The sequence below is a fragment of the Sediminicola sp. 1XM1-17 genome (assembly GCF_037203765.1).
Classification (GTDB): Bacteria; Bacteroidota; Bacteroidia; order Flavobacteriales; family Flavobacteriaceae; genus Sediminicola.
The window spans coordinates 1-57,671 of the sequence record NZ_JBBCAS010000008.1 but is presented as its reverse complement, the minus strand read 5'-3'; the positions used below and the strand labels follow the sequence as shown (position 1 = coordinate 57,671).

General features: G+C 40.4%; 57 protein-coding genes and 1 riboswitch (1 of these 58 running past the window's edge). Of the genes, 33 read left to right on the top strand and 24 right to left on the bottom strand.

The features are described 5' to 3' along the window. Positions 1-578, top strand: the 3' end of a protein-coding gene (mtaB, locus tag WAA86_RS12735) for a tRNA (N(6)-L-threonylcarbamoyladenosine(37)-C(2))-methylthiotransferase MtaB (protein ID WP_337301397.1). 751 nt of this gene lie to the left of the window's left edge; 578 of the gene's 1,329 nt are visible here — the last part of the coding sequence; the start codon falls outside the window, past its left edge; its stop codon occupies positions 576-578. Between the two features lie 36 nt (positions 579-614). Here the strand turns inward: mtaB and WAA86_RS12730 are convergent, their stop codons facing one another. After that, a complete protein-coding gene (locus WAA86_RS12730; protein ID WP_337301396.1) occupies positions 615-908 on the bottom strand; it encodes a GNAT family N-acetyltransferase in 294 nt (97 codons plus the stop codon). 175 nt (positions 909-1,083) lie between these two features. On the opposite strand from WAA86_RS12730, the gene WAA86_RS12725 reads away from it, so the two are divergent. From WAA86_RS12725 to cls, 3 genes are read left to right on the top strand one after another with little or no spacing between them, the layout of a single operon-like run. Continuing rightward, positions 1,084-1,749: an alpha/beta fold hydrolase gene (locus tag WAA86_RS12725; RefSeq protein WP_337301395.1), complete on the top strand. Its 666-nt coding sequence runs from the start codon at positions 1,084-1,086 to the stop codon at positions 1,747-1,749. Positions 1,750-1,787: 38 nt separating this feature from the next. Further along, on the top strand, positions 1,788-2,747 hold the full coding sequence (locus tag WAA86_RS12720; protein ID WP_337301394.1) for a lytic transglycosylase domain-containing protein: 960 nt from the start codon (positions 1,788-1,790) through the stop codon (positions 2,745-2,747). Beyond that, positions 2,747-4,207 carry a cardiolipin synthase gene (gene cls, locus WAA86_RS12715; protein ID WP_337301393.1) on the top strand — a complete coding sequence of 487 codons (1,461 nt, stop codon included), beginning with the start codon at positions 2,747-2,749 and terminating at the stop codon, positions 4,205-4,207. Before WAA86_RS12720 ends, cls begins: the two co-directional genes overlap by 1 nt. Here cls and WAA86_RS12710 read toward each other — a convergent pair. Both WAA86_RS12710 and WAA86_RS12705 read right to left on the bottom strand, forming a co-directional pair. Beyond that, positions 4,204-4,719 carry a DUF2892 domain-containing protein gene (locus tag WAA86_RS12710; RefSeq protein WP_337301392.1) on the bottom strand — a complete coding sequence of 172 codons (516 nt, stop codon included), beginning with the start codon at positions 4,717-4,719 and terminating at the stop codon, positions 4,204-4,206. The genes cls and WAA86_RS12710 overlap by 4 nt on opposite strands. A gap of 3 nt (positions 4,720-4,722) precedes the next feature. Further along, positions 4,723-5,607: a DUF6263 family protein gene (locus WAA86_RS12705; RefSeq protein ID WP_337301391.1), complete on the bottom strand. Its 885-nt coding sequence runs from the start codon at positions 5,605-5,607 to the stop codon at positions 4,723-4,725. Positions 5,608-5,780: 173 nt separating this feature from the next. Here WAA86_RS12705 and rpmH point away from each other — a divergent pair, with 173 nt between their 5' ends. Next, positions 5,781-5,942 (top strand): 50S ribosomal protein L34, encoded by a 162-nt coding sequence (gene rpmH, locus WAA86_RS12700; protein ID WP_337301390.1) that lies wholly within the window; start codon positions 5,781-5,783, stop codon positions 5,940-5,942. Positions 5,943-6,035: 93 nt separating this feature from the next. After that, positions 6,036-8,888, top strand: a complete 2,853-nt coding sequence (carB, locus tag WAA86_RS12695) for a carbamoyl-phosphate synthase large subunit (RefSeq protein ID WP_337301389.1) — start codon at positions 6,036-6,038, stop codon at positions 8,886-8,888. A 97-nt stretch (positions 8,889-8,985) separates the two neighbouring features. On the opposite strand, the gene gndA is transcribed toward carB, so the two are convergent. Further along, entirely contained in the window at positions 8,986-10,398 is a 1,413-nt protein-coding gene (gndA, locus tag WAA86_RS12690) for an NADP-dependent phosphogluconate dehydrogenase (protein ID WP_337301388.1), read from the bottom strand. Between the two features lie 231 nt (positions 10,399-10,629). Here gndA and zwf point away from each other — a divergent pair, with 231 nt between their 5' ends. Further along, the gene (gene zwf / locus WAA86_RS12685) at positions 10,630-12,162 is read left to right on the top strand and encodes a glucose-6-phosphate dehydrogenase (protein ID WP_337301387.1); all 1,533 of its coding nucleotides are present in this window, start codon (positions 10,630-10,632) and stop codon (positions 12,160-12,162) included. 9 nt (positions 12,163-12,171) lie between these two features. Beyond that, entirely contained in the window at positions 12,172-12,897 is a 726-nt protein-coding gene (gene pgl / locus WAA86_RS12680) for a 6-phosphogluconolactonase (RefSeq protein ID WP_337301386.1), read from the top strand. Here pgl and WAA86_RS12675 read toward each other — a convergent pair. The 6 genes from WAA86_RS12675 to WAA86_RS12650 form a co-directional block, all read right to left on the bottom strand. Beyond that, positions 12,878-13,423 carry an acyl-CoA thioesterase gene (locus WAA86_RS12675; protein WP_337301385.1) on the bottom strand — a complete coding sequence of 182 codons (546 nt, stop codon included), beginning with the start codon at positions 13,421-13,423 and terminating at the stop codon, positions 12,878-12,880. The two genes, pgl and WAA86_RS12675, sit on opposite strands and share 20 nt — an antisense overlap. A 5-nt stretch (positions 13,424-13,428) precedes the next feature. Then, on the bottom strand, positions 13,429-13,794 hold the full coding sequence (locus WAA86_RS12670; protein ID WP_337301384.1) for a 6-phosphogluconate dehydrogenase: 366 nt from the start codon (positions 13,792-13,794) through the stop codon (positions 13,429-13,431). Then, complete coding sequence (gene rmuC / locus WAA86_RS12665) at positions 13,791-15,149, bottom strand: DNA recombination protein RmuC (protein WP_337301383.1); 1,359 nt, start codon at positions 15,147-15,149, stop codon at positions 13,791-13,793. Before rmuC ends, WAA86_RS12670 begins: the two co-directional genes overlap by 4 nt. Positions 15,150-15,212: 63 nt before the next feature. Further along, complete coding sequence (locus tag WAA86_RS12660; RefSeq protein ID WP_337301506.1) at positions 15,213-16,007, bottom strand: ABC transporter ATP-binding protein; 795 nt, start codon at positions 16,005-16,007, stop codon at positions 15,213-15,215. A gap of 39 nt (positions 16,008-16,046) precedes the next feature. Then, on the bottom strand, positions 16,047-17,078 hold the full coding sequence (locus WAA86_RS12655; RefSeq protein ID WP_337301382.1) for a FecCD family ABC transporter permease: 1,032 nt from the start codon (positions 17,076-17,078) through the stop codon (positions 16,047-16,049). Further along, positions 17,079-18,224: an ABC transporter substrate-binding protein gene (locus tag WAA86_RS12650; RefSeq protein WP_337301381.1), complete on the bottom strand. Its 1,146-nt coding sequence runs from the start codon at positions 18,222-18,224 to the stop codon at positions 17,079-17,081. A gap of 234 nt (positions 18,225-18,458) precedes the next feature. Further along, a riboswitch (cobalamin riboswitch) is annotated at positions 18,459-18,695 on the top strand. A 27-nt stretch (positions 18,696-18,722) separates the two neighbouring features. On the opposite strand from WAA86_RS12650, the gene WAA86_RS12645 reads away from it, so the two are divergent. Both WAA86_RS12645 and WAA86_RS12640 read left to right on the top strand, forming a co-directional pair. Continuing rightward, a complete protein-coding gene (locus WAA86_RS12645; RefSeq protein WP_337301380.1) occupies positions 18,723-20,570 on the top strand; it encodes a TonB-dependent receptor plug domain-containing protein in 1,848 nt (615 codons plus the stop codon). A gap of 12 nt (positions 20,571-20,582) precedes the next feature. Then, positions 20,583-21,644: a DUF5074 domain-containing protein gene (locus WAA86_RS12640; protein ID WP_337301379.1), complete on the top strand. Its 1,062-nt coding sequence runs from the start codon at positions 20,583-20,585 to the stop codon at positions 21,642-21,644. Between the two features lie 69 nt (positions 21,645-21,713). On the opposite strand, the gene WAA86_RS12635 is transcribed toward WAA86_RS12640, so the two are convergent. Next, positions 21,714-23,186, bottom strand: a complete 1,473-nt coding sequence (locus WAA86_RS12635) for a S41 family peptidase (protein WP_337301378.1) — start codon at positions 23,184-23,186, stop codon at positions 21,714-21,716. A gap of 221 nt (positions 23,187-23,407) precedes the next feature. Here WAA86_RS12635 and WAA86_RS12630 point away from each other — a divergent pair, with 221 nt between their 5' ends. The 4 genes from WAA86_RS12630 to WAA86_RS12615 are packed head-to-tail and all read left to right on the top strand — an operon-like array spanning position 23,408 to position 25,436. After that, positions 23,408-23,917 (top strand): RNA polymerase sigma factor, encoded by a 510-nt coding sequence (locus WAA86_RS12630; RefSeq protein ID WP_337301377.1) that lies wholly within the window; start codon positions 23,408-23,410, stop codon positions 23,915-23,917. Continuing rightward, the gene (locus tag WAA86_RS12625; protein WP_337301376.1) at positions 23,904-24,323 is read left to right on the top strand and encodes a hypothetical protein; all 420 of its coding nucleotides are present in this window, start codon (positions 23,904-23,906) and stop codon (positions 24,321-24,323) included. The genes WAA86_RS12630 and WAA86_RS12625 overlap by 14 nt, the downstream gene beginning before the upstream one ends. Positions 24,324-24,334: 11 nt before the next feature. Further along, a complete protein-coding gene (locus tag WAA86_RS12620) occupies positions 24,335-24,886 on the top strand; it encodes a DUF4252 domain-containing protein (protein WP_337301375.1) in 552 nt (183 codons plus the stop codon). A 4-nt stretch (positions 24,887-24,890) separates the two neighbouring features. Continuing rightward, a complete protein-coding gene (locus WAA86_RS12615; protein WP_337301374.1) occupies positions 24,891-25,436 on the top strand; it encodes a DUF4252 domain-containing protein in 546 nt (181 codons plus the stop codon). A gap of 102 nt (positions 25,437-25,538) precedes the next feature. On the opposite strand, the gene WAA86_RS12610 is transcribed toward WAA86_RS12615, so the two are convergent. Then, a complete protein-coding gene (locus WAA86_RS12610) occupies positions 25,539-26,438 on the bottom strand; it encodes a mechanosensitive ion channel family protein (protein ID WP_337301373.1) in 900 nt (299 codons plus the stop codon). A 268-nt stretch (positions 26,439-26,706) separates the two neighbouring features. Further along, on the bottom strand, positions 26,707-28,050 hold the full coding sequence (gene purB / locus WAA86_RS12605) for an adenylosuccinate lyase (RefSeq protein ID WP_337301372.1): 1,344 nt from the start codon (positions 28,048-28,050) through the stop codon (positions 26,707-26,709). A gap of 290 nt (positions 28,051-28,340) precedes the next feature. Between purB and WAA86_RS12600 the strand changes: the two genes are divergently transcribed. Then, positions 28,341-28,814, top strand: coding sequence for a heme-binding domain-containing protein (locus WAA86_RS12600; protein WP_337301371.1), 474 nt, complete (start codon positions 28,341-28,343; stop codon positions 28,812-28,814). Here WAA86_RS12600 and WAA86_RS12595 read toward each other — a convergent pair. Continuing rightward, complete coding sequence (locus tag WAA86_RS12595) at positions 28,777-29,472, bottom strand: SIR2 family NAD-dependent protein deacylase (RefSeq protein WP_337301370.1); 696 nt, start codon at positions 29,470-29,472, stop codon at positions 28,777-28,779. The genes WAA86_RS12600 and WAA86_RS12595 overlap by 38 nt on opposite strands. 59 nt (positions 29,473-29,531) lie before the next feature. Here WAA86_RS12595 and WAA86_RS12590 point away from each other — a divergent pair, with 59 nt between their 5' ends. From WAA86_RS12590 to WAA86_RS12580, 3 genes are read left to right on the top strand one after another with little or no spacing between them, the layout of a single operon-like run. After that, on the top strand, positions 29,532-30,188 hold the full coding sequence (locus WAA86_RS12590) for a TrmH family RNA methyltransferase (RefSeq protein ID WP_337301369.1): 657 nt from the start codon (positions 29,532-29,534) through the stop codon (positions 30,186-30,188). 43 nt (positions 30,189-30,231) lie between these two features. Next, a complete protein-coding gene (locus WAA86_RS12585; protein WP_337301368.1) occupies positions 30,232-30,759 on the top strand; it encodes an SRPBCC family protein in 528 nt (175 codons plus the stop codon). Positions 30,760-30,761: 2 nt separating this feature from the next. Beyond that, positions 30,762-31,139, top strand: a complete 378-nt coding sequence (locus WAA86_RS12580; RefSeq protein ID WP_337301367.1) for a VOC family protein — start codon at positions 30,762-30,764, stop codon at positions 31,137-31,139. A 2-nt stretch (positions 31,140-31,141) separates the two neighbouring features. Here the strand turns inward: WAA86_RS12580 and WAA86_RS12575 are convergent, their stop codons facing one another. The 5 genes from WAA86_RS12575 to WAA86_RS12555 form a co-directional block, all read right to left on the bottom strand. Then, positions 31,142-31,966, bottom strand: a complete 825-nt coding sequence (locus WAA86_RS12575; RefSeq protein ID WP_337301366.1) for a metallophosphoesterase — start codon at positions 31,964-31,966, stop codon at positions 31,142-31,144. Between the two features lie 69 nt (positions 31,967-32,035). Continuing rightward, positions 32,036-33,730, bottom strand: coding sequence for an alpha-amylase family glycosyl hydrolase (locus WAA86_RS12570; protein ID WP_337301365.1), 1,695 nt, complete (start codon positions 33,728-33,730; stop codon positions 32,036-32,038). Positions 33,731-33,860: 130 nt separating this feature from the next. After that, positions 33,861-34,640: a carboxypeptidase-like regulatory domain-containing protein gene (locus tag WAA86_RS12565; RefSeq protein ID WP_337301364.1), complete on the bottom strand. Its 780-nt coding sequence runs from the start codon at positions 34,638-34,640 to the stop codon at positions 33,861-33,863. Positions 34,641-34,716: 76 nt separating this feature from the next. Continuing rightward, positions 34,717-36,552, bottom strand: a complete 1,836-nt coding sequence (locus tag WAA86_RS12560) for a DEAD/DEAH box helicase (RefSeq protein ID WP_337301363.1) — start codon at positions 36,550-36,552, stop codon at positions 34,717-34,719. Positions 36,553-36,807: 255 nt separating this feature from the next. Beyond that, the gene (locus WAA86_RS12555; RefSeq protein ID WP_337301362.1) at positions 36,808-37,386 is read right to left on the bottom strand and encodes a non-canonical purine NTP diphosphatase; all 579 of its coding nucleotides are present in this window, start codon (positions 37,384-37,386) and stop codon (positions 36,808-36,810) included. 122 nt (positions 37,387-37,508) lie between these two features. Between WAA86_RS12555 and WAA86_RS12550 the strand changes: the two genes are divergently transcribed. The 4 genes from WAA86_RS12550 (at position 37,509) to serA (ending at position 41,450) form a co-directional block, all read left to right on the top strand. Then, positions 37,509-37,937, top strand: a complete 429-nt coding sequence (locus WAA86_RS12550) for a methyltransferase family protein (RefSeq protein WP_337301361.1) — start codon at positions 37,509-37,511, stop codon at positions 37,935-37,937. Positions 37,938-38,019: 82 nt separating this feature from the next. Beyond that, entirely contained in the window at positions 38,020-38,631 is a 612-nt protein-coding gene (locus tag WAA86_RS12545) for a SatD family protein (RefSeq protein WP_337301360.1), read from the top strand. Beyond that, positions 38,628-39,338, top strand: coding sequence for a DUF3307 domain-containing protein (locus WAA86_RS12540; RefSeq protein WP_337301359.1), 711 nt, complete (start codon positions 38,628-38,630; stop codon positions 39,336-39,338). Before WAA86_RS12545 ends, WAA86_RS12540 begins: the two co-directional genes overlap by 4 nt. Positions 39,339-39,557: 219 nt before the next feature. Continuing rightward, a complete protein-coding gene (serA, locus tag WAA86_RS12535; RefSeq protein ID WP_337301358.1) occupies positions 39,558-41,450 on the top strand; it encodes a phosphoglycerate dehydrogenase in 1,893 nt (630 codons plus the stop codon). A 61-nt stretch (positions 41,451-41,511) separates the two neighbouring features. Here the strand turns inward: serA and rlmH are convergent, their stop codons facing one another. Next, positions 41,512-41,985, bottom strand: coding sequence for a 23S rRNA (pseudouridine(1915)-N(3))-methyltransferase RlmH (gene rlmH / locus WAA86_RS12530; RefSeq protein WP_337301357.1), 474 nt, complete (start codon positions 41,983-41,985; stop codon positions 41,512-41,514). A gap of 96 nt (positions 41,986-42,081) precedes the next feature. On the opposite strand from rlmH, the gene nadC reads away from it, so the two are divergent. Genes nadC through priA form a run of 4 tightly spaced genes read left to right on the top strand, consistent with a single transcriptional unit; the run spans position 42,082 to position 46,815 of the window. Beyond that, complete coding sequence (gene nadC / locus WAA86_RS12525) at positions 42,082-42,939, top strand: carboxylating nicotinate-nucleotide diphosphorylase (protein WP_337301356.1); 858 nt, start codon at positions 42,082-42,084, stop codon at positions 42,937-42,939. Continuing rightward, positions 42,940-43,920, top strand: a complete 981-nt coding sequence (locus WAA86_RS12520; RefSeq protein ID WP_337301355.1) for a YihY/virulence factor BrkB family protein — start codon at positions 42,940-42,942, stop codon at positions 43,918-43,920. It abuts the gene before it with no gap. Continuing rightward, a complete protein-coding gene (locus WAA86_RS12515) occupies positions 43,904-44,344 on the top strand; it encodes a DUF2147 domain-containing protein (RefSeq protein ID WP_337301354.1) in 441 nt (146 codons plus the stop codon). The genes WAA86_RS12520 and WAA86_RS12515 overlap by 17 nt, the downstream gene beginning before the upstream one ends. Before the next feature lie 14 nt (positions 44,345-44,358). Continuing rightward, positions 44,359-46,815, top strand: coding sequence for a replication restart helicase PriA (gene priA / locus WAA86_RS12510; RefSeq protein ID WP_337301353.1), 2,457 nt, complete (start codon positions 44,359-44,361; stop codon positions 46,813-46,815). On the opposite strand, the gene WAA86_RS12505 is transcribed toward priA, so the two are convergent. Together WAA86_RS12505 and WAA86_RS12500 are read right to left on the bottom strand one after the other, a co-directional pair. Continuing rightward, complete coding sequence (locus WAA86_RS12505) at positions 46,816-47,508, bottom strand: LytR/AlgR family response regulator transcription factor (RefSeq protein ID WP_337301352.1); 693 nt, start codon at positions 47,506-47,508, stop codon at positions 46,816-46,818. A gap of 138 nt (positions 47,509-47,646) precedes the next feature. Next, the gene (locus WAA86_RS12500) at positions 47,647-48,339 is read right to left on the bottom strand and encodes a LytR/AlgR family response regulator transcription factor (protein WP_062054639.1); all 693 of its coding nucleotides are present in this window, start codon (positions 48,337-48,339) and stop codon (positions 47,647-47,649) included. A 234-nt stretch (positions 48,340-48,573) separates the two neighbouring features. Between WAA86_RS12500 and rpsF the strand changes: the two genes are divergently transcribed. The 6 genes from rpsF to hisS all read left to right on the top strand — a co-directional run bounded on the left by rpsF (position 48,574) and on the right by hisS (position 54,939). Next, complete coding sequence (gene rpsF / locus WAA86_RS12495; RefSeq protein WP_337301351.1) at positions 48,574-48,912, top strand: 30S ribosomal protein S6; 339 nt, start codon at positions 48,574-48,576, stop codon at positions 48,910-48,912. Positions 48,913-48,916: 4 nt separating this feature from the next. Continuing rightward, a complete protein-coding gene (gene rpsR / locus WAA86_RS12490; protein WP_062054635.1) occupies positions 48,917-49,213 on the top strand; it encodes a 30S ribosomal protein S18 in 297 nt (98 codons plus the stop codon). A gap of 13 nt (positions 49,214-49,226) precedes the next feature. Then, a complete protein-coding gene (rplI, locus tag WAA86_RS12485) occupies positions 49,227-49,682 on the top strand; it encodes a 50S ribosomal protein L9 (protein WP_337301350.1) in 456 nt (151 codons plus the stop codon). Positions 49,683-49,781: 99 nt separating this feature from the next. Further along, the gene (locus tag WAA86_RS12480) at positions 49,782-52,892 is read left to right on the top strand and encodes a TonB-dependent receptor (protein WP_337301349.1); all 3,111 of its coding nucleotides are present in this window, start codon (positions 49,782-49,784) and stop codon (positions 52,890-52,892) included. A 131-nt stretch (positions 52,893-53,023) separates the two neighbouring features. Next, positions 53,024-53,494: a DUF6495 family protein gene (locus tag WAA86_RS12475; RefSeq protein ID WP_337301348.1), complete on the top strand. Its 471-nt coding sequence runs from the start codon at positions 53,024-53,026 to the stop codon at positions 53,492-53,494. 68 nt (positions 53,495-53,562) lie between these two features. Next, positions 53,563-54,939 carry a histidine--tRNA ligase gene (gene hisS, locus WAA86_RS12470; RefSeq protein ID WP_337301347.1) on the top strand — a complete coding sequence of 459 codons (1,377 nt, stop codon included), beginning with the start codon at positions 53,563-53,565 and terminating at the stop codon, positions 54,937-54,939. Here hisS and WAA86_RS12465 read toward each other — a convergent pair. Together WAA86_RS12465 and WAA86_RS12460 are read right to left on the bottom strand one after the other, a co-directional pair. Next, on the bottom strand, positions 54,934-55,482 hold the full coding sequence (locus tag WAA86_RS12465; RefSeq protein WP_337301346.1) for an NUDIX hydrolase: 549 nt from the start codon (positions 55,480-55,482) through the stop codon (positions 54,934-54,936). The two genes, hisS and WAA86_RS12465, sit on opposite strands and share 6 nt — an antisense overlap. Positions 55,483-55,529: 47 nt before the next feature. Then, on the bottom strand, positions 55,530-56,618 hold the full coding sequence (locus tag WAA86_RS12460; RefSeq protein ID WP_337301345.1) for a M42 family metallopeptidase: 1,089 nt from the start codon (positions 56,616-56,618) through the stop codon (positions 55,530-55,532). Between the two features lie 101 nt (positions 56,619-56,719). Here WAA86_RS12460 and WAA86_RS12455 point away from each other — a divergent pair, with 101 nt between their 5' ends. Next, positions 56,720-57,394 (top strand): DUF4294 domain-containing protein, encoded by a 675-nt coding sequence (locus WAA86_RS12455; protein WP_337301344.1) that lies wholly within the window; start codon positions 56,720-56,722, stop codon positions 57,392-57,394. Positions 57,395-57,671 lie beyond the last annotated feature (277 nt).

Sequence of the window (57,671 nt, the reverse complement as noted above, 5' to 3'; positions counted from 1 at the left end):
AGAGCAAGACATTTGTTCCTCATTTTCACATTCCATTGCAAAGTGGAAGTGATGCCATTCTAAAATTGATGCGTAGAAGATACCTGACCAATCTATATGTGGATCGGGTTGCGCAAATACGCAGAACAATGCCCGATGCCTGTATTGGGGTAGATGTTATTGTAGGTTTTCCGGGGGAAACCAAGGAACACTTTTTGGAAACGTACCACTTTTTGAATGAGTTGGACATATCCTATCTGCACGTCTTTACCTATTCGGAAAGGGATAATACCGTTGCGGCTGATATGGAAGGCGTGGTGCCCAAGAATGTTCGAAATAAGCGGAGTAAAATGTTGCGGGGACTTTCAGTTAAAAAGAGACGTGCTTTCTATGAGAGTCAATTGGGTACCCATAGAACAGTGCTGTTTGAGGGGGAGAACAAGGAAGGATATATTCAGGGGTTCACAGAGAATTACGTAAAGGTCAAAACACCGTGGGATCCGGCTTTGGTCAATACCTTGCACGATATCCGATTAACAGAAATTGACGAAGATGGTCTTGTGCGTTTCGAATTCGTGAGATCAGAAGTAAGGGTATAAAAAAAAAGCCTCTCGATGGAGAGGCTTATGATGTTTTTAAATCCGTATTCCGACTGGTAGCATTTCTTTGTATTGCCTATTTTTCCTCAAAAAACCAGCGATTTCTGGACTTGTAGGGACCACCCTCAAGTTATTCTCTTGGATGTTGTTCAACACGGCTTTTATAAAATCCTCTCTAAAACCTTCTTTCGTAATCTCCTCTGGGATTACCAATTTTGTCAAAAAAACTTTACGCTCTTGTGAAGAATACTCAATTTTAGCTAATTTGCCGTCAACTGTAGTTTCAAATTGACGCAAAAAGCTATTGTCCTTAATTAATACTTCATTCATATAGTGTGATATTTAATTGCGTAAGAATAACATTGCGAAGTTTTCAAAATCGCTAGAGTTCTATTATGTTAAATTCAAAATTGATAACAAGAAATTAATGTTGCGGCAACAAAATTAAGAAAAAATTAGCTAAATTCCTAGCCTATAATTCATCAGCCCGGGTAAGCCCAAAGATATGATCCATGTATATTTTATGCCAGGCATGGCAGCCAACTCTTCCATATTCAATCAGATAAATTTACCTTCAGACCAGTTCGAACAGCATTTGCTGGATTGGTTTGTGCCAGAGAAGGGCATGAGCCTGGCCGATTATGCCAAAACCATGTGTTCCCAAATTCCACATAGGGATATTGTTTTGGTAGGCGTGTCCTTCGGAGGGATGCTTGTTCAGGAGATGGCAAAACATATATCGGTAAGAAAGGTTATTGTGGTTTCCAGTGTGAAACTTTCCTCCGAATTGCCCAAACGTATGGTTTTTGCCAAATACACCAAGATTCATAAGTTGTTGCCAACGGGGTTGGTCAATAACGTGGAATTATTGGCCAAGTACGCCTTTGGAGAAACCGTTACCAAGAGGTTGGAGCTGTATGAACAATATCTCTCCATTAGGGACAAATACTATATTGATTGGTCCATTGATCAAATCGTCAATTGGGAACAATCGGAATGCCCGCCCAATGTGGTCCACATCCATGGCGATAAGGATAGTGTGTTTCCTTTGTATCACATAAAAAACTGTATTACGGTCAAAAATGGAACACATACCATGATCATCCATAGGTCTAGGTGGTTTAATGAACATTTGCCTAAAATTATTTTAGATAATGGACGTTCTATTTAATATCTTTAATATGTATAACAATTACAAAAAGTAGGATTATGAAAATTTTGAAAAACGGATTGATGTTGGTGGGAATGCTTTGTGTGATAAGCAGCTTGATATTTGCGGTACAGAACACTATGGGCAGTTCCTCGAATGATGCAAATGACCAAGCTTTGAATGATGGTGAAGGGGGAAATTCGTATAAATATAAGGTACGGGCTATAGATATTCCTACCGATTTAAATTTTGCGGATGAAAGTGTTCCGGTGGATGACCCAGAGGTCATGGAGCGCATCGATAGGGAGTTTTTGGTGAACACCTACTGGCAGTCCAATGCCCTTTTGCTCATGAAGAGGGCCAATAAATACTTTCCGATCATAGAGCCCATTTTGAAGAAAAATGGTATCCCTGATGATTTTAAATATCTGGCAGTGGCGGAGAGTGGTTTGCAAAACTTGGTTTCGCCAGCAGGAGCTACGGGATTTTGGCAAATTATGAAGGGAACCGGAAAAGATTACGGCCTAGAGATCAACGACAATGTGGATGAGCGTTACCATTTGGAAAAATCCACGGAAGTAGCCTGTAGGTATTTAAAAAGTTCCAAGGAGAAATTTGGAAGCTGGACCCTTGCTGCCGCCTCCTACAATGCAGGTCCCTATGGTATAAAAAGGTACCAAGGGGTGCAGCAGGTCGATGCTTACTACGATCTGTTATTGGGAGAAGAAACGGGAAGATATGTATTTAGGATTTTGGCCATCAAGGAAATTTTGTCCAATCCAGAGAAATATGGGTTCGAAATAGGAAAGGATGATCTTTATACCGCCGTCCCTACCTTTAAAATTGAAGTGGATACTCCCATAGCCAATTTTGCCGATTTTGCCCAGGACTATGAGATCAACTACAAGATTCTGAAAAGGCATAATCCATGGTTGAGAGAGGCCCATCTGAACAATGGCTCCAAAAAGAAGTACGTGATTGAAATTCCAAATAAGGGCTATTATAAGGTCTCCAAATAATGATATCATTTGTTAGGGAGAACCTTTGGCAAGTTCTATTGGGGATCAATTATATATTGGTCATCATCTTTTCAATTATCATCGTTTTAAAGAACAGTCATCCTGTAAGAACACTTTCTTATCTGTTTGCACTGGCAGCCCTTCCTTTTTTGGGGTTGCTCGTGTATTATTTTTTCGGTCAGGATTATAGAAAGGACAAAATTTTTGAAAAGAAGTCCGTCCTTGATAGTTCCAAGTTAAAAGAATGGAGGGAATCCTTTGAATTCACTACCAAAGAGAACGAAGAATTCGAAGAAGAGTTTGGGGAGGGAATATTTAAAATATACAGGCTTCTGCAAAATAACGATAAGGCTGTGGTGACCTTTCAGAATAAAGCTGAAATCTTGGTCAATGGCGAAAAGAAATTTAAATTATTGCTCAAGGATCTAAAAGCTGCCAAATCCCACATCCACTTGGAATACTTCATTGTTGTCGATGATGAGTTGGGAGGCCAAATTTTGGATATCCTTTGTGAAAAGGCAAAAGAAGGGGTGGAGGTACGACTGATTTATGATGATGTAGGCAGTAAGATCACCTCCAAAGTAAAACAAAAATTAGGGGATAGTGGGGTAGAGCACCACGCATTTATGCCCGTGATATTCACCAAGTTTACCAGTAAGTTCAACTATAGGGACCACAGGAAAATTGTGGTCATAGATGGTAGTATAGGATACGTTGGCGGTATCAACCTAGAAAAAAAATATGACAACACCTATGATAACAAGGTGTTTTGGCGAGACACCCACCTTAGATTGGAGGGGGATGCTGTAGGTTCCCTGCAATCTACCTTTCTATTGAATTGGGATTTTGTTTCCAAAGCCAAGATCGACATAAAGAAAGTGATTAAAAACCCGCTTCGGGAAACGAATAATACCACTGCTGTTCAGATTGTTGCCAGCGGACCAGATACCGATTGGGCCAGTATTATGGAGGCCATGTTCTCGGCTATTAACTCTGCCAATGAATACATATACATTACCTCTCCATATTTGATACCCAACGCTGAAATTTTGGCAGCATTGACTACGGCCTCCAGGAGCGGGGTGGAGGTGAAACTTATCATTCCCAAGGATTCGGATTCTTGGGCAGCCAAATACGCCACGGATTCCTATATAGAAGAATTCTTGGATTCAGGAATAGAAGTTTACCGCTACTGCAAAGGTTTTGTACATGCCAAAACAATCGTAATAGACGATTGCCTAAGCAGTATTGGTACCGCCAATCTTGATTATAGAAGTTTTTCCATCAACTTTGAAGTCAATGCCATGCTTTACGATACCAGGATTTCCAAACAGATGAAAAAAATATTCATGCAGGATCTAAAGGATTGTGAAATGGTGGACGTTGAGCGATGGAAAGACCGTTCTCTTTCCAGAAGATTAAAAGAGTCCTTTAGTAGGCTCTGGTCACCGTTGCTCTAAATTTTCTTCATTTGCTGTTGCATCATTTTTATCTGATCTGTCAGCATATTTTGTTTGTCCAGTTTCTTGGCTTCGTTAAGTAAGGTGGTAGCCTCCCTTTTGCGACGCTTCTGCATGGCTATTCCCGCAAGGCTCAATTTGGCCATCGCAACATCATAATCCATGGACAATCCCAGTTTAAGGGCCTTTTTAAAGTATTTTTCGGCTTGGGTAAGGTTGGTCTGTGAAAAAAGGATACCGTGCAAATAGTTATAGTACCCTTGTTGTTTTGTGGTAAGGGCCGCCTCTGGATCTTTGATCTTATCGAGCCATTTTTGTGTTCCGGCCATATCTTGCTTACGCATTCTTAGGAAGGCAAGCAGTATCATTTCATTCCTGAAATAAAGGAATATAAAAATGGTGGATAACAATATTAAAAAGATCCCATTACCGATGTTCCCCTCTATAAATTGGTAGATGGCATAGGCAATGATTAATCCGGCGATGATAAGTTTGAAAATTTTATTGAACATGATTTATTCGTTAATTAATTCGTAAGTAACTTTTGATTTTATAGTGGTAGGTATCTTTTGATCGCTCATTTGGGCCATTACGGAAACACCTTTGGTTAGTCCCTCCACATTCATTTTGGAAATAAACCCATTGCTTCTGTTGGTGGTGATCGTTGTGTTTTGTGTCCCGGTCAGTTTCATGGTGCTGGCAGGCTCCACAACATTCATGGTGACCACGGCTTTCCCAGTAATTGTGGCGGTTTTTTGGGTCAACTCTTTCAGCGTCCAAACGGTAGTTGCGGCCAACTTGCCACTATATTCATTTTGCCAGGTATTGCCAACTTTTATTTTTTTGACGGGATAGATATAGGTCATTTGCTTATAACTATTTGAAAGTGCTTCAGATCCAAATTCTTTTTCCAACGATTTTTTCATCATTTTCATGGAAAATTCATCTTCCAGTCCAGAGGCTTCCGTCATTTTGGTAACTAGGGCATCCCCTCCCTTGACCTCAAGAATGTCGCCATTTTTTGATAGGGTCATTTTAACGGGACTGTTCAGGATACTATGGAAAATATTGGATTGCATGTCTCCGGGCGTTACCTGTTTTGCCCTCACGTTCATTAATTCTCCCTGTATACTGGAGGTCATCTTCAGATTCAAATCTTTAAAAGTAAGACTGATGATGTAGTTTTCCTCCTTTATTCCGAGTACCTTAAACTCCAAGATCCCGTTCATCTGGTTTATTATTTCATGGGTGGAGCCATCCAATTCCTGTACAATGGATTGGTGGGCATTCTGTTTTACCCGAAAAACATCACCAATTTTAAGCGTATACTGGAGGGTGGTTTGCCCGTTTATAGTGGTGATGAATAAGGTAAATAGTAAAAAAGAGAGAAATTGTCTCATGAAAAAAATAGGTTCCTGAATAATCGACCGCAAAAGTAATAAAAACAATCGTAAATATTTTTTTAATTAGATTTGCCAAAGCAAAAACTCTTTGTATATTTGCGCCCAGTTTTGCCCTAGCTAGAGCAAGACAATTATTAAAGATTCATAAGCACTTTTAAAAATATTCTGGGATGAGCAAAAGAACATATCAACCATCGAAAAGGAAGAGAAAAAACAAACATGGCTTTAGAGAGCGCATGGCAACGGCAAATGGTAGAAAAGTTCTTGCCAGAAGAAGAGCTAAAGGAAGAAAAAAACTAAGTGTATCTTCAGAGCCTAAGCATAAAAAATAATGTTTATATTGTTGTTAAAAATATTAAGGTGTTACTTTTTATAAGTAGCACCTTTTTTTTGTTTATTAAATTTTAGATTAAATACCATATCCAATGCCAAAAAGAAAAGATTTAAAATCAGTGTTGATTATAGGATCCGGTCCAATTGTGATCGGACAAGCATGTGAATTTGACTATGCAGGGTCACAGTCCTTACGCTCCCTGCGAGAGGATGGTATAGAAACTATTTTGATCAATAGCAACCCGGCTACCATCATGACAGATCCATCGATGGCAGATCATATTTATTTGAAGCCTTTAAACACAAAATCTATCATTGAGATATTGAAGAAACATCCCAATATAGATGCGGTCCTGCCAACTATGGGAGGGCAAACGGCGTTGAACCTGTGTATCGAGGCAGATGAAAAAGGAATCTGGGAAGATTTTGGCGTGGAGCTCATAGGAGTAGACATCGATGCGATCAATATCACTGAAGACCGTGAGAAATTCCGTGAACTGATGTTGAAGATTGGCGTGGGAATGGCGCCACAGGCTACAGCTACTTCATTTTTGAAAGGTAAGGAAATTGCTCAGGATTTTGGTTTTCCATTAGTGATCCGTGCTTCCTACACCCTTGGGGGAGCTGGTGCTTCCATCGTGTACAAACAGGAAGATTTTGATGAAATGTTGAGTCGTGGTTTGGAGATCTCTCCTATCCACGAGGTAATGATAGATAAGGCCCTTTTGGGTTGGAAGGAATACGAATTGGAATTGCTAAGGGACAAAAATGACAACGTGGTTATTATTTGTGCCATAGAAAATATGGACCCCATGGGTATCCATACCGGAGATTCCATCACCGTGGCACCTGCCATGACGCTTTCTGATAAAACATACCAGAAAATGCGTGATATGGCCATCTTGATGATGCGTAGTATAGGTGATTTCGCAGGAGGTTGCAATGTGCAGTTTGCGGTGAGCCCGGATGAGAAAGAGGATATTATTGCCATTGAGATCAACCCAAGGGTTTCCCGTTCATCGGCCTTGGCCTCCAAAGCCACGGGATATCCGATAGCTAAAATTGCTACCAAATTGGCCATGGGATATCATTTGGATGAATTGGACAATCAAATCACAAAATCCACTTCCGCTTTGTTTGAGCCTACGCTAGATTATGTGATCGTGAAAATCCCACGATGGAACTTCGATAAGTTTGAAGGATCCGACAGAACATTGGGACTTCAGATGAAATCGGTAGGGGAAGTAATGGGTATTGGTAGGTCTTTCCAAGAAGCGTTGCACAAAGCCACCCAGTCCCTTGAAATAAAAAGAAATGGTTTGGGAGCCGATGGTAAAGGCTATAAAGATTACGATCAGATCATCAGCAAACTTACCATTCCGAGCTGGGACCGTGTCTTTGTGATCTATGATGCCATTCAATTGGGGATACCTTTGAGCAGAATCCATGAGATTACCAAGATAGATATGTGGTTCTTGCGTCAATATCAAGAATTGAATTTCTTGGAAAAGGAAATTGAAAAGTACAATATAGAATCACTGCCAAAGGATTTGTTGTTGGAAGCAAAGCAGAAAGGTTTTGCGGATAGACAAATTGCACATATGGTAGATTGCTATGAAAGTGAGGTCTATAACAAGAGATCTGCTTTGGGCATCAATAGGGTCTATAAGTTGGTAGATACCTGTGCGGCAGAATTTAAGGCCATGACCCCTTACTACTACTCTACTTTTGAGGAGGAAATTGAAACTGCCGACGGCAAAAGATATGTGGAGAACGACAGCGTCGTTTCCGATAAGAAAAAGATTGTCGTGCTTGGTTCGGGACCAAACAGAATTGGCCAGGGTATCGAATTTGATTACTGTTGTGTACACGGGGTATTGGCCGCAGCAGAATGTGGCTATGAGACCATTATGATCAACTGTAACCCAGAAACCGTGTCCACCGATTTCGACACGGCGGACAAACTTTATTTTGAGCCGGTGTTTTGGGAACATATCTACGACATTATCCGTCATGAAAAACCAGAAGGTGTAATTGTCCAATTAGGAGGGCAGACTGCATTAAAACTGGCCGAGAAATTGGATAAGTACGGAATCAAAATCATAGGAACCAGCTTTAAATCTTTGGATTTGGCCGAGGATAGGGGAAGTTTCTCCAGATTGTTGCAGGAGAACAACATTCCTTTCCCAGAATTTGGAGTAGCAGAAACGGCCCAAGAGGCACTGGAACTATCAGATCGCTTGAATTTCCCACTATTGGTAAGACCATCCTATGTATTGGGAGGTCAGGGAATGAAGATTGTGATCAATAAGGAAGAATTGGAATCACATGTGGTAGGGCTTTTAAGATCTATCCCTAACAATAAATTGTTGTTAGACCATTATCTGGACGGTGCCATTGAAGCGGAAGCAGATGCCATTTGTGACGGTGAGGATGTGTACATCATAGGAATTATGGAGCACATTGAACCTTGTGGGATACATTCCGGTGACTCCAATGCAACTTTACCACCCTTTAATCTAGGGGAGTTTGTGATGCAGCAGATCAAGGACCACACCAAGAAAATAGCTTTGGCCCTAAATACTGTGGGACTGATCAACATACAATTTGCCATAAAGGACGATATTGTTTACATCATTGAAGCTAACCCAAGGGCATCACGTACGGTGCCTTTTATAGCCAAAGCCTATAAAGAGCCGTATGTAAACTATGCTACCAAGGTGATGTTGGGGGAGAAAAAGGTGAAGGATTTCACTTTCAATCCACAATTGGAAGGCTTTGCGATCAAACAGCCGGTATTCTCTTTTGATAAATTCCCGAACGTGAACAAGAATTTGGGCCCTGAAATGAAAAGTACAGGGGAGAGCATCCTATTTATAGACAATCTGAAGGACGATGAGTTCTACAACTTGTACCACAGACGTAAAATGTATTTGAGCAAGTAAGATCAAGAACAAGCCCCTAAAAAGGGGATTGTTACAACAACAAAAAAAAAGCCCTGTAAATTCTTTTACAGGGCTTTTTTTGTTTGGAGTAGAACTGTTATGACCCCCACTCAGTATGGAAAATCCCTTCCATATCTACCCTTTCGTAGGTGTGGGATCCAAAATGGTCCCTTTGCGCCTGGATCAGGTTCAATGGCAGCCTGCTAGAGGTATAGGCATCAAAATAGGTCAGGGAATTGGATAATCCCGGCAATGGTATCCCATTGGTAGCCGCATAGGCAACAACTTCCCTGGCGGAACCAACGGTTTCTTGTACTTTATCCACAAAGGCCGGTGCCAACAATAAATTGGGGACATTCTTATCTTTTGTATAGGCAGAGGAAATATCTTCCAATAAGGCAGCTCTAATGATACATCCCGCCCTCCATATTTTGGCGATCACCGAAAGGTCCAACTCGTATCCGTATTCCTTGGAAGCGTCCTTCAACTGGTGAAGCCCTTGGGCGTAGGTGTTTATAAATGCAAAGTACAATGCAGCTTCCGCCATTTTTACAAGTTCCTTTTTATCTATCGCCTTTGGTTCTGGCCTTCCGTAAAGTTTATCGGCCATTACACGTTCTTCTTTTAGGGCGGAAATCTCGCGCATGCTCACTGCAATATCAATAGAAGGTACCGGAATACCGAGGTCCATTGCATTTTGGGAAGTCCATTTTCCCGTCCCTTTTTGCTTGGCCTTGTCCAATATTTTATCTACCAAATCGCCAACGCCCTGGTCATCTTTTTGCTGGAAAATTTCTGCGGTAATTTCTACTAAAAATGATTGCAATCGGCCTTGGTTCCATTCGTGGAAAATGCCATGCAGTTCATCATTGGTCAATCCGCCTGCTTTTTTTAATAGGTCATATATCTCCGAGGTCAACTGCATCAAACCATATTCGATACCGTTGTGGACCATTTTTACATAATTACCTGCGGACTTAGGTCCCAGATAGGCCACACAAGGTTCCCCGTTGAATTTTGCGGAGACCGCTTCAAAAATGGGCTGGACCTCTTTGTACGCCTCCTTATTGCCACCGGGCATGATACTTGGACCTTTTCTGGCGCCTTTTGCACCTCCAGAAACACCGGATCCAAAAAAATGTATCCCCTTTTCCTTTAAATAGGATTCCCTACGGTCCGTATCGGTAAAGAACGAATTTCCGCCGTCTATAATAAGGTCGCCCTTTTCTATTTCAGGCAACAGGCTTTCTATAACAGCATCCACAATTTTACCTGCGGGGACCAAAAGCATAATTTTCCTTGGCTTGGCCAGAGATTGTACAAAGGTTTTAATGTCCGTGGAGGCATTGACCTTTTTGGTGTTGCCACCTTCTTCGATAAGGGCATCTACCTTTTCTTGATCCAAATCATATCCGAAAGCCGAAAAGTTGTTATCGGCCACATTCAATATAAAGTTGCGTCCCATGACGCCGAGACCAATAAGCCCAAAATCGTATGTAGTATTCTCCATAATTATTTTTTGTTGTGAATTAGAGGAATTCACCATGGTTATGTTAAGTAATTTACGTTGTAAATTGTATAACTCAAATAAGTTTTATCTTAGCGCTCGAATAGAACGATTTCAAAATTAATTTAAAATATCGACTTTTGGGCCTATTGTTTTTTTTGAAACTCCCAATCTATCTTTTTAGGCCTATTTTGTTAAATAAATGGATAATTTCCAATGCAATTGCTATAAAATATGAATAAAACTGCAAATCAGATGCTGGTTATTTTTGGTGCTTCGGGAGACCTTACCGCTCGAAAGTTGGTCCCTGCCCTTTTTAATTTATACAAGGGGAAACATCTTCCAGAAAATTTTATAGTGTTGGGAGCAAGCAGGAGCAATATGTCCGATGAGGAGTTCAGACAAAAAGTTGTTTATGAAAGCAGTTATCTAAAGGAAAGGGTCAAAGCTGGGCAAGAGGATTTTATAAAGGCCTTCTCCGACAAATTGTTCTATGAAGATTTGGGAAAGGATTACGATACCGACTATACCAATATCTCCAATCGAATCAAGGAGCTAAATAAAAAATTTGGGACAAACGATAATTTCATATTCTATTTTTCAACGCCTCCCAATCTGTACGAGGTAATAGCCAAAAATCTCTCTGATCAAGGATTGAATGATGAATCTAAGGGGTGGAAGAGACTCATCGTAGAAAAACCATTCGGCTACAGTCTTGAAACCGCCAAAGGGTTGAACAATGGACTCCAAAAGTATTTCAACGAATCCCAGATATATAGAATAGATCATTATTTGGGCAAGGAAACGGTTCAGAATTTATTGGTGACCCGTTTTTCCAATAGTATCTTTGAGCCTCTATGGAACAGGAACTATATCCATCATGTAGAGATTACCAATGCGGAAAGTGTTGGTGTAGAGAAAAGAGGGGGGTATTATGATAAATCAGGGGCCCTGAGGGATATGTTCCAGAACCATTTGCTTCAAATAGTATCATTTATTGTGATGGAGCCACCTATTGATGCCAGTGCGGAGGAAATTAGGAACGAAAAGGTTAAAGCTTTAAAATCCCTGCGTATCATGAGGGATGAGGAGACTTTGGCAAAAAATACCATAAGAGGTCAATATTTGGCATCTGAAATTGAAGGAAAAAAGGTAAAGGGTTACCGGGAAGAAGATGATGTAGACCCCCAGTCTATGACAGAAACCTATGCCGCTATCAAATTTTTTGTAGATAACTGGCGATGGAAGGACGTACCCTTTTATGTGCGTACCGCCAAACGGATGCCCACCAAGGTAACGGAAGTGGTAATCCATTTCGAATCTCCCCACCATCAAATTTTCAAAGACTCCGATATGAGCAATAAGGATAACAAATTGATTATCCGTATTCAGCCCGATGAGGGAATAATGATCAAATTTGGGGTCAAGGTACCTGGCCAGGGCTTTAAAGTGGAACGTGCCAATCTAGACTTCTATTATTCCAGCCTGTCCGAAACCAATGTAATGGAAGCCTATGAGCGTTTGTTGTTGGATGCCATGCAGGGAGATGCCACCCTGTATGCCAGAGCGGACGAAGTGGAGGCAGCATGGAGTTTTGTGGATCCCATCCTAAATTATTGGGAAAATAGTCCCGACGTTCGAACCTATGGTTATTCTGCAGGAGTTTGGGGACCAAAAAATGGGGATGATCTCATTGAAGGCAGTATGGGATGGAGAAACCCCGGAGAACATATGGCAGACGATCCAGGATTCTGCGTAATTTGTTAAAACTATACTATGGAACTTAAAATATATACAAGTAAAGAAGAAGTGGCCAAACGTTTTTCGGAATATTTGGTAAAACTCACCAACACTGACAAGGAGGTCCATATTGCCCTTTCAGGTGGGAGTACCCCTAAGATTGTGTTTGATATGCTCGCATCAGATTTTGAAACGGAGATCAATTGGTCGATCGTTCATTTTTATTGGGGAGACGAACGATGCGTGCCGCCAACGCACGAGGAGAGCAATTACAAAATGACTGCAGAGCACCTGTTCGATAAAATTAATATCCCCAAAGAAAACATTCATCGAATTTATGGGGAGGATGAACCAAAAGTAGAAGCGGAGCGATATGCTCAACTTTTGGACGATAGGTTGCCAAAGTTCAGGAATATACCTCAATTTGATCTGGTCATTTTAGGTATGGGTGATGATGGGCATACCGCCTCTATCTTTCCCCATGAAATAGAACTTTGGGATGCCAAAACCAATTGTGCAGTTGCCATACATCCAGATTCGGGACAGCGAAGAATTACTATTACAGGGAAAATAATTAACAATGCGAAGGAAGTGGCCTTCCTGGTAACAGGTGCTGGAAAAGCTGAGAAAGTTGAGGAAATAATGAAGAAGGACGGGGATTATATTTCGTACCCGGCTTCTTTGGTAGCGCCCACTTCTGGCCTGCTGACCTGGTTTTTGGATTCGGATGCGGCCACCGGGCTTATGTCAATTCGAGGGTAACGTTTTCCGTTTTTAGAGCTTCCAAGTGTTCCTCCAGTTGAAATTGGGCAGAAGTAAACTTGGTATTGCGCAAAGTAGCCTCATTCTTACGTTGGATACTACGTGCAAACCGCCTGACCCCTTGTTTATCTGTAAGTAATAGGCCAGGTACGGGAATGTTTTTTCCGTTGGCATCTTTGGCCACCATGGTGAAATAAGAGGAATTGCAGTGTTTTACCTTACCCGAGGTAATATTTTCCGATTCTACCCGAACGCCAACGACCATGGACGTTCTTCCTGTATAATTGATGGATGCCTTTAAAGTGACCAATTCCCCAACTTCTATAGGGTTCAAAAAGTCCACTTTATTGACCGATGCCGTTACACAATAGCTCTGTGAATGTTTGGAAGCACAGGCAAATGCAATCTGATCCATTAGGTTAAGGATATATCCACCGTGTATTTTCCCTCCAAAATTGGAATGTGCCGGAAGCATTAGTTCAGTTAATGATACACGGGTCTCCTTTGGTGTCTTAAACTTGGTCATATGGTCTAGTTTCTAAAATGTGGTGATTTTTCTGGCTTTACATCGGTGATAAAATATCGGGTGTCCCCCAACCATGCGAAGGTTCTGAAGCGCTCTATATAATTTACCTTAACATACCTTCCCTGATATTCCTGAAGCTTTTCTATGACTTCCTTATCTTTATCCAGCACGGAGAATGTAAAGATCTGGGCCCCGGAAATACCTTGGCTGATCTCTCCTTCCCAAGTTTTGATCATGACCCCTTTGTGACTGATTTTTATAAGTTCTCCTGAACGTACCCCATCACTGTAGGGGACATAATAAATAAAAGTGTAGTACAAGGACAAAATGACTACCAAAGCCGTAATTCCTATAATCAGAAACTTTTTCATAATTCAAGTTTAGGTTCTTCTTCAAAATCGTCTTCAAGATCGTCTTCCTGTGCACGTTTTAAAATGGATTCAGGGATCGATTTTTTAGCTTTCGCTCCCATTTTTTTAAGTTTTTCGATACTAGTAATGATATTGCCTCGGCCATCTACCAATTTGTTCATGGCGCCTTTGTATTCTTGTTTGGCTTCATCCATTTTTTTGCCCACCTTGGTAAGATCAGAAACAAAACCTTCAAATTTGTCATATAAAGCTCCTGCCTGACGGGCAATCTCTATGGCGTTACGCTGTTGTTTTTCATTGTTCCACATACTGTCTATGGTCCTCAGGGTTGCCAAGAGGGTAGAAGGGGTCACAATGATGATGTTTTGTTCAAATGCTTTGTTGTACAGGGAATTGTCATTATTGATCGCAATGGCGAAAGCAGGTTCTATGGGAACGAACATCAGGACGAAGTCGGGACTCTCCATTTCATAAAGGTCCTCGTATTTTTTGGCTGATAATTGGTCCACATGCCTTCTCAGGGAATTCACGTGGTCCTTCAAGAACTTATCACGCATTTCCTCTTCCGCATTCACATAGCGCTCATAATCCGTTAAGGATACCTTGGAATCCACGATCATTTTTTTTCCGTCGGGAAGGTTGATGATCACATCGGGCAAAACGCGCGTACCGTCCTCTCTTGTAAAACTTTGCTGAACCGTATATTCGCGGTCCTTTTCCAAGCCCGATTTTTCCAAAACACGTTCCAGCACCAATTCGCCCCAATTTCCTTGCATTTTGCTGTCTCCCTTTAAGGCTTTGGTAAGGTTTTCCGCTTCTTGGGTAATCTTTAGATTTTGGGTCTGCAAATTTAACAACTGTTCCTTGAGGGCAGAATGCATACCTACGCTTTCCTTCTGGCTGTCCTCCACCTTTTTTTCAAAAAGCAAGATCTTTTCCTGAAGGGGAGTAAGTATGTTCTTGATGTTTTCCCTGTTCTGTTCCGTGAATTTGGTGCTCTTTTCGTCCAAAATTTTGTTGGCCAGGTTCTCGAACTCCTTGGTGAATTTTTCCTGGAGCTTTTCAACTTCCTGCTTTTGCTCCCTATTTTTAAGTTCCAGATTCTCCAAATCTGCCTGGTAACGTGTAATCTGGTTTCCCAATTGTTCCTTTTCAGAGCGCAGGAGATTCCTTTGGTCTTCGTTATATTTCAATTTTTCTTCCAAGGATGAAAGGTTGAAACGCAACTGCTGTTCCCGCTCAACCAGGGCACTCTGTTCCGATTTGGTTTTAAGATTTTGGATGTAATGACCGAGAAAAAAGCCAAGGCCCAAAAATAATATGCCAATAATGATGTAGGTAATCAATCCGTCCATTTATAATTAGTTCTCTAAGGTAAAGATAAAGGATTGAACTTAAATTATCATCCAAGGTTATCCTTACTTTTTAACTTTGAAAGATCCAGTTTGACTGTCGAAAGTTATGGTGTCCGTAGGAAATAGGTTTTCAAAATTCTTGTTGGAAATTAGCTCACAGGGCTCCCCAAAACTACTTTGCTCTTTTTCCATGATCAACATCTTGTCACATAATTGAATGGCTATCTCAATTTCGTGGGTGGTAAACAAGATGGTCTTTTTGGTTTCATGGGCTATATGCCTCAGTAATTTTAGGATGTGGACCTTGTGGTAGAGGTCCAGATGAGACGTGGGCTCGTCTAACAACATAATGCTGGTATCCTGCGCCAAAGCCCTTGCTATCATTACTTTTTGGAGTTGTCCATCGCTGAGCTCGTAACATTTTTTATGCTTTAGCTCTCCTATTTGAACCAAAGCTATGGCATCATTTATTTTTTCCTTGTCAAGATCGGTCAGGGTGCCGATCCAATTGGTATAGGGCTGTCTACCCAGACTTATGAGTTCTACTACAGTCAGGTTCTTCGAAGCAATGGGTTCTGTGAGGACCACACTGATCTTGGAAGCCAATTCCAACGGATCGTGCAAGGCAAGTTTCTTTCCATCCAAATAGATTTCCCCTCCCAGACTAGGTTGTACCCTTCCCAAGGTGCGCAGTAAAGTGGATTTTCCGATACCGTTGACTCCAACAATGGCTGCCAATTCCCCTTGCTGCAAGGAAAATGAAATATCCTGGGCTATCCTATTTTGCTGCTTTTTGTGCTGATAGCCTATGGATAGCCTAGAGGTACTTAGGGCGATATGTGGATTTTTCGTGTTGATATTTTTGACTTTTCTGTTTATGTTGCCTATTGATATTCCTTAAAAAACCATATTCCGTTTGCGTACCAATAACCAAATTACCACGGGAGCACCAATAATAGAGGTAATCGCGTTAATGGGCAGTACATTGGCAGATGTTGGCAATTGGGCGATGGTATCACATACCAACATCAAGATGGCTCCATATAAAAGTACAGCGGGAACCAGAATTTTGTGGTCTGTGGTATTGAATATTTGTCTTGTTAAATGGGGCACGGCCAGACCAACAAATGCAATGGGCCCTGCAAAAGCAGTGATACCTCCGGCCAGCAGGCCGGTCGCCAATATGATCAAAAACCTTTTTTTGATAATATCCACTCCCAGACTACGGGCATAATTTTCTCCGAGAAGCATGGCATTTAAAGATTTTATGGCGGCGATGCTCAAAAGTATTCCCACAATAATAATCACGAACAAAAGTCCCAATTGGGGCCAAGATAAATTTCCAAGGCTACCAAATGACCAATAGATGTATTGTTGAAGCTTTTCTGCATTGGTAAAATAGGACAAAACACTAACCACCGCTGCTGTGATACTGCCAAACATCAGACCTATAATTAAAAGTGCCATGGTATCCTTCACCCTGGAGGCAACGGCCATTACAGCCATTAGTACCAAGAAACTACCAATACTGGATACGATGGCCAATGAAATATCATTGACCAGACCAAAAGTGAAAAAACCTGAGAAGAAAGAGGATCCCATGATCAGTAGGGCAGCACCCAAACTGGCTCCTGAGCTAATCCCCAGGACAAATGGCCCGGCAAGGGGGTTGCGAAAAAGTGTTTGCATGAGCAGTCCACTTAGAGCAAGTCCACCACCAACCAAAACAGCTGTCAATGCCTTTGGGATTCTGTAATTCCATATAATATAACCCCAAGTTTCATTGGTAGAAGGCTCATAAAAGAGGGTCTGTATGGTATCCATGAATGGAATGGCCACAGATCCCAAACTAATATTGATCCCAAAACAAAGCATCAATCCCAGGAGTAACAGGGCGAAAGGTATTGTATAGGATTTGGGAGCCTGCATTTATTCCAAGGGTTTAAAAAAGAAGGTTTGATATTCAGGTAACAATTCCGGGTGGAAGATATGGATCAGATCTTTGAGGACCAAATCGGGCCTATTTGGTGCCAATTCATAGTATAGTAGTCCTCCCGTGGTTCCTTTCGAATTGGCAAAGGTATATATACTACGATCCTTAAAGGCCTTAAATTGGGTGTAGTGCCTATTGCCTGTTTCCAAGTGGTCATAAGAAGTAAACTGGGAGGGTGATATCCAATAATCTGCTTCTTTTGCGGTATCCAGTACACTTTCCAAACTTAGGGACAAACTTCCAGATTCTTCCGTATCTTTCCAGAGATAGTTGGCGTTGGCATCTGTAATAAAGTTGGAAGCCCAGCTTTTTCCTCCAGGTAAATACCATACATCTTTATAAAGGGCACCGCTTAATACGGTGGGCTTCACCTTGGCCCTCTTTGCCAGTTGTTTGGCCTGGACGTAACTGGTTTCTATGCTCTTGAATATGGAATCGGCTTTCTTCTCCATATGGTAAAACGGGGCAAAGAATTTGATCCATTCCGCTTTTCCCAGAGGTGTTTCTTCGGTCCAGTCCCCATTGTAAACCACAGGGATGTTCGACTTTCGTATGGTATTATAAGCTTTGTTGCTGTTGTCAATACTGAATCCCACCACCAGATCTGGCTGAAGGGCGATAACCATTTCGGTATTGATGGCTTCATTGTTTCCCAATTCCTGAATTTGATCTTGCGCAATTCTCTGCCTAGTTTTTTCGGACGAGATATAATCTGTATTTGGGAACCCAACAAGGGTGTTCTCTACACCCAGAGCCTCCAAAGCGGGAATGTGGGTAGTGGATGTTACGACTATCTTTTCAATGGGAGTGGCAATTATGGCGTCATATTTATCCCTGTCCAAGGTTATAAAGGCCAGTTTTTCCTTTGGGACCAGAGCATAGGTAAAGGCGGCTTCGGCATTTGGCCATGGAGAGGTTATTTTAATTGTGGTAACACCTGAGGCAGCGCTAGAAATGGAGAATCCTTGTGCATGCGAAATTGTATTGTTTTCTGCTGGTATCGATTCTCGGATTTGCTCTTTGGGTCCCTGTTTACAGGACCAAAAGGTCAATAAAAGGACAAGACATTGTAAAGTTTTCAAAAAATATTGATTTTGGTCTTTAGGCAAAAGTAGTATTTAATTCTTGATTGAGATTTATACCTGCCAGGACAGTTCATGTTTGGGAACCTTATCCTTGGGTCTTACTATTTCCATAAATTAAATGAAACGAGTCGATCTATTGGGATAGACCTGAATTCATGAAACTCCGTGATGATGTAAGGTCAATTCCGGGAAACAATTCTAGAAATGGTGTGACTCTTATAAAAAAGGAGTAACTTCGATCCGAATTTTGGTTCCTATTATTTTTTATAGGATTAAAAGGGAATTCGGTGAAAATCCGAAACTGTTCCCGCAACTGTAAGCTTTGCCCCAATAACGGGTGCTTGTTACAACTTCAAAACCACTGTTTATGCTGATGTATGCAGCACTTATCCCAAGGATAAGTTTTATAAATGGGAAGGTTCGTAGCAAGACGCAAGTCAGGAGACCTGCCATGTTCATAATTAAAATGAAAAGACTTTCGGGTAAAAGGTCTTCATGGATATGGGAACAAAGCAGTTACTTCTTATTTTATCACTCCTGTCTATTTGGATAGGTACCGCACAGCGCGACAGTACTATTGTCTTGGACGAGGTGATCTTGAATGACGCCAAGTTGAAGCATTTTTCCCAAGGTCTCAAGGTACAGGTACTCACCGATTCTACGATTCATAGAAATGGTCCGTCCCTGACCAATGTATTACAATTCAATAGCAATCTATATTTTAAAGAAAATGGCTATGGAATGGTGTCCTCCGCCTCCTTTAGGGGGACCAATGCTTCTCAAACGGCAGTAATTTGGAACGGGATCAATATCAATTCCCAGTTGAATGGCCAGACCGATTTCAATACCTTGAATCCACAGAACTATAATTCGGTTTCCGTTAGAAGCGGTGGGGGCAGTGTGCAATATGGTAGTGGCGCCGTTGGTGGCAGCATATTACTCAATGATTCCTTTTTGTTTGAAAAACGTTTTTCAAATACCGTACAATTGGGTTATGGCAGTTTTCACACCCGAAGATTTGATTATGGGTTGACTTTGGGTGCACCCGAAGCCGCTCTGAATTTTGGTATCAATTACAATGCTTCCGATAATGACTATAAGTATCTGGGCACGGATCAAAGAAATGAAAATGGGGAGTTTGAAAACTTAAATATTAATGCTTCTACAGGCTATGTAATTTCCAATTCACAAATATTAAAGTTTTATCATACAACCTTTTTTGGCAATAGAAACTTTTCTGGCACGTTGACTGCCCCATCAAATGACAATTATAGGGATATAAATTCGCGCACCTTGGTGGAATGGAGCCATTTTAATGATGGAAGTGTAAAGCGGGTTAAAGCAGCCCATCTCTACGAAAGGTATAGGTATTATTTCAATAGGGAACGGCCAGAATTTACCTTCGGTAGATCAAACACATATATCCTAAACTACGATACCAAATATCAATTTGGAGATATGACCGTCAATGGGATAGGAGAGGTCAACGTCATTTATGCCGATGGCTCTAGCATTGAAAATGCCACAAGAAACCAAATATCGGGGACGCTTCTTTTTTCCCATGAATTAACATCGAAATTCAATTACGGGTTAAATATCAGGAAAGAACTGGTCACCGATTATAGAAGCCCATTATTGTTTTCTTTGGATAGTAAGTACCAAGCAACACAGACCTACCAGATCAATCTAAATGCCTCCAAAAATTTTAGAATCCCCACGTTTAACGATCTGTACTGGTCTGGTGCCGGAGCGATGGGCAACAAGGATCTTGTCCCAGAGTCATCGGTCCAAGCAGAATTGGGCCATACTGTGAACGGTAAAATGTATCGGGTCAATTTTACCACCTACTATATCTCTTCTGACAATTTGATACAGTGGAGACCAAACAAGTCTGGGGTTTTCATTCCACAAAATGTCACGGAGTCCTACCAGTATGGAGCTGAATTCGAATTTGATCTAAAAAAAGAATGGAGGGGGCATGGGCTGCATTTCAATAATTTGATGGCATACACCAAATCCATGGACCAGCAAACCAAGAACCAATTGATCTATGTTCCCGAATTCAAATGGACCTCCAATATAGCGTATCAGTTTAAAAAATGGGACCTGTACTATCAATGGATGTACAATGGCCCAGTTTTCACCACAACGGATAACAGTGAAGTGCTTGCTGGGTATGGGATATCAAATATAGGTGTGGAGCACGATTTTGAGATGACCCATAAAATAAAATGTACCCTAGGTCTCAAGATCAATAACCTCTTGGATAAGAATTATCAAAATGTGGCATATAGACCTATGCCCAATAGAAATTTCAACCTTCAATTAATAACTAAATTTTAAACAATCAACGCAATGAAAAGTTCATCAATTTTGACCGGCATTTTTATTTTTGGCCTTTTAACGGTATCCTGTAGTACTGTTGATGGCGAACAGACCAATGAACCATTGGGCGCTTACGAAAATGGAATACTTATTTCCAATGAAGGACCTTTTGGAAATGGAACGGGAACGGTAACTTTTGTATCCGATGACCTTAGTATCTCAGAAAGTTCAATTTATAAGACCGTGAATGGTGAAGATCTGGGCAACGTTGTCCAATCTATCGGATTTGATGGAGATCTGGCCTATATAGTGGCCAACAACTCCAACAAAATTATTGTGGCAAATCGCTTTTCATTTAAAAAAATGGGGACCATAGCGGAAGGATTGAACAATCCCAGGTATTTTGTGGCCGTGGACAATACGGGTTATGTGACCAATTGGGGAGATCCATTTGATGAAACAGATGATTATGTGGCCATCGTTAATTTGCAAAATTTTACGGTAGAGGCAACGATACCTGTAGTTTTGGGGCCAGAGAAAATCTTGGCCAAAAACACTACCCTCTATGTGGCACATCAGGGTGCGTATGGGCAAAACAATAAAATAACCCTAATAGATATCAATACCAAGATGGTTTCGGAAACCATCACAGTGGGCGATGTACCCAACTCCCTAGTATTGGACGACCAAGAAAACTTATGGGTGCTTTCTGGGGGCAATCCAAGTTATACCAATAATGAAACCGCAGGAGTACTGACCAAAATAAATACATCAACCAATGATGTTACGGCAACATTAAAATTTCAGGGAACCGATCATCCTGGCCTATTATGTGCGGATGGAACAGATTTATATTACCAATTAAATGGTGCGGTCTACCATATGAACGTTACAGACAATACCTTGCCTTTAGGTCCAAGATTAGAGGGAGTTTCATTTTATACCATGGTTGTTGCAGATGGCAAATTATATGGGACCGATGCAAAGGATTTTGCAAGTCAAGGAACATTGACCGTGTATGATCTCGCTACCGTTAGTGTTATAAAGGAACTAACCATGGGAATCGTTCCTGGCGGAATATATTTCAATTAGACAAAAGTGTTTTAAAAGAAAAAGGGCCTAGTAAAATACTAAGCCCTTTTTTTTATGATTATTTTTTTTCTATTCCATCAAGGAAGGTAGTTCTTTGTCCAAATACATGTTATCGCGCATCGGAGTAAACATTTTAGAGCTACTCAACAAGTCGACCGGCATTTTTACAGTAAAGTCAACTTTGGCCGAAACTCCCGTAATTTCTTGGATCGCCCTTGCCAACAACGGCTCGTTTTGATCCCCTAGCTGACCCAGGTTGCTCAAGTCCTCACGGAGTTCTATATCTGGGGTAAATCCAGCGGTATAATCAAAAAATCCAACGGAATTCTCATTTCTACCCACGAGTGGTTGAATCCCCCAAGAATTCTTGGTATTGATGTTTTTTTCAGAAGAGGCACCATAGATGTAACTATTGGATGCATTATCGACCAAGGTAATGGAGAATTCATTTTTGCCCCTTGTGGTTGTTCCTATATGTACCACTTCCACATATGGGTCCAAACCGTTCATGACCAATTCACTTGCAGAAGCAGAACTTCCCGTTGCCAAGACGTAAACCTTGTTCAAATTCAAAGTATTGATGGCACTCCCAGCGCCAGTCTTATCTGCGAAATAATCATTCAATTGCGCAGAGCTGAGTTGGGGTTGTATTTTACTGTTCCAACGTTGGCGGATGTACAAATCGTTCGTGTTGGTGCCATAGACCATACTTGATAATAAACGGGAGGAATTAACGGAACCACCTGGATTGTACCTGAAGTCCAACACAAGATCGGTCACCCCTGCGGCTTTCAAAGTTCCAAAGGCATTGTTCAATTCTTCGTCAAAATTACTGGTAAAACCATTGTACATCAGATATCCGATTTTTTTACCACTGATATCGAAGGTCTTGGTTATAAACACCGGATTTTCAACCAAGCCTTCAAATTTGGTCAAGGCTACCTCTCTATTGTTGGGGGTAATCGTATTATTGCTGATGTCGGCCATGTTCAATGTATAGCTATCGGCATCGCCAAACAGTAGATCGATATAATTATCGGCATTTAATGAAACTCCATTTACCCCTGTAAAGATATCGCCTCTTTGAATGGCCTTGGTAGAGGCATCTGAATTGGGAACAATGTATCGTACATATCCAAATATGTCATTCCCCTCCCCGTAAAAGGAAAGTCCAAATTCCAATCCATTGCTCTTGGATACCCCGGCGAAGGATTGCACCAATTCTTTATAATCATCCGTAAAAAAACTAAACCTGTCCTCAGAAAAACGCAATTTGTTATCAAAGAAGAGTTCAGGGTCAAGTTCGGATTCCAAAAATGCAGTATATTCTGCATCGGTAGTAAATTTGGTGTCCGACAGGTTGGGAACGTTCCCTTGCCAAAAATACCAAAGGTTCATGGCCTTCCACATAAAATCCTGGACGGTGACATCAGTTGTTCCAACCGGGTCCGGAGTGTCAGGGTTGGTAAATAAATTCTCGTCCTTACTACAACTGGCAATAAACATACCTATCCCTAGGGAAAGGATCAATATCTTTTTCATAAATTCTTTTTTAAATCAACATGCTCAAATACCGTTCCATCTTTTTGGATGCAAAGCGCACTGATTGAGGGAGGTAGTGGGCAACTTTTTTTATAATGGTCGAATAATAACGGTGTAAATTACTGAGATAATTAATAATAAAAAATTATTTGTAACAAAAATCGTTATACTTCGTCTTGCTATTAAGAACCATTTTATGGTTTGAAACAACCAAACCAACAATGAAACAAGCTGAATTTTTAAATGTGGTGATGCCTTTTAAGGATAAGCTATATCGACTAGCAAAGCGCCTATTGATTTCAAAGGAGGAAGCGGAAGATGCCACACAGGAGATTTTGCTGAAACTATGGGCTAAAAATACCAAAATGTCCAATTATAACAATGTGGAGGCCTTTGCTATGACGATGACAAAAAATTTTTGTCTGGATCGTTTAAAGTCGAAACAAGCCGGTAATTTAAAATTGGTCCACAGTAATTATAGGGACGAGAATATTTCTTTGCAAGGACACATAGAGGCCATTGATAGCGTTGCCTGGGTCCAAAAAATAATGGAAGAATTGCCCGAACAGCAAAAAATGGTATTACAATTGCGGGATGTTGAACAGTACGATTTGGATGAGATAGGAGAATTGTTGGATATGAAACCAACGGCAGTGAGAGTGGCCTTGTCAAGGGCAAGGAAAGAAGTGAGAAATAAACTAATGGAGAAACACAATTATGGAATTGGATAGAATAGATACGTTAATGGAAAAGTATTTCGAGGCTACTACCACGGTAGCAGAGGAAGAAATGTTACGGGAATATTTTTTAAATGAAAAAGTAGCGCCACATTTAGAGCAGTATATCCCATTATTTCAATTCTTTTCCATGGCCAAAGAAGAGAAGTACAGCAAGCAACTACCTTTAAAACCTAGAAAGAACTATTTCAGATGGGGGTCCGTTGCAGCAGTTGCAATTCTGGTATTTGGCATTTATTTTGGTAATAAGTACCAAGAACAAAGAGAAGCGGAATACGCTTATCAACAAACAAAAAAGGCGCTTACCCTTTTAGCGGCCAATTTTAGTCGTGGGACTGAAAAGGCAGCCTATTTAAATGAATTTGAAGTAACCAAACAAAAAATTTACAACAACAATTAAAACAAAAAGAAATGAAAAAGATTTTCGCAATATTAGTAATGGCCCTTTTGTCCTATTCCGGGTTTTCACAGTCCATGTTCGATAAATATGAAGATTTGGACAAGGTGAGTGCGGTAGTGGTCAATGAAAGTATGTTCAAATTATTGAGCAAGATAGAGGTCGATATGGACGATCCAGAGGCCAAGGATTATATGGAAATAGCCAGGAGTATTAAAAATTTAAAAGTTTTTATCACCGAGGATAAGGGCATTTCCGCAGACATGAAATTGTCGGTAGACAAGTATTTAAAAACGACCTCCTTGGTGGAGCTGATGCGGGTTAAGGACAAGGATGCCAATGTGAAATTTTACATCAAAAGTGGCAAGGATGAAGATCACGTAAGCGAATTGTTAATGTTTGTCACCGGTATCAATGGTTCTAATATGGACGTCAATGGACGTAAAGTGGAGACTGTTTTACTTTCTTTGACCGGTGATATTGATCTGAATAAGATCAATGCCCTGACCAAAAAAATGAATCTGCCACAAGAATTGAACAAGGCAGGAAAAAACAATAAAAAGTAATACCATGAAAACATCAATCAAAAAAGTAATGCTGTCATTCGTCGCTTTAGTGTTATTGGCAGCCTGTTCATCGCATCAAAGCCTACAGGAATATTATGTAGACAATTCGGAGAACCCCAATTTCATTTCCATAGACATTCCTGCCAGTATTTTGAATTTGGACAATGAGGCATTGACCCCGTCCGAAAGGGAGGCGATAAGTTCTCTAAAAAAGTTGAACGTATTGGCCTTCAAAAAGACAGCGGAAAATGCAGCGGAATTCAAGGTAGAAAGCGCTAAGGTGAATGCCATCCTCAAATCGGACAAATTTGTTGAGCTGATGAAATTAAAATCAGCCTATGGCAATGGCGTTGTGAAGTATTTGGGAGATGAAGATGCGATAGACGAAGTCATCATATACGGATCCAGCAAGGATAACGGCTTTGCCTTGATCAGGGTATTGGGCAAGGATATGAACCCTGCCCACCTGATGACCTTAATGCAAGCCTTGCAAAAGTCGGACTATAAAGGTGAAGGACTTGGCAGTCTTAAGGATTTTATGAGAGGATAATCAATACATTGCAGCAGTTAAAAAACCTGTATCGATATGTTCGATACAGGTTTTGTTTTTTAGAATCCTAAAGACCTTAATTTTGATGCTTCCAAAGTCTTGCTAAGCCTTGTCCGAATTATTGTCCACCAACACTTGCAGATTGTTCTTGCCAAAATCCAAGGTCCTGATAGGGAAAGGGATATTGATGTTCTGCTTGTCAAAGTGTTCCTTAATAATTTTCATGGCCTTGTGGGTTGCCGCCAATCTATGTTTGTTGTTGGCCATATCAATCCAAAACCGCACTATGAAATTTATAGAGCTGTCCCCAAATTCGGTAAAAAAGAACTCTACGGATTCATCCCCTTTTTGTTCAAAATGGTCACCGATGAGCTTCACCACCAGATCTTCTACATCTTGAAGGCTACTTTCATACCCTACGCCACATGCAACGGATATCCTACTTCGCTCGGATATAGAATAATTGGTAAACGAACCATCTATAAAATTTGAATTTGGGATGATTACATAATTGTTGTCGGGCTGTCTCAGCACGATATTCCGCAGATTGATTTCAGATACAAATCCGGAATATCCATCGGATTCAATAAAATCGTCAATTTTCAATTTGGGCATAAATGACAAGATCAGACCGCCAAAGGTGTTGTTCAAAGTCCCTTGTAGGGCCAGACCAACGGCCAAACCTATAACCCCGGCACCAGCCAAGATACTGGTAAGTACCTTATTGAGTTCCAATACGCCCAGGGCCACAAAGAAACCAAGGAGCATAACTGTCACAAATACTACCTTACCAATAATATCCTGAACGGACTTTTGGCTTATACTTTTCACCAATATTTTTTGGAGCAAGTTTCTAATGATCCTTGCCAAAAAATAAAACAATATCATGACCACTAGGGCCATAACAAAATTGGGGAGTTTTAAAATTATTGCATCCAACCATCCGTCTAATTTGTCCCAAAGTTTTGAGATCGCATCTTCTATAGAGAAATTATTTTCCATTAGTTATTTATTATATGTATTAATATTTGTGTTTTCCAAAGTTGTCGTTTTGGGTGGCTTAGGAATACTTTTACAAGAGAAAAGTATGATACTTCATAAACCGAAAAATTGGCAGATAGGGCCAATGGATTAGATTCTTTCTAGGGAATTCTACAAAAGTGCAGGGAGCAAAAGAATATGGTTACAAGATAAAAAAAAGACCACCTTGAGGTGGTCTTTTTAAAATTTATTTTTGATTCAGACGGAAAGAATTCCGGTAGTTTGGCTATTAAATGCCAGTATAATTGCTCGGAGTAATCGCTTTAAGTTCCGTTTTGATGGTTTCCGATACTTCCAAGGTATCAATGAAACTGGCTATGGATTGTTGTGTTATACTATTGTTTGTTCGGGTAAGACCCTTTAAAGCCTCGTATGGATTTGGGTAGGCTTCTCTTCTCAAGATGGTCTGTATGGCTTCGGCAACAACGGCCCAATTGGCTTCCAAGTCCTGCTCAAACTTATCTTTGTTCAGCAATAATTTGTTCAGACCTTTTAGGGTAGATTGAAAAGCGATCAGGGTATGGCCAAAGGGGACACCTACATTCCGTAGGACGGTACTATCTGTTAGATCTCGCTGTAATCTGGATATTGGAAGTTTTGCCGACAAATGCTCAAATATGGCATTTGCAATTCCCAAGTTACCTTCTGAATTTTCAAAATCTATCGGGTTAACCTTATGTGGCATTGCGGAAGAACCTACTTCTCCAGCTTTTATTTTTTGTTTAAAATAATCCATGGATACGTAGGTCCAAAAGTCCCTATCCAAATCCAGGATGATATTGTTGATCCTTTTTAGGTTATCAAAAAGAGCGGCCATATGATCATAATGCTCAATTTGGGTCGTAGGGAAGGAATGGTGCAGTCCTAACTTATCCTGGACAAAGGTTTTACCAAAATTCTTCCAATCCACGCTTGGATAAGCTACTTGGTGCGCATTGTAGTTTCCTGTGGCCCCGCCAAATTTCGCAGCACTGGGAATATCATTCAACAGATTGAATTGTTCTTTCAATCGGGTCACAAATACTTCGATCTCCTTTCCCAATCGCGTAGGGGATGCAGGCTGTCCGTGGGTCCTGGCCAACATGGGTATAGCGGTCCACTCCTTGGCCAAGTCCTGTAATTTTTTAAGCAGCTCCATATATTGGGGTACATACACCTCGTTTATGGCCTCTTTTATGGAAAGGGGAATAGATGTGTTGTTGATATCTTGGGAGGTCAGTCCAAAATGGATAAATTCCTTGTAAGCCTGAAGGCCTAGGGAATCAAATGCCTTTTTAATGAAATATTCCACTGCCTTTACATCGTGGTTGGTAACCTTTTCAATTTCCTTGATGGCCTGGGCATCTTCGGAATCAAAATTTTTATAGATGTCCCTTAGGGCATCAAATTTTGAAGGATCAAAAGATTGCAGTTGTGGTAAGGGTATTTCACAAAGGGCAATGAAATACTCAATTTCAACACGTACTCTATATTTGATCAGTGCCTCCTCGGAGAAATAGGGGGCCAAAGAAACAGCTTTACTTCTATAGCGCCCATCAATAGGAGATATGGCATTTAATTCGTTTAGTGACATTTTTTAGGAAATTGATTATTTTTTGAAAGGATCAAAGATAGTTATTACCGAAAGAGTTTAAAAGTTTAAAAGGGGCAATGCACAAACAATATCTCTTTATTGATCGGTATTCTTTTAAAAATGGGGTAAATAAAGATGGTCCTTAAGAATCGGGTTGAAAATGAAACTTGGAAATTAGGTTAAACTATTGGAAGTTATATGGATTAAGATAGTGTCCTAATCCACTTTTACCTTAGTGGATATGCATTTTTGGCCTTAAATTTAGTATTTTTCTTATTCAAATTAAGGATATGAAAATAGCAAAGGGAGTAGCTTGGGTTTTATTGTTCGTATTAATAGGGATGCAGTTTTATAGTCCCACAAAAAACAGTGCGATTGGGGAACATACCGCTGTTTTTCTTTCAGAGACCAATCCGCCTAAAGAAGTGCAGCGCATTTTGGAGACCACTTGTTACGATTGCCATAGCAATAATACCCATTATCCTTGGTATAACAATATTGCCCCTGTATCCTATTGGTTGGCAGACCATATAAGGGTTGGAAAAGGACATTTGAATTTTTCTGAATGGGAAAGCTATACTCCCAAAAAGAAAGACCACAAATTGGAAGAGTTGATAGAGGAGGTTGAGGAGGGAGAAATGCCTTTAAAGGAATATACCTGGACCCATAAGGAGGCCAGGCTGACCGCTAATCAAAAGGAAATGGTCATGGAATGGGCCAGAAAATCTAGAATCCTTTATCAATTAGGTCCCCAACCAGAGTAGGCACGCCATTGGCTGCAGTTTCCTCTATAATGATCAGGTTCTTAAAGGCAGTAGGGGACATATTAGGTTTGGGGTCAATAAAATAAATAGGAGTGCGGTCCGGAGCAAAGTGCACCAAACTGGCTGCAGGATATACCTGCATGGATGTCCCAATAATCATAAGCATATCTGCTTCTTGGGTTATTTCTATGGCCTTGTCCAACATGGGCACTTCTTCACCAAACCAAACGATATGCGGTCTTAACTGACTTCCTTTTTCACAGGTATCCCCCAAATGTAGGTCGGATTCCCAATCAATGATTAGGTTTGGATCTATGGTGCTTCTTACTTTCAGCAATTCTCCATGTAAATGAATCACCTGCGAACTTCCCGCCCTCTCGTGCAGATCATCAACATTTTGCGTAATAATGGTTACCTCATAATATTCTTCCAAGAGGACCAAGGCGTTGTGGGCCTCGTTGGGAGATACGGAAAAAAGCTGTTTGCGTCTCTCGTTGTAAAAATTCAACACCAAGCTTGGATTGGAGGCGTATCCGTGAGGGGTGGCAACCTCCATGACATCATGTCCCTCCCAAAGCCCATCGGCATCCCTAAAGGTCTTAATACCGCTCTTGGCACTTACTCCGGCCCCCGTTAGGACTACAATCTTTTTTTTCATAAATATGATCTTGTATATGTTGTTCAGTATAAAAATAGAGTTTTTAGTATATTCGAACTATGATCGATGAGCAACTTTTAAGTTATTTGGAGAAGTTTATAACTTCAGAGCGCAAGGCAAAGTTTTTAAAGATTTTGGCACAGCGCACCAATCATTTAACGGTAGCCATCGAGGATGTTTATCAAATGCACAATACCAGTGCAGTAGTGAGAAGCTGTGATATTTTTGGGATTCAGTCGGTTCATTTAATTGAGAGTAGGTATGGAAAAAGGCTGGATTCTGAAATAGCCATGGGCGCCCAAAAATGGGTAGATGTTCACAGATATAACAATACCACCAATTGTTTGGATCAGCTAAGGGATCAAGGATATCAGATTATTGCTACCACACCGCATAATGATTCCTGTATGTTGGATGAGTTTAAATTGACGGGTAGGACCGCACTGTTTTTTGGTACCGAAAGGGATGGCTTGAGTGAGGAAGTGATGAAAAGGGCCGATGGTTTTCTGAAGATTCCCATGGTTGGCTTTACCGAAAGTCTGAATATCTCTGTCTCGGCCGCCATTATATTGCAATCCCTCAGTGCCAACTTGAGAAGTAGTGAGCTCCCATGGCAACTAACAGCGGAGGAAAAGAAGGAGAAAATGCTGGACTGGACAAAAAAATCCATAAAAAGTATAAATGATATCCTAGAGCGTTACTACAACAATAAATAACAAATATTCACTATATTTAAGTACAATCAAACCAAATTAAAATATGACCACGATACTGTATATTATCCTCGGAATTGTCCTTTTGATCATCATCCTATCCATGATCGGCCCAAAACATTATGATGTTTCAAGATCTATTGAGATTGAAAGGCCCAAAGCAGATGTTTTTGAATATTTGAAGTATTTGAAAAATCAACAAAAATGGTCTCCCTGGGACAAAAAGGAGCCAGATATGGAAAAAAGGTTTACTGGTACGGACGGGGAAGTAGGGGCCATAAGCTACTGGAAAGGCAAAAAAGTCGGGGAAGGGGAGCAGGAAATCACCAAAATTGTAGCAGGCGAGCGTATGGAAGGGGAACTGAGATTTATGAAGCCGTTCAAATCCACGTCTGATTGTTACCTAATTGCAGAGGAAGTTACTCCGCAAAGCACGAAAGTTATATGGGGATTTAAGGGGAAAAATGCATTTCCCATGACCATCATGGCTCTATTTATGAACATGGACAAAATGGTGGGCAAAGATTTTGAAGAAGGCCTACAAGATTTGAAAATAATTCTCGAAAAAAAGTAACTATGGAACATAATATGATCGGTTGGTTCGAGATTCCAGTCACCCATATGGAGCGAGCCAAAAAGTTTTATGAGATCGTTTTTGATCTTACCATTGAGGTGCACGATTTGGGAGGCATTATCATGGGGTGGTTTCCCTATGCGGAAGGAAAAACCGGCGCCTCTGGCTCTTTGGTACAACATGAAATGTATACTCCCAGCGATAAGGCCGGCCCCTTAATTTATTTTTCTTGTAAAGACGTTTCCATTCCACAAGGGAAGATTGAAAAGGCAGGAGGAAAAATAATTCAACCCAAGAAAGAGATTGGAGGGGGACACGGTTTCATGGCCCTGTTCTTGGATACGGAAGGCAATAGACTCGCCCTACATTCGCAGAAATAATATTAAATATAGAATATAGACGCCTCAGCCCTTGCCCAAAATCTCACGGGAATTACACTGGTGCCAATTCCTTTGGAAACGTACATTTTGGTTTCTTTGCTTTTGTACCATCCTTTTACATATCTGCCACTTCCCCCAGGGGTATATAGAACTTTACCAAAAAACGTTATTTGGCCTCCATGTGTGTGTCCGGATAGGATGAGTTTTATGTTGGCTCCCAAGCTCCTGTTGATGCGTTCTATATCGTCTCTGTATCCAGGACAGTGGTTGAGGACTATGGATTCCAAAGATTTGTTCACATTTTTGGCTGCTTGGTAAAAATCTGCTTTGCCACCAATATAGTCATCAAGGCCAATGACATTTAGGGATCTGTTTCCTTTTTTTAGGATACAATTTTCATTGATCAGAAGTTCCCCGTTATGACTTTGGTACAAATTTTTTAGGGCTTGGATATCCACGTCCCCGGAATACTCCACATTGCCCAAAATGGCAACCTTGTAAATGGTCCGATCAATCAAACTTAGGAAGTTGTTCAATAAGGCCATTCTATTGTTGTAGTTGATGGCATCCCCGGTAATAAAAAGTATGTCTGGATGCTCCTGATTGATACGGTGGGCTATGGAATGATGGAAGGTCTTGATTTCATCCAAATGCATATCCGTGATTTGGATGGCCTTTATCTTTTGGTCCTCCCGATCTGAAATATCATAGGTGGTCCAACTGATGATGTATTTTTCAAACCAGAATCCGTCCAGTACCAAGAGGCCAAAAATACCGGTAACCCCGGTGAGCAGTCTTATGACAAAATTCCTCCTATTTATCTTCATGTGTGCAAAAAAAGAAGGCTGATTATGAGCAATCAGCCTGTAAACATTTTAACAAGTGCTGTTTGGGTGTTACTCTTTAAGTTCCAAAAGCACCATATCGTAATCATTGTCCAAGGACACCTTACCATTCTTCACTTCTACCTCGGTATTCGAAAAAGTATCCAATAACTTTGTACCGTCACCAAAAAAGCCTTTTACCTTTATTTCTTTTTTACCTTTAGGAAGGTCCAAACCTACTACGACCTTATCCTTAAAATCGTCATTGCTATAGCTACGGCTGAATACATAGGGCTTTGCAGAAAGCATATTATGGTCGCCTGCACCTATGGCTGGGTGGTTGTTCCTGAACTGGCCCAATTTTTGCCAGTGCTTAAGAATATTCTGTTTTTCTGGAATACTATCCAATTCGCCCCAGTTCATAAAGGAACGCAAAGTAGCATCACCTTGGGTGCCGGGGATGATCAGGTTTCTTGATGATTCATCACCGTAGTATATCTGTGAGGCGCCAGGGGTCAATAACAGGATATTGGCATCGTAATAGGGTGTTTTTCTTTCCTTGTCAAAAGGGTTTCCATCATCATGTGAAGTCAGATAGTTCAAAACACTTTTCCCTTTTAGCTTCGTATTCAAGAGTTCGTGGTATTTTTTAAATACCTTTTCATAGTCCCTGCTTTGGGCGTCATACTTGAGCTCAAAGTTGATAAGACCTTTAAAGCCGTAATTGTAATAATCTACCTTTTTGTCCCCAAAATCGAATTCCCTGCCTCCAGAGATCCCATAATTGTAGACTTCCCCAACCATATAAAAGGGGTTGTTATCCAAAATTTGATCTGGATGTTTCTTTTTCCAGGTTTCAAAGGCATAGGAGGCCTCTTTATACAATTCGGCCCATGCCTGTTCTGTGGAATGTTTTACAGTATCTACCCTAAAGCCATCAATACCATAATCGTTGACATAGTCGGTTAGCCATTTGATGATATAAAAACGTGGTGCTCTGGAGTACCCGGTACGCTCAAAGAACAATTGAAGTTCGTCCAGTTCATTGCTTAAACGTCCTTCTTTCTTCCATTTTGCCAAGAGGGCATCTGGAATTCCAACAGCCTCGTCTGTTTCAGTGCGGATGTCCGGAAGGTTATTGACCAAGGTACAGCTGGTCGTATTCTCATAAGTGGAAAATTGGCACACAGGTTCTGTACGAACCCAATCCGATGGCCAGACCGGATCTTTTTCCGTTACCGGCCCGGTATGGTTCAACACCACGTCCAAAAGAACGCGAATTCCGTTTTTATGGGCAGTCTTGACCAGATTTTCCAAATCTTTTTTGGTTCCAAAATTTGGATCAAGGGCAGTCCAGTCCTTTGTCCAATAACCGTGATAGCCATAGGTCATTCCAGTGCCCTCGTCCGTGCCACCATGGATTTGTTCAACTACGGGGGTGAACCAAATGGCATTGACCCCCAGGTCAGTAAAATATCCCTCTTCAATTTTTTTTGTGATTCCTTGAATATCACCCCCCATGAAACCCCTCAGTTCACCGGTCTCTTCGTCTCTTTCGTAATTGATATCATTATCGGGGTTGCCGTTATTGAAACGGTCCGTGAGTAGAAAGTAGATGTTGGCGCCTTCCCAAACAAAGGGTTTGGAAGCATTGGAATTGGGAATGGAATCTGAAACATTCTTGACCTCCGCAACCGATTGTCTTTTTTCCTCTTTACAAGATATACTAATGGCAATAATTGCAGCGGCAATCAGCAGTTTTTTCATTTCCTACAATTTTGTCTAAAGCTATAAAATGAAATTTGAAAATGAAAATTTATTTCCAAAGGGAAAAAACTTCCAAACCTCCATAAATATTGACAAAAGTTAGAATTTCGGAATGATGGTCCAAAGAGGTTTATCTCTTTCTGTTGAGCACTTTAAACTCTTCATAACAACTACTTATGGCATCCAAAATTTGAAGGTCATTGGCGGTTTTGATAAAGGAACTGGAGTAATTGCAGTTGTTAAGTATATCTTCAATATCCACTTTTTCGATCTGCAGTAATTCAGTGAGAAGTTCGCGATCAAATTTTGAGGCCAAAAGATCCCTGATTTCATCTTCTTCTTTTACCATTCTCAATTTCCTCATTTCTTGGGGTTTTTTTCCAAAGAGGTTTCGCAATAAATCAGCAGGGTTAAGAATGGCCCCTAAGACCTTAGTCACGGCACTGGGGTTTTTGCTTCCTGCCTCATAACTTTTGGAAAGACCGGATATACTGTATTGAAACCCTTCATTAATAGGTAGATTTTTTACATCTATTTCCAAGTATCCCGTGAGTTGGTAGGGCTTAACAATAACCTCTTCCAAGGCATAGGCCAATTCCGTCAAGGCAATTTTGGTGTTCTTAAATTTGAACATGTCATTGGTGACCCTGATTTTTTGGGTTTTGAAACCAAGATAGGAAAGGTAAAGCGTGTCATTTACAGCTGCGGTTATTGAGAACTCCCCCTTTTGGTTGGTGATGGTGCCCTTTACTTGGTTTAGATTGATGACATGGACACTCTCCAGTAGCTCATCCGTTTGGGCATTTACTACGATAGCCGATAATTTTTCAGTGTCGTTGTTATTTTGATTTTCTTGGGCAACACCAAGAAAGTGGAGCATGATAAAGCAAGCAAATAAAAAGTACTTCATTAATCTAAATCCTAATTTCATTCAGTAAACTAAATAAAAAAATACGCCGAAGCGTATTTTTTTAATATACAATTAACTAAAAGAATCCGTTTTTCTTTTTGGACGATTTTCTTCCAGAGTCCTTTTTGCGACTATCGGAAGCACTTCGCTCACGGCCTTTGCCACCGCTGCGTCTTCCGCCGCGATCGCTGTCTCCGCCACCGCTACGTCTTCCGCCGAATGATTCACTGCGTCTTCCACCACTGCGTCTTCCACCGCCTCGACTTCCGCCTCCACGACTTCCACCTCCGCCACCACCAGGGTTCTTGGAGATTTCAACATTGATGAACCTTCCGTCTACCTTAAAATCGGTGAAGGTCTTTAAGATCTGCTCTGTAACAGAGGCATCGGTATTAAAGAATGAAAAACTTTCTTTAACATCTACCTTATAAATATCATCCTGCCCTAAACTCAAGGTATCCCTCAAGAAATCCTTTAAGGACATCCAGTCATAATCGTCCTTTTCACCAATGTTGATGAAATAACGAACAGAACCGTCACTAGGAATCTGGGCTGGTCCGTCAGAATCATTTCTGCGATCTCCGCCATCGGAGGTATTGAGATCCTTGGTTTTGTTGTAATAGTTGAAGAATCGTGTGAATTCAACAGAGACTATTTTTTTGATCAATTCTTCACGGTCAATGCCCTTGAATACGTTATTGATGGCAGGTAAATAACTTTCTACCTCTTCATTGATGGAAGTATCCTTTATTTTGTTGGCCAAATGGTACAGCTGGATTTCACAGATCTCCATTCCTGTTGGGATCTTTTTGGAGATAAATTTCTGGTTGATTTTGTTCTCTATAGCTTTGATCTTACGCAATTCACTACGCGTAACGATAACCATGGAGATACCGGATTTACCAGCTCTACCTGTACGTCCACTACGGTGGGTGTAGGTTTCAATCTCATCTGGCAATTGGTAGTTGATCACATGGGTAATGTCATCTACATCAATACCTCTAGCGGCAACATCAGTGGCCACCAACATTTGTATTTGTTTTTTACGGAAGGAGTTCATGACCAAATCTCTTTGGTTCTGACTCAAATCCCCGTGAAGCGCACCAGCGTTATACCCGTCTTCGATCAATTTTTCAGCAACCCTCTGCGTGTCCCTTTTGGTTCTACAGAATATTACGGAGAAAATATCAGGATTGGTATCGGCCAGTCTTTTTAAGACAGGGTAACGATCCCTTCCGCCAGCTACATAGTATTCGTGCTGTACCGTTGATGCTCCTGAATTTTTGGTTCCCACGGTAATTTCCTGTGGGTTGTGCATAAATTTCTTAGCAATGGTTGCCACTTCTTTTGGCATTGTTGCAGAGAACAACCAGGTATTTTTTTCCTTTGGGGTATTGGAAAGAATATCTTTGATATCCTCCATAAAGCCCATATTCAACATTTCATCCGCCTCATCCAGTACACAATAGTCGATTTTTGAAATATCAACCATTCCACGACCGATCATATCTTTCATACGACCAGGTGTGGCTACTATAATTTGAGCCCCTCTTTTAATTTGTCTTGCTTGATCGGTGATGCTGGCACCACCATAAATAGCTACAACATTTAGGCTTCTCTCATATTTGGAATACAATTGAAGTTCATTGGTGATCTGCAAGCACAATTCCCTGGTAGGAGAGAGGATCAATCCTTGGGTAGTTCTACTGTCTTTGTCTATTTTTTGGATAAGTGGAAAACCAAAAGCGGCGGTTTTTCCTGTTCCGGTTTGGGCCAAGGCTACCAAATCCGTATCATCTTCCAATAAGATTGGAATTGCTTTTTCCTGTACTTCCGACGGGCTTTCAAAACCTAAATCAGAAATAGCATCAATTAGGGACTTATCAAGTCCCAGTGCTTCAAACTTTGTCATAATATGTTAATCTTAATCGCAAATATGAATGTTGCATAGAGCGATTATTCTTTATAACCTATTATACTCAGCGCAACACATGCTATACCAGCGGCATTATTTCAAGCCGCAAAAGTACTGCTAATTATTGACATAGCGTTAATAATTGTGTAATACTTTGAAACCTAGGCCAAACCAGCCTTTGGAAGTATCAATAAAATGAAAATCAAGGGTTTCGCTGTATAAAAATATTCCTTGGAAGTTTTTGATCGGATCCTATTTTAGATTTTTTAAGTAGGCTATCAGTTGTTTGATAGCTTTTCCCCTGTGGCTGATCTCATTTTTAACTGTGATGGGAAGTTCAGCAAATGTTTTATCATAACCTTGGGGTTTGAAGATGGGGTCATAACCAAATCCTTCAGCACCACTTTTTTCCAAGGTTATTTCGCCCAATACAATGCCATTGAACAAGACCTTTTCTCTTTCCAAGTGAAGTGCTATGGTGGTTTTGAATTTCGCCTCCCGATGTGTCTCGCCTTTCAATTCCTCCAATAATTTGTCCATATTTGCCTCCGAGCTTTTTTCGGTTCCGGCATATCTGGCAGAATATACCCCCGGGGCACCGTCCAGAGCATCTACCATAAGTCCGGTGTCATCTGCAAAACAAGGATAACCATAATGTTCTGTCACATAATTGGCCTTGAGGATGGCATTGCCCTCAATGGAATCGGCAGTTTCCGGAATTTCGTCAAAACAACCTATGTCCTCCAAGGAGCGCAGGGTGATATGTTTGGGAAGGAGCAGTTGAACTTCCTTAAACTTGTTCTTATTGTGTGTGGCAAATACGAGTTCCATAATAGTATGCGGTTTTTTTGCAGTCCGAAGTGTATATTGTTACTTATGCGATTGCTCGTGCAAAATTACTAAATTTAAATCCTAATAGATTTTATACTATGAAATTAAAATTGCCCCCCGCTATGATATTTATCGTTTTTGGAGGTCTTATGTATCTGCTGGATCTGTTCTTGCCCGTAGGGGAGTTCGACTTTTTTGGCCGCTTTTGGCTGTTGGGATTTTTGGTGGGTTTGGCCGTACTTATAGGATGTATTTCTTTATATCAGTTTTTTAAGGCTAGGACAACCATAGATCCGCTAAAACCCTCAGGGAGTTCTCATTTAGTTACAAATGGTATATATAAATTTTCCAGAAACCCCATGTACCTGGCGCTGTTAATGTTGCTGTTGGCTCTTGGGCTCTGGCTGGGCAATGTCTTCAATACGCTCCTGGCGGCTGCATTTGTGTCCTATATGAATAAATATCAGATCATTCCCGAGGAAGAGGCATTGGTGAAACTTTTTGGAAAGGAATACGAGCATTATTGTGTTCAGGTAAGACGGTGGTTCTGAATTATCAGGTATCGTGCTTATATGAAATAATATTAGTATATTTGCTTATATTATTATATATTAGCTTTATAGCTTATAAATTATGGTTGCAATTATTACGGGTGATATTATAAATTCTGATCGGTACGAGGTGTCCGAATGGATGGCCGGATTAAAGACCTATTTGTCCACGTTGGGGAATACCCCTAAAGATTGGGACATATATAGGGGCGATGAATTTCAGTTGAAAGTAGACCCCAGTAAGGCGCTAAAAGTTGCTGTTGAAATAAAATCGATGATCAAGCAGTTCAAGGGATTGGATGTTCGCATGGCCATAGGGATAGGGGAGGAGAGCTATAGTGGTGAAGGAATAAGTGAATCCAATGGCAGTGCATACCAATTCTCGGGCAGAACCTTTGAAAACTTGAAACAGCAAAAATTGAATCTGGCCATTGCAACTTCAGATAAGGATACAGACGCGACCCTTAATCTAATATTTAGATTAGCTTTGGAATTTATGGATAGCTGGTCCATTGTTTCTGCAGAAATTGTAGCCTTGGCACTGCAGAGACCAGAATGTTCCCAACAGGAGCTGGCCGATATGCTACAGATCAAACAATCTGCCGTTAGTCAGCGGATGAAAAGGGCAAAAGCAGAACTTGTTTTTGAAGTGCTCAATTTTTATGAAAATACTATAAAGGAAGATAGTTTATGATCTTATTTATCAAGTTGATTTTGGCACATTTAATCGGGGATTTTGTGCTGCAGCCCACCAAATGGGTCATTCACAAAGAGTCGAATAAAGTGAGATCAAAATATCTCTATTTCCATACCCTCATCCATTTTGTCCTTATATTGCTATTGCTGTGGGATATGGCTTATTGGAAATTGGCACTGGCCATTAGCTTATCGCATTTTACAATAGATCTCATAAAACTGTACGCCGGAACATGGACCAAGAAAAAGAATGTCATCTTCTTTGTAGACCAAATCCTGCATCTGTTGGTGCTTTATGTCTGTGCCTATTACGATAATCTTTTGGGACATACCATATCCCTATTCCAGCAGTTGGATTGGGCATTGGTTACTGCTGTGGTATTTGTAAGCTTTCCGGCAGGTGTGATCATGGGCAAACTTTTGGAGGGATTTTCGGATCAGATTCAGATAGATCATAAGTCGCTACCCAATGCGGGGAAGTACATTGGGATCATAGAACGTTTGTTTGTCCTGCTCTTCATTATTATTGGGAGATGGGAGGTCATCGGATTGCTCATCACGGCCAAATCAGTATTTAGATTCAATGACCTCAAAGAGAGCAACAATAGGAAGCTTACCGAATACATTCTGATAGGTACCTTATTGAGTTTCGGTATCGCCATATTAACTGGGTTTCTCTATATCAGTTTACGAGGTGTTTTATAAGGGCATCCATATGAAGAACTTTGAATTTTAGGCGATTGGAATGATATGGCACCATATGGCCCAGTGTCTTGGAAATAGGGAATTCATAATTTTTGCTGTGATTTAAAATGATATTTGCAGTAATTTTGTGAGATTGCTAACACGAAACCCTTTTTAACCGAAAATACCTTAATTGAAGGAATTTAATTTTTACTTTTACTGCTTAAATTTTATACAACAATGGTAGAAGTGGGCAGGAAATATGTATTCGATTTTGACAGTACGCTTACTAGGGTAGAGGCATTGGATGTGTTGGCGGAAATTACCCTAAATGGTAAATCCAACAAAAATGAAATCATCCATGAGATCCAAAAAATCACCAATCTAGGCATAGATGGAGATATTTCTTTTACAGAATCACTGGAGCGTCGCATTAAATTATTGAACGCCCATAAGAATGATCTAGAGCCATTGGTAACAGAACTTCGTCAGAAAATTTCCAAATCCATAGCCTCCAACAAAGAATTTTTCCATAATTTCTCAGAGGATATCTATGTTATTTCCTGTGGATTCAAGGAGTTTATTGATCCTATTGTGGAAGAATACAATATCCCCTCCAACAGGGTCTATGCCAATACCTTCAAATTTGATGCAGATGGATTTATCATCGGCTTTGATGAAGCCAATGTCTTGGCTTCCCATAACGGTAAGATAGAATGCCTACGGAGCTTAAATTTGGAAGGTGAAGTACAAGTAATCGGAGATGGATACAGCGACTACGTTATGCGGGAAGCTGGAATCGCCGATAAATTTTTTGCATATACAGAAAACGTTTCCCGTGAAAAGGCCACCAGAAAAGCCGATCACGTTACACCTAACCTAGATGAATTTTTATTTGTGAACGACTTACCAAGAAAAATATCCTATCCTAAAAATAGAATCAAAATTCTATTATTGGAAAATGTACATCAGGCAGCATTTGAAAACCTTTCAAATGAAGGCTTTACCGTAGAATTAGTAAAAAGCAGTCTTTCTGAAGATGAGTTGATCGAAAAGATCAAGGGTGTTCATGTTTTGGGAATCAGATCGAAAACCCAGGTCACCAAAAAAGTTTTGGATGCCGCCGATAAATTGATGGTCGTCGGAGCGTTTTGTATAGGTACCACCCAAATAGATCTGGATAATTGTAGGCGAAAGGGTGTTGTGGTATTCAACGCCCCTTATAGCAATACCCGCTCCGTTGTAGAGTTGGCCATTGGTCAGATCATTATGTTGATGCGTAGTGTTTTTCCAAGAAGTATGGAAATACACCAAGGCCAATGGAACAAGACAGCTGCCAATTCAAGAGAGGTAAGGGGTAAGAACCTTGGTATTGTAGGGTACGGTAATATTGGCAAACAATTATCCGTCCTGGCCGAAGCCATCGGTATGCGTGTCTATTACTATGACGTTGCGGATCAATTGGCTCTGGGGAACGCCATCAGGTGCAATTCTTTGGAAGACCTGTTGAACGTATCGGATGTGGTGACCCTCCATATAGATGACAATAAGGCCAATAACAATTTTATCGGAGAAAGGGAAATCAACCAAATGAAGGATGGCGCAATGCTGATCAACCTTGCGAGAGGTTTTGTCGTGGACATTCCTGCCCTGGTCAATGGTCTTAAAAGCGGTAAATTGGGTGGAGCCGCAGTAGATGTATATCCGGAAGAGCCTAGATCCAATGGTGAGTTTATTACAGAACTACAGGGAATACCCAATGTGATATTGACACCTCATGTGGGAGGTAGTACAGAGGAGGCACAAAGGGATATAGCTGACTTTGTCCCCAACAAAATAATGGATTACATCAATTCTGGGAACACGGTAGATGCCGTGAATTTCCCCAATATTAGATTGCCAAAACAAAACAATGCCCATAGATTTTTGCATATTCACAAGAATGTACCGGGTATTATGGCCAAAATCAATGAGGTGTTGGCCAGATATGAAATGAATATAACCGGTCAGTACCTTTCCACGGACAACGAAGTAGGTTATGTAATTTCGGATTTGGACAAAGAATATAACAAAGAAGTGATCAAAGCACTTAAGAAGATAGACAATACTATTAAATTTAGAGTGCTTTATTAAACTGGTATATCATAGGTAATGCGCCTATGCAACAAATGAGCCCTATCTCCGCCAATATTTATTATTGATGGTGATAGGGTTCGTTTTTTAGGATGGTGAAAGCCCTGTAAATTTGTTCAACAATGAACAGGCGTACCATTTGATGGGAAAAGGTCATCTTGGACAAGCTCAATTTCCCTTGTGCCTTATGATAGATGGCCTCGCTAAACCCATAAGGACCACCAATTACAATGACCATTCTTTTGATTCCCGCGTTCATTTTCTTTTGCAGGTAGTTGGAAAATTCGATGGAGGTATATTGTTTCCCGTGCTCGTCCAAAAGGACCAGCACATCTGTGGGCTGTAATCGTTTTAAGATCGCTTCCCCTTCTTTCTCCTTTTGCTGAATCTCCGATAAGTTTTTTACATTTTTGATATCGGGAATAATTTCGAGCTCAAACTTTATGTAATGCCTCAATCGTTGCTCATATTCAGTGATTAATTCCTGTAAATGAGTACTATCGGTTTTTCCTATTGCCAGAAGTTTTATCGTCATTCGCCAAAGTTAAGACTTACAAAAATATCTTTCCCAATGTTGCATTTCAATTTTGGGATATGTTTTTACTAAATTAGCATCAACCAAAAAAAAGCTATGATTTCTGAAGCCCAATTTCAACGAGAGATAGATTTAATTATCAGTAATGCCATTAGAGAAGATGTAGGCGATGGTGATCATAGTTCCTTGGCCTGTATTCCCAGTTCTGCCCAAGGAAAGGCAAAATTGTTGGTGAAGGACCAGGGTATTATTGCCGGGGTCGAATTTGCCAAAAAAGTTTTTCATTTTGTAGATGAGGAGCTTCGGATCGAGACTTTTATAACAGATGGACAAAAGGTAAAATATGGGGATATTGTCTTTCATGTCAGCGGAAGCTCTCAGAGTATTTTAAAGGCAGAGCGCTTAGTGCTCAATGCCATGCAGCGGATGAGTGCCATTGCGACCAAGACTAATACTTATGTAAGGTTGTTGGAAGGTACAAAAACCAAGATTTTGGATACCCGAAAAACCACCCCAGGATTGCGTGCCGCAGAAAAGTGGGCTGTAAAAATAGGGGGAGGGGAGAACCATAGATTCGCGCTATATGACATGATCATGCTCAAGGACAATCATATAGACTTTGCCGGTGGGATTACCCAAGCCATACATAAAACCAAACAATACCTTACAGATACCGGAAGGGATTTGAGGATCATTGTTGAGGCTAGAAACCTGAATGAGGTGTCCGAAATTTTGGCATCAGGGGGTATTTACAGAATTTTATTGGACAATTTCAATTTTGAGGACACGGTAAAGGCGGTAAAACTTATTGGAGATTCTTGTTTGACGGAGTCTTCGGGTGGTATCAATGAGAAGACCATCCGCAAATATGCAGAATGTGGTGTAGATTTTATTTCCTCTGGTGCCCTGACCCATTCCGTATATAATATGGACTTAAGTCTTAAAGCGATATAGATGTCAGAGGAGATAGAACGCAAACTCAGTAGAATTCCAGTTATTGGCCGCTTGGTGGAACTTTTGAAAATTGTAAAGCTACCAGGATTTGAGGGTCTGTCTTTTTATGATCTTATTGAGATGTATTTTCTTGGTATCATCAGGGGAGCTCTTTCTACTAGAGCGAGTTCCATTTCTTTTAGTCTTTTTATGGCCCTATTTCCACTACTTATTTTTTTGGTCACCTTAGTGCCTTTTATCATCCCTTTGGTCAACGTGGGCGAAAATGATTTTGATACCCAATTGTTGATGTTCCTGGAGGCTTTTCTGCCAACGGCCACCGGAGACTATTTTAGCGAGATCTATCAACAGATAAAAGATCAGAAACAGGGAGGGCTGTTGTCATCAGCCTTCTTAATTTCCATTTTGTTGGTCGCCAACGGTGTCAACGCCATATTTGATGGATTTGAAAATTCTTACCACGTAAACCTGACCAGAAGTTTTTTTAGATCGTATGCCTATGCCTTGATGGTAGGGGTTGTTTTGTCCGTGCTCCTTATCGTAGGGGCTATTGTGTTCATTTATTTTGAATTTTACATTTTGGATTATGTAGGCGCTTTGGCAGCGAGGTCCAGAGGCTACGAGATTGATGAGGGCGACATCTTTTTGGTGGAGCTGGGTAAATTATTGTTTTTTACATTATTGACCTATTTGATAACGGCTATACTGTATTATTTTGGTACTGCTGAAGGTAAGGAAGCCAGATTTTTCTCCGCTGGCGCCATCATGACCACATTATTATTTTTGTTAACCTCCTATCTATTTGGGATTTACGTTGAGAAAATATCCAGATATAATGAATTGTATGGTGCTTTGGGAGGATTATTGATTTTAATGATTTTTATCTGGTTAAATTCCAATATCTTGCTACTTGGATTTGAATTGAATGCAACCCTGAATTACTTGCGAAAAAAAATAAACTTATATGAAAGGAATATGTAAAATGCTATTGTTTGCCATGGCAATGATATGCATGCAGTTTGGAAATGCACAAACTGTCTTTGGCAAATGGAAGACCATAGATGATAGAAACGGACAGCCCAAGGCCATTATCAAAGTCTATAAGGAAGGGAATAAGATGCAAGGTGTTGTTCAGAAAATCCTTGAAGAAGGCAGGGAAAATGCCAAATGCGTAAAGTGCGAAGGGGAGCTTAAGGATAAGGCCATTGTTGGCATGAAAATTATAGAAGATGTAGAAGAGGAAGGAGATGGAGTTTGGAAGGGCAAGACCCTCTTCGATCCAGAACAGGCCATGACCTTTAGGTGCAAGATCTGGTTAAATCCAAATAATCCCAATGAATTAATGGTAAGGGGATATTTGGCCTTTATTTACAGAACGCAAACCTGGCTAAGGGTTCTGGAATAAGATCAATTAGTTTTATGCAGCATTTTGTCAATGTAATTCTACCAATTCCACTAGAAAAACTCTTTACCTATAGGGTTACTGAAACGGAAGCCGGTTATTTGCGACCGGGTATGAGAGTGGCCGTGCCTTTTGGTAAAACTAAAATTTACACAGGTTTGGTCCACGAGGTCCATGCTGTGGCCCCAACCGTTTACGAAGCGAAAGATATACATCAGATATTGGATGAATATCCTATTGTCAATGCACTGCAATTACAGTTGTGGTCTTGGATCGCGGAATATTATATGTGTACGGTTGGGGAGGTCTTTAGGACTGCCGTACCCAGTGCTTTTTTATTGGAAAGTGAAACCTTGATTTCTAGAAATAACAAGGTCACAGTCCATGAAGGTGATCTTTTGGATGACGAATTTTTGGTATATGAGGCCTTGCAGCACCAACCCATATTAAGGGTACATGAAATTAGTGCCATTCTGGAACGCAAAAATATTCTTCCCGTTTTGGGCCGATTGCTGGAAAAGAATATCATCGATTTAAAGGAAGAAGTTTTTGAACAATATAAGCCCAAAATGGTTAGATATGTCCGTTTGGGTAAGGAATATCAATCTGAAGAAAGTCTGGAGGCATTGTTGAATGACCTAAGTAGGGCTCCCAAACAAAGTCAGGTGGTCCTGTCACTCTTTCAGCTACAGGCAGTCACCAAAAAACCTATTAAAGTGTCTGAGCTGGAAAAAACCAGCAATAGTTCATCCGGTGTAATAAAGGCATTGGTGGATAAGAATATCTTGGAAGAGTATTTTGTGCAGACCGATAGGGTGGTTTATGAGGGGGAGGAAGAAAATGCAGATCTCAAGGACTTGAATGAATTTCAGTCCCAAGCATTTTCTGATATCAAGCAAAGTTTTCAAGAAAATAAGGTTGCCCTACTACATGGGGTAACATCTTCAGGGAAGACCGAGGTCTATGTAAAATTAATTGAAGAGTGTATTTCATCAGGTCGGCAGGCCCTGTATTTGTTGCCTGAAATAGCGCTGACCACGCAACTGATAGCCAGATTGCAGAATTATTTTGGGGAAAAGGTGGCAGTGTATCACTCCAAGTATAGCGTACAGGAAAGGGTAGAGGTTTGGAACAACGTACTTCAGCAGCAATCCAAAGCGCAAATTGTGATTGGTGCCCGTTCAGCATTGTTTTTGCCTTTTTCCCAATTGGGACTTATTATCGTTGATGAAGAGCATGAGGCCTCATTTAAACAATATGATCCTGCTCCCAGGTACCATGCAAGGGATTCGGCCATTGTTCTGGGTCATTTCCACGGTAGCAATATATTGTTGGGATCGGCTACACCTAGCGTCGAAAGTTTTTACAATGTTTCCAAGGGAAAATATGGATATGCAAGTATAACAAGACGCTTTGGCAACGTGTTGATGCCAGATATAGAACTGGTGGATATTAAAGAACAGACCCGAAAAAAGAGAATGAAAGGCCATTTTTCTGAGCGTTTATTGGAAGAAATTACGGAAACACTCGAAGGGGGAGAACAGGTGATTTTATTCCAAAATCGGAGGGGGTATGCACCTATTGTGGAGTGTACAACCTGTGGACATGCGCCCGAATGTCCCAATTGTGATGTTAGCCTCACCTACCACCAGCATAGAAAGCAACTCAGATGCCACTATTGTGGTTACCATATGGCATTACAGCAAAGTTGTTTGGCCTGTGGGAGTACAACATTGGACACCAAAGGTTTTGGAACGGAACAGGTAGAGAAAGAACTTAAGGAGCTGTTCCCAAATTCCAAGGTCGGTAGGATGGATCTGGATACTACCAGGGGCAAACACGGTTATGAAAAGATCATTACAGCCTTTGAGGAGCAGGAATTGGATATCTTGGTGGGAACGCAGATGTTGACGAAAGGCTTGGATTTTAGGAATGTGAACTTGGTGGGCATCATGAATGCCGATAGCCTTTTGAACTTTCCGGATTTTAGGGCCCACGAACGCAGCTATCAATTACTGACCCAAGTAGCGGGCAGGGCAGGGCGCACCAAAAAAAGGGGCAAGGTAATCGTACAGACCTATAATCCCTATCACCAAATTTTAAAACAAGTGTCTACGCATGATTACCAAGGTATGTTCCAAGAGCAATTATACGAAAGGGAGCAATACAAATATCCCCCGGTCAACAGATTGATCAAGTTGACCTTTAAGCATAAGGACTACAATAAACTCAATGAGGCTGCGGCTTGGTTTGCTAAATCCCTGCAAAACATTTTTAAAGAGAATATTTTAGGTCCAGAATTCCCGCCCGTGGCTAGGATACGAAATCAGTACCTAAAAAATGTGATGGTCAAGATATCCTCCGAACAATCATTGGCGAAAACTAAAGGCGCCATAAAGAAAATAGAAAAGTCTTTTGACGCCATTGGTCAATTCAAAGGTGTTCGGATCATATACAATGTAGATTATATATGATTAAATCTTTTCCAGGGCCTTCTCCAAATTCTCCCTCTTATGTCTGCTCAAGGGCAAAAGTTTTCCTTCTACCTCCACATTTTTACCGCTGAATCTTTCAATCTTGTCCAGATTCACAATATAGGATTTATGGATTCTCAGGAATTTTTCCTTTGGCAATTCGTTCTCAAAGGCGGTAAGAGTGGATAATACGATGACATTGGCCTCATCCGAAACCAATTTGATGTAATCGCCCAGGGCCTCTATCCATTTAACCTTGTTGAGAATTACTTTTCTTTTTTTTAGATTGCTCTTTACAAAAATATGTTCTTCTTCATTGTGAATTCCATGTATTTGCTCATATCTATCAACAGCCCTTCTAATGGCAATATCCAATCGGCTGGGGGAGATAGGTTTTTGTAGGTAATCTGTGATGTTGTACTCAAATGCCTTTACAGCATAGTCCGGTTTTCCTGAAATGAGAATGATTTGGGGACTTTTGATCAAGGATTCCATAAAGTCAAATCCATTGATAACGGGCATTTCCACATCAAGGAAAATAAGATCCACATCTTCTTTTTTTATGCCTTGCTTAGCTTCTATGGCATTGCTGTATTCTCCTATTAGAGTTAGGTTTTTGTGGGCAGTTATTAATTTGCTTACTGCCAAACGCTGTGTTAGCGAATCATCTACAATGATACATTTTAACTTCATTATTGGTTGATTAAGGGGTGAAATCTGGGCCAAAATTATCGTCAAAAAAAAAATTGCATTAAAAGAAATGAATAATCTTTTAATGCAATTGAATAAAATATCGGTAGATGATTGTTCTACATGAGTTAAAAACTGGAGCTAAACATTGCTCAATGCTTCTGCCAATTCTGCCTTTTTGTTTCTACTTAGAGGTATTTGTCTACCCCCCACTTCAACATTTTTACTGTTGAATTTCTCAACTTTCTCTAAATTGACAATATAGGACTTATGAATTCTCAAGAATTTATCTTGCGGAAGTTCGTTTTCAAAGGATTTCATGGTAGATAGGATCACTATATTGGCTTCATCGGTAACCAATTTGATATAATCGCCAAGTGCTTCGATCCATTTGATATCATTAAGGATGACCTTTCTCTTTTTTAGGTTGCTTTTTACAAAGATGTGTTCCTCATCTTCGTTGACCCTGTTCATTTGTTCGTACTTGGCCACAGCTCTTTTCACGGAAGCGTCAAAACGCGACATGGTAATAGGTTTGTGCAAGTAATCCGTTACATCATAATCAAATGCCTTTAGGGCATAATCAGGCTTCCCGGTAATCAGAATAACCTGTGGTCTGTTTTCTAGGGATTCAAGAAGGTCAAATCCGTTGATTATCGGCATTTCCACATCTAGGAAAATTAAATCTACTTCATTGTTCTTAATTCCGTTCTTGGCTTCTATAGCATTGCTGTATTCCGCTATTAAGGCTAGGTTGGGATGGTTGTTGACCAATTTGGCCACTGCCATTCGCTGCATGGACGAATCGTCTACGATTATACTTCTTAATTTCATAAATGGTTGATTTGTGGGGTTAAATCATCGGCAAAGTACCGAAAAAACACGGTCAACTACAACAAAAGATGTGAACACAGTGTATGTTGTTGTGTAATCGGTATAATGCATGGTTTAGGTTTCAGTTAAGTTTAATTGTTAATAACTTGGTTAATCTATAACGAAGATTTTTCTATTTTCTTGTGGATAGAAATAATTATTATTACTTTTGCGCACTTAAAAAAATCTAATTATATGAATCATTACGAAACTGTTTTCATTTTAAATCCCGTTCTATCTGATACGCAGATAGAGGAAACAGTTAAGAAATTCGAGGATTTCTTAATTAACAAAGGTGCCAAAATGGTATCTAAAGAAAATTGGGGGCTTAAGAAATTGGCTTATCCAATACAACACAAGAAGAGTGGTTTTTACCATTTGTTCGAATTCACTGTGCCAGGTGAGGCCATTTCCAGCTATGAGTTGGAATTCAGAAGAGACGAGCGTGTTATGCGTTTTTTAACTGTTAAGTTAGATAAGCATGCTATCTCTTGGGCAGAAAGAAGAAGAACAAAGTTAAAAACAAAAGCATAAGGTTATGTCATCTATAGAACAACAAGCAAAAGGTAAGAAAGATGGGGAAATCAGGTATTTGACCCCATTGAACATAGAAACCAACAAGCAAAAGAAATATTGCCGTTTCAAAAAATCTGGTATCAAGTATGTGGATTACAAAGATCCAGATTTCTTGATCAAATTGGTAAACGAGCAAGGTAAACTTCTTCCAAGAAGACTTACAGGAACTTCTTTAAAGTACCAAAGGAAAGTGGCTACTGCAGTTAAAAGAGCACGTCATTTAGCGTTAATGCCTTATGTAGGTGATTTATTAAAATAAAAAGAAGCTGATCATGGAACTTATATTAAAGGAAGACGTACAGAACTTAGGTTTTAAAGACGATTTAGTAAATGTGAAGAATGGTTTCGGAAGGAACTACCTTATTCCTCAAGGGTTGGCTGCAATGGCTACACCATCTGCCAAAAAAGTATTGGCTGAAAACTTGAAGCAAAAGGCTCACAAAGAGAAGAAAGTGATTGACGAGGCAAATAAAATGGCCGAGGCAATCAAACAGTTGGAAATAAAAATTGCAGCTAAGGCTGGTGCAGGTGACAAACTATTTGGATCTATCACCAATATGGACTTGGCTGAATCTTTGGAAAAGGCTGGTCAATCTATTGACAAAAAATACATCAGCATCAATGGAGGTTCAATCAAAAGAACTGGACCTTACAATGCACAGATACGTTTGCACAGGGAAGTAATTATCGATTTCCCGTTCGAGGTTGTTGCTGAGGCAAATAGTTAACAATTTTCGTTCATAATTAATATCTAAGGCTACCTTGCGGTAGCCTTTTTTTTGTGCTATTTTTGCCGCGACTAAATTTACTAATTCAACTACATTCAAATGAAAACAAAATTTCTATTGGCAATATCCTTTCTGTTCTTTTGTGCAGGAGTTATGGCCCAGGTAACTACCTCCAATATTAGAGGTACGGTAATGGACGATGAGAATTTGCCATTATTAGGAGCCAACATTGTTGCAGTGCATACCCCAACTGGAACAAAGTATGGCGCAATCACCAATGAGGAAGGTAGGTTTAACCTATTGAACCTAAGAGTGGGTGGACCTTACATGGTTACCGTATCTTACATCGGATTTAAGACAGAATCAAGCTCTGATCTTTACCTCACCTTGGGATCTACACTGAACTTGGATCTAAAACTTGAGTCGGACAGTCAGGCACTGGAAGAGGTGGTTGTGGTATCCGATAGGGGCACAGGTACTTTTGGAAGTGACCGTACAGGAGCAGAAACTAGTGTAGGTAAAAGGGAATTGACAAAACTTCCTACCATTTCGCGTTCAGCACAAGATTTTACAAGGTTGGAACCAACCGCAAGTGGAAACTCCTTTGGAGGACGTAATGACCAATTCAACAACTTTTCTTTGGACGGGGCAATTTTCAACAACCCCTTTGGATTGGATTCGCCAACTCCAGGTGGACAAACAGGGGCTCAGCCCATTTCTTTGGATGCCATAGACCAGATCCAAATTTCAACAGCCCCTTATGATGTTACCCAATCAGGTTTTACAGGTGCTTCTGTAAATGCAGTAACAAAAAGTGGAACCAACGAAGTTCATGGTACCGTTTACGGGTTTTTTAGAAATGAGGATCTTACCGGAGGGAAAATCAAAGGAGAAGATGTTGTAAAACCAAAATTGAGCCAAAACCAATACGGTTTTAGTATTGGTGGCCCCATAGTTGAAAATAAGTTGTTCTTTTTTGCCAACTTTGAAAAGGATGAAAGAGATGATTTGGGATCCAATGGATGGGTGCCAAACACCGGATCTGGTGCCATTAACGAATCAAGAGTATTGGAATCCGATTTAATTGCTGTTCAGTCTGCATTGGCAGCTGTCGGATACGATACAGGTAGGTATGAAGGATTCACTTATGGTTCCAACTCTACCAAAGGAATCCTTAAATTGGATTGGAACATTAATGACAAGAACAGATTGGCGTTCATCTACAACTTCTTGGATGCTTCAAGTGAAAAACCAGCGCATCCAACCGCAATACAAAAAAGAGGTCCAAATTTTACCACTTTACAGTTCGAAAACAGTGGTTATGAAATCAATAACAAGTTGAATTCCGTACAATTGGAACTTAACTCTACCTTGTCTGACGAAGTGACCAACAAATTACAGTTTGGTTATACCCATTTCGATGACTTTAGAAACCCATTGTCTACTCCAGCGCCATCAATTAACATTACCAAAGGTGGTACCAACTATATTATTGCTGGGCATGAACCATTTTCAGTTAACAACAGATTGGACCAAAAAGTCTATCAGTTGACCAATAACATGAACATTTTTAAAGGTAACCATACGTATACCGTAGGTTTCTCTTTTGAGAAATTCGAATTTGACAACTCTTTTAACCTTACGGCATATGGTTTTGACCTGTTCGGAGGTGTAGATATTGCTGATTTTGATGCTACCAGCTATGACTTCGATGGCCCCCGTGCTACTTTCGAGGCCAATAATCAAGTGCCAGACGGACAAGGATGGAATTTGGCCGAAACCAATGTTGGTCAATTGGCATTCTATGCACAGGATGAATGGAACATAACAGAGGACTTTAAACTTACCTATGGTGTTCGTTTTGATAAGCCATTATTCTTTGATTCAGCGGAAAAGGCACAAGATGTTATCGATAGAGGTTTTGTGATTGCCGATCAGCCATACCAAAACCCAAACACTGGTGAAACTGTATTTATTGATAATACGCAAATGCCCAACAATGACTGGTTGATTTCACCAAGGGTAGGATTCAACTATGATGTTAATGGAGATAGGTCCTTGCAATTAAGGGGAGGTTCCGGTTTGTTTACAGGTCGTTTCCCATTCGTTTGGTTAGGGAACCAAATTGGATCCCCTGATGTGTTTTTCTTGCAGGCTGTTGATCCTGATTACAAATTCCCACAAGTTTGGAGAACCAATATTGGGGTCGATAAAAGATTGGAGAACGGTTTGATTCTTACCGGAGACGTTTCCTACACCAAAGATATCAATGGTGCCCACGTGCAACACTGGGGATTGACAGATCCATCAGGTTCTTTAAGCGGTGTTGACAATAGACCAACATATACCGCAGATGATCAATTGAATGGTTTTGGACTTGGTGCTGGGCCTTTCGTGTTTACAAATTCCGATAAGGGAAGAATTTGGAACGCATCTGTAAAAGCACAAAAAACATTCAACAATGGTTTGTACGCTATGGCTGCCTATAGCTATTTGAATGCGAAGGATGTCAACTCCATTGAGGCTGAGATTACCAGTGATGCTTTTGCGGGTAACCCAATTGTGAACAATGTGAACACGGATGTGCTTTCATTTTCCAAATACGGAGATACCCACAGATTTATCGGGGTTGCCAGTAAGAACTGGACGTATGGTAATGGTAAATGGGCCACTACCTTATCAACTTTCTTTGAGTACGCACAAGGTGGCCGTTACAACTATGTATACGGTGGTGACATAAATGGAGACGGGTCCAATATAAATGACCTTATATATATTCCAACCTCAAGCGAGATCGGACAAATGAACTTTAGTGGGGCAGGAGATGCTGCAGCACTTGAGGCCTTTATCCAACAAGATGATTATTTAAGGGATAACAGGGGAGATTATATGGAGCGTTACGCTGCCTTGGCGCCTTGGAGAGGAAAATGGGATGTGAAATTCTTGCAGGATTATAATTTTAAAGTTTCTGGGGATAAAACAAACACTGTTCAGTTCAGTATTGATATCCTGAATGTAGGAAACATGATCAACTCTGATTGGGGAGTTGTTCAACAACCAAATAGTATTAGTCCAATTGGAGTATCGGTAGATCCTGATACTAATGTGCCGACTTATAGTTTTGATGAAACTCTTAGCGATACGTACGGCTTTGATACCAGTTTACTTTCCAGATGGCAAGCTCAATTTGGTTTAAGATATATTTTTTAAATCATTTTGTTATTTAAACTTTAAAAGGCTGTGCAGTTTGCACAGCCTTTTTATTTTTGCAGCTAGAAATATATAGCTCAGGTGAAGACCTGGGTATAATCCCAAAAGAGGGGGTAAATTCAAAGACTAAAATGAAATATACAAGACTTACCAAACAACAGTTGGAAGAATTGCACAAGGAGTTCATAAACTTTTTGGCCACCCAATCCATTACGGCAGAGGAATGGGAAGATATTAAAACCAATAAGCCTGAAGTGGCTGAAGATGAAGTTGATGTTTTTAGCGACTTGGTTTGGGAAGGTGTATTGACCAAAGTGGAATATTTGGAAAATATTTCTGCCCAGAACATGCACTTATTTCAGTTGACCGAAAAGGAAATGAAACTGATTTCTGTTAAAGTAATGAACCCCAATATAGATTTAACCACAACGGAGGGTTTTGATTGGTTCAAGAAAAATTGGCAATCAGATTTTGTGGAGTATCTTACCGCTTCAAAGGCATATACAGATGATAAAAATTTGGATAAGTTTTCTTTGATAAAACAAGGGGCGGTTATTACCCGCGGGGATTTGTACAATTGGTTCGATAAATTGATCGAATAAATACCATTTGGATGCTACCGCAATAATAATAAATACCATAGTAAAGTTAAGTTACTCTAATAAAAGCAATGGCACAGAAACCAACATTACCAAAAGGAACTAGGGATTTTACACCCTCAGAAGTTGTAAAACGTAATTATATTTTTGAGATCGTAAAGAAACACTTCGCAGCTTTTGGTTTTCAACCTATAGAAACCCCATCATTTGAGAATTCGGAGACCCTAATGGGGAAGTATGGGGATGAAGGAGATAGGTTGATCTTTAAAATTTTGAATTCAGGAGATTACCTAAATAAGGTAGATGACACTACCTATGGTAAAAGGGATTCCAATCTGCTGACCTCCCATATTTCGGAAAAAGCGTTGCGTTATGATCTGACCGTGCCCTTCGCCCGCTATGTGGTAATGCACCAAAATGAGCTCGACTTTCCTTTTAAAAGATATCAGATCCAACCTGTTTGGAGGGCCGATAGACCCCAGAAAGGCAGGTTCAGGGAGTTTTTTCAGTGCGACGCTGATGTGGTTGGGGCTAATTCATTGCTACAAGAGGTTGAGTTGGTTCAACTCTATGATGCAGTCTTTACTGATCTTGGATTGACCGGTGTTACCATCAAATTGAACAATAGAAAGGTTTTGGCGGGTATCGCAGAAGTTATAGGGGCCAAAGACCATCTGATCGATTTTACGGTAGCCTTGGATAAATTGGATAAAATTGGGGAGGAAGGTGTCAAGAAAGAAATGATCGAAAAAGGTATTTCACAAGAAGCCATTGTGAAAGCTGCCCCTTTGTTTACAATGTCAGGTTCCAATACAGATCAACTTTTTGCCTTAAAAGAGCTATTGAAAGAGTCTGAAGAAGGATCCAAGGGTGTAGAAGAACTTTCGTTTATTGTGGAAACTTTAGATGAACTGGGATTACAATCGGCTGCATTGAAATTGGACGTCACCTTGGCAAGGGGTCTTAATTATTATACGGGGGCTATTTTTGAAGTAGCTGCCCCCGAAAAGGTCAAACTGGGTTCCATTGGTGGAGGGGGAAGATATGATGATCTTACTGGGATATTTGGACTTAAGGATGTCAGTGGGGTAGGTATCTCCTTTGGATTGGATAGAATTTATTTGGTATTGGAGGAATTAAACCTCTTTCCTAAGGCCATAGACCAGTCCTTGGATGTGCTATGCGTGAATTTTGGGGAGAAGGAAGCTTTGGCCTCCTTGAAGTTGGTAGGGAAATTACGTAAAATGGGTGTAAAAGCTGATTTTTACCCTACAACAGCCAAAATGCAAAAACAAATGAAATATGCAAATAATAGAAATGTACCCTATGTTGTTTTGATTGGGGAGCAGGAATTGGCAAACAATTCGTTCGTTGTAAAAGATATGGCAAAAGGGGAACAGTACACCTTTGGTTTGGATGCCCCGGAAGAATTCGTGGAAAACTTATAATTGTTTTTCTATGGCATCAATAATGGTCTGGAAATACAGCGGATCATGGGGAACATACTTTTTTGAACTGTTGTTTTGACGTAGTTCATCTATAAATACAGGAAGCGGGATAAGGGCCAAAGCCTTTACTTCGCTTTCTTGTTTTTTAAGGTTATCCAAGGATGTGTTCAGTTCAGATATATAGGTATGGTGGAATTCACAATCGATAAAATCAGCCCTTAATTCTTTGACGGATTTAAAAACGCCAACTTTTCGTATTTCCTTTTTGGTGACCACCAGTCCTATTTCCTCTGAGACTTCCCGAATGGCAGATTCCACAAGGTCTTCCCCTGCACCAATATGACCCGCCACAGATACATCCCATAATAAAGGATGGGTTTCCTTGGAAGCCGCCCGCTGTTGGATTAATACCTCTCCTTTTTTGGTATAAAACCAAATATGGACGGTAGGATGGAAAAGTCCTTTTTTATGGGCTTCTGATTTCATGAGGCTCTTACCAGTGTAATTGCCATTGTCATCCAATATATCAATAAGCTCATCCATGAGTGGGGACATTAAAAAACCCTCCTGTTGGGGAGGGTTGGTATGGTTTATTCAAAATAACTAAAATTTTCACCTTCTTTTATGGTAAGAAGTGTTTCATATATCAAACGGATCACGTTTTCCACATCGTCTTTATGAACAGTTTCTACGGTAGTATGCATATATCTTAGCGGTAGTGATATCAATGCCGAGGCAACCCCACCGTTACTGTATGCAAATGCATCAGTATCTGTTCCGGTATATCTGGATGATGCCATGCGCTGAAATGGAATTTTTTGTGCTTCAGCAGTTTCCAATATACGTTCGCGCAATTTGTTTTGTACCGCAGGGGCATAGGAGATAACCGGTCCGGCACCTATCTCGGTATGGCCTTGTTTTTTCTTTTCTATCATGGGCGTTGTGGTGTCATGGCAGACGTCTGTAACGATGGCGATATTGGGTTTAATGGTCTGGGTGATCATTTCGGCACCTCGCAAACCTATCTCTTCCTGTACAGAGTTGGTCACGTACAATCCAAACGGTAATTTAATATTGTTCTCATGTAGTAGTCGGGCCACTTCAGCGATCATAAAACCACCGGCACGGTTATCAATGGCTCTGCATACAAACTTATTGCCATTTAGGATTTGGAAAGTATCTGGATAAGTGATCACACAGCCTACGTGTACTCCCATTTTTTCAACTTCCTTTTTATCCTTTGCCCCAATGTCCACAAATATATTGTCCAGTTTTGGGGCTTCCTCCTTTGAGCTCTCCCTGGTGTGTATGGCCGGCCAACCAAAGATACCCTTTACAATACCTTTTTTGGTGTGGATGTTCACCCATTTCGATGGGGCGATCTGATGGTCACTGCCTCCATTTCGAATCACATAGATAAGGCCTTCATCAGTAATGTAGTTTACATACCACGATATTTCATCGGAATGTCCCTCAATGACTACTTTAAATTTCGCATCCGGATTGATTACCCCAACGGCTGTACCATATGTGTCGGTTATAAAGGTATCCACATAGGGCTTTAGATAATCCATCCATATTTTTTGTCCTTCCCATTCGTATCCGGTAGGGGAAGGGTTATTTAGGTATTTCTCAAAAAAATCAATCGACTTTTTGGTAAGTATCTTTTTTGAACTCATGTAATTTGTTTTGTACAAACTTAACGATATTCACTTTTATTTAATAATAACATTGTGGGATAATGATTAATTTTAGCACGATTTTTGAGTTTAGTGTTTGCATGAAAAAGGAATTGTTGGTTTTGATTATAGGGTTGATGGGTTTCTTTGCTTTGGGTCAGAGTGAAGAAGAGGTAGATTCCCTAAATACTCAATACGTAAAGATGTATGGCGATTCTATCTTCGTGACCTCCATTCCACTTAGGGAGGTGGTTGTTTTTGGAAAGTTGAATTTCTCATCCTATAAGGATAAGCTTCGTTATTACATATTAAAGAGAAAGACCTTAAAGGTATACCCATATGCTAAGTTGGCTTCGGAGCGACTAGTGAGTTTGACGGATAGTCTTGAAATGATCAAATCCAACTCAAAAAGAAGGAAATACACCAAGAAGGTACAAAAGTATATAGAGGATGAGTTTTCCGAGGAATTAAAAAAGCTGACCCGTACGGAGGGGCAGATCTTGGTAAAGTTGATACACAGACAAACAGGAATTACCGCCTTTGACCTGGTAAAGGAACTCCGTAGTGGATGGCGGGCCTTCTGGTACAATACCACAGCGAAGTTTTTCAACATAAGTATCAAGGAGGAATTCCATCCCGAAAGTGAGATGGAGGACTATTTGATAGAAGATATCTTACAAAGGGCTTTTGCGGAAAGAAAGTTGGAAAGACAGGAGTCTGTGCTGGATTATGATTATGCATCCCTTTCCAATAAATGGAAGAAGTCGGGCAATTGAAAAAAATAGTTGTGTAATTCAATTAAATCCATTAAATTTAATACCCTTTTTAAAAATAATTGTTCCTGCAATAATCTAAGAATAAGCGATTTAAAAACAACTTTAAAATTCCTTGAAAAAAAGGCGTAAAAAAGTGTTGTGGTATTGCGGAAAGGTTGTAGGTTTGCAGCCCGAAACAACGAGGGTTGTGCAGGGAAAGACGGTCGAGAGGCCGTGTTCATTGAAGGTTCTGGAGCGGCGAAAAAAAATAAAAAAAACTTTTTCATTTTTTATTTGC

Coding starts and splice junctions, on each gene's coding strand:
- WAA86_RS12500 (WP_062054639.1), bottom strand. CDS start 48,339: ATGAAATTAAGAAGTATAATCGTAGACGATTCGTCCATGCAGCGAATG.
- WAA86_RS12620 (WP_337301375.1), top strand. CDS start 24,335: ATGAAAAAGATTTTCGCAATATTAGTAATGGCCCTTTTGTCCTATTCC.
- WAA86_RS12515 (WP_337301354.1), top strand. CDS start 43,904: ATGAAAGGAATATGTAAAATGCTATTGTTTGCCATGGCAATGATATGC.
- rpsF (WP_337301351.1), top strand. CDS start 48,574: ATGAATCATTACGAAACTGTTTTCATTTTAAATCCCGTTCTATCTGAT.
- WAA86_RS12555 (WP_337301362.1), bottom strand. CDS start 37,386: ATGGAACTCGTATTTGCCACACACAATAAGAACAAGTTTAAGGAAGTT.
- WAA86_RS12640 (WP_337301379.1), top strand. CDS start 20,583: ATGAAAAGTTCATCAATTTTGACCGGCATTTTTATTTTTGGCCTTTTA.
- rpmH (WP_337301390.1), top strand. CDS start 5,781: ATGAGCAAAAGAACATATCAACCATCGAAAAGGAAGAGAAAAAACAAA.
- WAA86_RS12705 (WP_337301391.1), bottom strand. CDS start 5,607: ATGAGACAATTTCTCTCTTTTTTACTATTTACCTTATTCATCACCACT.
- cls (WP_337301393.1), top strand. CDS start 2,747: ATGATATCATTTGTTAGGGAGAACCTTTGGCAAGTTCTATTGGGGATC.
- WAA86_RS12575 (WP_337301366.1), bottom strand. CDS start 31,966: ATGAAGATAAATAGGAGGAATTTTGTCATAAGACTGCTCACCGGGGTT.
- WAA86_RS12595 (WP_337301370.1), bottom strand. CDS start 29,472: ATGAAAAAAAAGATTGTAGTCCTAACGGGGGCCGGAGTAAGTGCCAAG.
- WAA86_RS12610 (WP_337301373.1), bottom strand. CDS start 26,438: ATGGAAAATAATTTCTCTATAGAAGATGCGATCTCAAAACTTTGGGAC.
- WAA86_RS12550 (WP_337301361.1), top strand. CDS start 37,509: ATGATATTTATCGTTTTTGGAGGTCTTATGTATCTGCTGGATCTGTTC.
- WAA86_RS12630 (WP_337301377.1), top strand. CDS start 23,408: ATGAAACAAGCTGAATTTTTAAATGTGGTGATGCCTTTTAAGGATAAG.
- priA (WP_337301353.1), top strand. CDS start 44,359: ATGCAGCATTTTGTCAATGTAATTCTACCAATTCCACTAGAAAAACTC.
- rplI (WP_337301350.1), top strand. CDS start 49,227: ATGGAACTTATATTAAAGGAAGACGTACAGAACTTAGGTTTTAAAGAC.
- nadC (WP_337301356.1), top strand. CDS start 42,082: ATGATTTCTGAAGCCCAATTTCAACGAGAGATAGATTTAATTATCAGT.
- zwf (WP_337301387.1), top strand. CDS start 10,630: ATGAATAAAACTGCAAATCAGATGCTGGTTATTTTTGGTGCTTCGGGA.
- WAA86_RS12675 (WP_337301385.1), bottom strand. CDS start 13,423: ATGACCAAGTTTAAGACACCAAAGGAGACCCGTGTATCATTAACTGAA.
- WAA86_RS12670 (WP_337301384.1), bottom strand. CDS start 13,794: ATGAAAAAGTTTCTGATTATAGGAATTACGGCTTTGGTAGTCATTTTG.
- rlmH (WP_337301357.1), bottom strand. CDS start 41,985: ATGACGATAAAACTTCTGGCAATAGGAAAAACCGATAGTACTCATTTA.
- WAA86_RS12540 (WP_337301359.1), top strand. CDS start 38,628: ATGATCTTATTTATCAAGTTGATTTTGGCACATTTAATCGGGGATTTT.
- WAA86_RS12710 (WP_337301392.1), bottom strand. CDS start 4,719: ATGTTCAATAAAATTTTCAAACTTATCATCGCCGGATTAATCATTGCC.
- gndA (WP_337301388.1), bottom strand. CDS start 10,398: ATGGAGAATACTACATACGATTTTGGGCTTATTGGTCTCGGCGTCATG.
- hisS (WP_337301347.1), top strand. CDS start 53,563: ATGGCACAGAAACCAACATTACCAAAAGGAACTAGGGATTTTACACCC.
- WAA86_RS12590 (WP_337301369.1), top strand. CDS start 29,532: ATGATCGATGAGCAACTTTTAAGTTATTTGGAGAAGTTTATAACTTCA.
- WAA86_RS12585 (WP_337301368.1), top strand. CDS start 30,232: ATGACCACGATACTGTATATTATCCTCGGAATTGTCCTTTTGATCATC.
- WAA86_RS12655 (WP_337301382.1), bottom strand. CDS start 17,078: ATGCAGGCTCCCAAATCCTATACAATACCTTTCGCCCTGTTACTCCTG.
- carB (WP_337301389.1), top strand. CDS start 6,036: ATGCCAAAAAGAAAAGATTTAAAATCAGTGTTGATTATAGGATCCGGT.
- WAA86_RS12635 (WP_337301378.1), bottom strand. CDS start 23,186: ATGAAAAAGATATTGATCCTTTCCCTAGGGATAGGTATGTTTATTGCC.
- WAA86_RS12480 (WP_337301349.1), top strand. CDS start 49,782: ATGAAAACAAAATTTCTATTGGCAATATCCTTTCTGTTCTTTTGTGCA.
- WAA86_RS12465 (WP_337301346.1), bottom strand. CDS start 55,482: ATGGATGAGCTTATTGATATATTGGATGACAATGGCAATTACACTGGT.
- WAA86_RS12615 (WP_337301374.1), top strand. CDS start 24,891: ATGAAAACATCAATCAAAAAAGTAATGCTGTCATTCGTCGCTTTAGTG.
- WAA86_RS12600 (WP_337301371.1), top strand. CDS start 28,341: ATGAAAATAGCAAAGGGAGTAGCTTGGGTTTTATTGTTCGTATTAATA.
- WAA86_RS12565 (WP_337301364.1), bottom strand. CDS start 34,640: ATGAAGTACTTTTTATTTGCTTGCTTTATCATGCTCCACTTTCTTGGT.
- WAA86_RS12730 (WP_337301396.1), bottom strand. CDS start 908: ATGAATGAAGTATTAATTAAGGACAATAGCTTTTTGCGTCAATTTGAA.
- WAA86_RS12645 (WP_337301380.1), top strand. CDS start 18,723: ATGGATATGGGAACAAAGCAGTTACTTCTTATTTTATCACTCCTGTCT.
- pgl (WP_337301386.1), top strand. CDS start 12,172: ATGGAACTTAAAATATATACAAGTAAAGAAGAAGTGGCCAAACGTTTT.
- WAA86_RS12580 (WP_337301367.1), top strand. CDS start 30,762: ATGGAACATAATATGATCGGTTGGTTCGAGATTCCAGTCACCCATATG.
- serA (WP_337301358.1), top strand. CDS start 39,558: ATGGTAGAAGTGGGCAGGAAATATGTATTCGATTTTGACAGTACGCTT.
- WAA86_RS12460 (WP_337301345.1), bottom strand. CDS start 56,618: ATGAGTTCAAAAAAGATACTTACCAAAAAGTCGATTGATTTTTTTGAG.
- purB (WP_337301372.1), bottom strand. CDS start 28,050: ATGTCACTAAACGAATTAAATGCCATATCTCCTATTGATGGGCGCTAT.
- WAA86_RS12545 (WP_337301360.1), top strand. CDS start 38,020: ATGGTTGCAATTATTACGGGTGATATTATAAATTCTGATCGGTACGAG.
- WAA86_RS12475 (WP_337301348.1), top strand. CDS start 53,024: ATGAAATATACAAGACTTACCAAACAACAGTTGGAAGAATTGCACAAG.
- WAA86_RS12520 (WP_337301355.1), top strand. CDS start 42,940: ATGTCAGAGGAGATAGAACGCAAACTCAGTAGAATTCCAGTTATTGGC.
- WAA86_RS12725 (WP_337301395.1), top strand. CDS start 1,084: ATGATCCATGTATATTTTATGCCAGGCATGGCAGCCAACTCTTCCATA.
- WAA86_RS12455 (WP_337301344.1), top strand. CDS start 56,720: ATGAAAAAGGAATTGTTGGTTTTGATTATAGGGTTGATGGGTTTCTTT.
- WAA86_RS12505 (WP_337301352.1), bottom strand. CDS start 47,508: ATGAAGTTAAAATGTATCATTGTAGATGATTCGCTAACACAGCGTTTG.
- WAA86_RS12560 (WP_337301363.1), bottom strand. CDS start 36,552: ATGACAAAGTTTGAAGCACTGGGACTTGATAAGTCCCTAATTGATGCT.
- rpsR (WP_062054635.1), top strand. CDS start 48,917: ATGTCATCTATAGAACAACAAGCAAAAGGTAAGAAAGATGGGGAAATC.
- rmuC (WP_337301383.1), bottom strand. CDS start 15,149: ATGGACGGATTGATTACCTACATCATTATTGGCATATTATTTTTGGGC.
- WAA86_RS12570 (WP_337301365.1), bottom strand. CDS start 33,730: ATGAAAAAACTGCTGATTGCCGCTGCAATTATTGCCATTAGTATATCT.
- WAA86_RS12720 (WP_337301394.1), top strand. CDS start 1,788: ATGAAAATTTTGAAAAACGGATTGATGTTGGTGGGAATGCTTTGTGTG.
- WAA86_RS12625 (WP_337301376.1), top strand. CDS start 23,904: ATGGAATTGGATAGAATAGATACGTTAATGGAAAAGTATTTCGAGGCT.